Source organism: Bacterioplanoides sp., assembly GCF_965219715.1.
Taxonomy (GTDB): Bacteria; Pseudomonadota; Gammaproteobacteria; order Pseudomonadales; family Oceanobacteraceae; genus Bacterioplanoides.
In genome coordinates this window covers 2564729-2621978 of sequence record NZ_OZ244785.1, presented here as the reverse complement: position 1 = coordinate 2621978, position 57250 = coordinate 2564729, and the positions used below count along the sequence as shown (strand labels likewise).

The window sequence follows — 57250 nt, the reverse complement described above, 5'->3', positions numbered from 1 at the left end:
GTACTGGCTCGTTTACCTGAGGCACCGGCAGGAGTAAAAGGGATTTCATTGTTTGTTGTTCCTAAATTCTTGTTGGATCACAATGGCAACCCCTCTGTTCGTAATGATGTCAAGTGCGTTTCTCTTGAGCATAAACTGGGCATTCATGGCAGTCCCACCTGTGTGATGAGTTTTGGTGATAATGAAGGTGCGGTCGGTTATTTGGTGGGGGAAAAACATCAAGGATTAGCGTATATGTTTACCATGATGAATCATGCTCGTCAGGTAGTCGGTTTGCAGGGGTTAGCAATTTCAGAACGCTCATATCAACAAGCTACTGAATACGCCAAAGAACGCCTTCAGGGAACAAATAAAGACGGCAGTCGTTTTGCTATTATCAAATACCCGGATGTGCGTCGGATGTTGATGATTATGAAGTCTTCTATTGAAGCGATGAGAGGCTTGGCGATGATAGCATCTGCAGAGATTGATCGCTCTAATTATGCTAAAGAAACTGAAGAAACGAACAAGCACAGAGATAGAGTTGAGCTTCTCACACCGATAGTAAAAGGTTGGTTAACCGAAATGAGCCAGGAGCTGACTTATCTGGGAACACAAGTAAATGGTGGGATGGGGTTTATCGAAGAAACAGGTTCTGCACAACATTACCGTGATGCTCGAATTCTAACTATTTATGAAGGTACTACAGGGATACAGGCGCTGGACTTGGTTGGCCGAAAAACGCTACTTAATAACGGTGAGCATTTATCTCTATTAATGCGGGAAATAAGCCAGGTTGCCAACCGCATGGAAGATTTTTCATCTCTGATTAATCAAGGTAGAGCGCTAAAATCTGCTTTGTCTTCAGGCCAATATGCTTTGGAGATATTGTTAGCTTCAGCATCGGTTGATTCTACTAATTCAGGCAGTATTAGCGTCAACTTTATGATGATGTTTGGTTATATTTGTGGTGCGTGGGTTATGGGTCTTTCCGCGATTGAAGCGCAAAAAATGCTTGATAATAACGAAGGTGAAGAAGATTTTCTTAACGCTAAATTAATCACAGCCCAGTTTTATTCTGAACATTTATTACCGCGTGTTGCCAGTCATTTGACAACTATTCGAGCAGGAAGTGTTAGTATTATGGCGCTTGACGAGGAGATGTTTTGATTCTTATTGATGTTATACTTACGAACTGGATCATTTTATTTATATTTCTTGGTTCTGGGTAGGTATTTCTTCTTTCCTTGGTGTTGGTGAACTAAAATAGGTCAGAAAAGTCTGAATAATCCCCCAAGAGGCAGCGGTCAATACTCAATATTGTCATAAGACGACATGATCTTTGGCAAACACGGTATGAGATAACAGCAGTGCCATAATCAGGGTGATGGTTTTATTCACAGTAGATTCTCCATGGCTGCAATTAATTCGTTTCGGTTGTGTTCATCTTCACCAGCCGGATGAGGCGCAGTGAACTGGCCAATATCATTATCGAAATATTCACTGCTGTGAGTTTGGTATTCAGGCTTTAATGCCAGGTCAACCAGAATATCGGCACCAATATTCATATCTTTTCCGGCTACACCAAAACCTTCTTTGACCATCTTGCTGGCCAATAACGACGCTGGATTTACTGCGATAATCACAGGTGTTTGCTGTGAAGAGTCGGCCTGCCAGTGATCCGCCAAATAACGGCTCCACATGGTAATCGCCAGCTTACTTTGGGCATAGGCTGAGAACTGATCTTCAAGCGGAAACTTACCTGCCAGAGCATCAAGATCCACTGGCGCTTGTGCCGCTGACGATAAATTAACGACCCGGCTGTTGTTATTCAGCAAAGGCTTTAATTCTGTCGTGATCAGATACGGTGCCAGGGTATTCACCACAAAACGCACATCCAGGTTGTCTTTAGTGATTGGCTGGTTGGTTTTGTAAATACCGGCGTTATTAATCAATACATCCAGCTGGGAGTGCTCTGATTGTATTTGTTTGATCAGAGCACGAGTTTCACTGAAGTCGGATAAATCTGCCTGATAACAAATAACCGCCGCTGCACCGGCTGCGATTAATTGCTCTTTTGCAGCTTGCAGTTTTTCCGGGTTACGACCGTGAATCAGCAGAGTATGACCCAAAGCGGCGAATTTGTTCGCGGTTAATAAACCAATACCATCGGTTGCACCGGTAATTAAAATTTTCTTAGTCATAATTACTCTCCTGATCCTTAGCATTTAAAAGTGTGAGCGAAGTAGCTATTAGTGAGTCAGAACAACCTTGCCCATACCCGCTCCGCTCTCTGCATAATCATGTGCTTCAGCGACTTGCTCTAAGGTGAATTGTTTTTCAGTTAATACCGGTGTCAGATGTCCGGCTTCGGCAATTTCCGCAACTTGTTTCAGAATATCGCCGTGGGCCTGACGGCCAAGGTTATGAATCATCGGAATTAACATAAACACCACGTGTAACGATAAACCCTTAATATGCGCCAGAGTCAGATCCAGTTCAGCCATCGAAACCGTGGTGGCGATATGTGCGTTTAATGCCGCAGCGTCCATTGAGTTAAGCAGGTTTTCTGCACCGACTGTGTCATAGATCGCATCAAAACCTTTGCCATCCGTGTGTTGCGCCACGTAGTCGCTGACAGTCTCAGTTTTATAGTTAATGGCGGTTGCACCGAGTTGTTCGATTAAGGCTAATTGTTTGTCGCCACCACCGGTTGCGTAAACCTCAGCACCGAAATATTTCGCCAGTTGCACCGCAATATGACCCACACCACCTGAACCACCGTGAATCAGAACTTTTTGCCTCTCACTGATATTGGCACTTGCATTGCCACTAATACCGGCACGCTGCAGACCTTCAAAGGCAGTGATCGCAACCAGAGGTAAAGCCGCTGCTTGTTGCATGTCGAGGTTTTTCGGTTTGTGCGCCACTAGTTGCGCATCAGCCAGCATAAACTCCGCCAGGCTGCCTTGCAGATCGCCCAAACCGCCAGCACAGCCATATACCTCATCACCTACGTTAAATTGGCTGACGTCGTCGGCAACGGCTTCAACGGTACCCGCGAAGTCCATGCCCAATACCGCCGGTAATGCAGGAGCAAATGGCAGCGCTTCACCGGCTTCACGGATTTTGTAATCCACCGGATTAACACTGCTGGCTGCCACTCTCACCAGAATGTGGCCTGGCTTCAGCTCTGGCTCAGGGATATCGGCCTGCTCGAATACGTTGCTGGTGCCGAATTGGGTGATGGTCATGGCTTTCATACGAGATACCTGTGTCTGCAGTGTGATTAACTGAGATTCAGTATATTAATCGGTTCGTGATTGATAATATTCGCTAATATTGAATAACTATCTATAAAATATTGATAATTGATTTGTGAGAGGCCAGGCCGTTATGAATCTCGATCATCTGCGTTTGTTTGTGCGCATCGCGGCTACCCAAAACATCAGCCAGGCCGGGCAGGCGCTTGGGTTGTCGGCGGCAGTGGCCAGCAACCACATCAATAAGCTGGAAGAAAGCCTCGGTGTTCGTCTGGTGCATCGCACCACCCGCAAGGTATCGCTGACGGAAGAGGGCGTCGCTTTTTTGCCCCATGCTGAAGATGTGCTCGCCAGTGTTGAAGCGGCGGAAGCTTCCGTCGGTGCCGGAGAAAGCACTCCGTCCGGCACCTTACGTATTACTGCACCGGCTTCCTTCGGGCGTTTGCATCTGATGCCAGCGATGAAAGGCTTTATGCAGGCCTATCCGAAATTACATGTCGATTGCCGCTTTTCCGACAGCATTGTTGATATGGTCGAAGGTGGGTTTGATATTGCGATTCGTAATGCCGAATTAAAAAACTCCAGTTTAATTGCCCGCAAATTAGCGACGGACAAACGTATCGTCTGCGCGTCACCGGAATATATCGCGGAATTTGGTGAACCCCAGTCGCCGCTGGAACTGAGCCTGCATCAGTGCGTAACCTTAACCGGACTGGATCACTGGCAATTTAAAACCGCCAATGGCGATGTGTCGCTGAAAGTGAAAGGACGTTTTCGGGCTGATAACGGAGAAGCCGTGCGTGATGCCTGTATTCAGGGATTGGGAATCACCATTAATTCGACCTGGATTGCCCATCAGCAATTAAAGTCCGGTGAGCTGAAACAAATATTAAAAGATACGCCGTTAATTTCGGATACTGCGATCTGGGCGGTGTATCCCAGCACTCGCCAGCTGGCACCTAAGGTACGGGCTTTTATCGATTATTTTGTTGAGTTTTTTGGTGATGATCCTTATTGGGATAATCTATGAACAAAATTGATTTTTAAATATCTACCTCAATTAATACCGCGTCGAGCAGTTGCTGCTGCATGCGCTCGCTGGAAAGTGGCAGGGTACTTCCTAATAGCCCCGGAGCGATGTTGGTATCTGCAAGCGAAGCCTGAATCAGATTCTCCACACTGGCCGATTCGCTTTCCTCCTTCTCGGTACTGATCAGAGTGTCGAAATTAAAATCTTCAACCGTCTCACGCTGAGATTGCTGTTTTTCGACCATGGCGCTGAGCAGCTCACCTTGTTCGCTTTCGGTATATATAATATTGCTCGACTTGATATCGAAACTGGTACGGCGGAAATTGATGCCATCTTCGTTAGGCAATTCGGTATAGCTGCCACTCAATTCAAAACTTTGTTTTTGTTGAATTGATACCTTGCCGTTGTCCTGCTGTTTTTGTGTCTGCAGCGACAGGCTCAGATCAAAGCCACGTTCCTGTAAGGAAATAACGTCGGTGGGGAGTTGATCTTTGCGGCTGGAAAAACGGAATTCAAAGTCTGGTAATGGAACAAACAAGCGATTCTGGTTCAGCTCTTCATTGTTTAATGCATTACCTTGTTGCAGATTTGGTTGTTGGTTTCGTTGTTGAGTCTGCTGCTGTCGCGCTTGTTGCGCCAGATTTAATTCCGCCTGGCTGAATTCGAAACCAGCCGCCAACACATCCTTCATCATGCTTTGCTGCATATCATCGGCTTTGGCTTTTTTAGCGCTCTGATCGAGTAAATCCAGATAATGTTCGATCGCCTGTTGTTTGCCTTGCTGTTGATAACTGAGCGGATTGGTTTTATCCAGCGTCAGTTCGGCATCATTGCCGTCAAAGCTGAAGCGGATTTCACGCACTTCGTCGCTGTTATTGTATTCCAGCTTTAAGTCTGCCTGGCCGCCACCGTTACCGGTTACCGACAGCTTGCTGATACTGTCGAACTCCGACAGGTTGAGATCTTTTAATGAGGGTTTTCCCTGATTTAAATAACCGGAAGCAAATGCCTCCAGTTTTTCGGAAAATTGCTGCAGCTGTTTTTGTTCTTCCTCGGTGAGTTCACCTTCGATATTAAAACTGACTTCGGTGCGGTTAAAACTGGCGAATTGACCAGGGGTAGTGAGGGTCATCTCATCCGATTCAAACAGCACGGTATCGGGGTTTTTACCAACGCCGGAAAAGCTCTGCAGCTGAAAGGAGATTTTGGCACCGGAACGGGTGGTGAGGCTGAGATCAAAATTCTGCGTACGGCGCTCTTCTGATATCGAAAACTCACTGAAATCGACCGGCTGATTGGCGCGGGTTTTGTCGGTGTAATACTGATAACGACGCATCTCCTGATCGTAGGACTTCTCGCCACTGTTCAGCAGTTCGCCAAATCGTTTACCGGCGCTGTTAAAACGATTCTTCTCTCTCAGGCTGAAGCTGAAGTCATCCAGCTGTTGCTGGAAACCTGCGCTGGTGCGGGTCTGGTGTTCGCTGTTACTGATGGAAGAAGCACGGACAGCAACTGGCGGTTCGAATACGACTCTCGGAGGAGGATTGTTTGCCTGGCCCAGCTGCACGCTAATACCTTCTGACCGGACGCCTTCTGCCGGGGCAAGCGGCTGGCTGACAGGGCTCAGTTTGATATTGCTGGATTGCAGCTGCGTCAGGGCATCCGTGCTCTGACGCGAAAGTACATTAGCTGCCGGAAGAAAAGGAGGCACTTTCATTGTGATCATCCATTGAAGCCGTATCTCCCGGTTATCGGCTGGCTTCAGGATATCTTTATAGTTTTGTTAGTAATGCTCATTTCGTAATTTATGGCGCCAGCTTCCCCGGGGTGATCCGGGCGATGGTTTTAAACTCACGGGTCATATGAGCCTGATCACTGAAGCCCAGCTCTGCAGCAACATCGACTAATGGCATCTGCTTATTTTCCTGAATAAAATTGATGGCTTTGCGAATACGGATAATGCGTTGATAGTTCTTTGCCGTCATACCCAGACGGGTTTTAAACAAACGCTCAATCTGACGCTGACTCAGTCCGATTTTGTCGCTTAATTCGGCGAGTGCTTCGGCGTCATCAATAATGGCTAATACCTGCTGAATAGAATCCGGAGTTTCGTTCTCAGTTATCAGAGTGTGCTCAGCCCACTGGTACAGCTGTTTTAGCCGTTGCCGGTTTTGAATCATCGCCGAATCGTTTTGGCTGGCATTGTCGGAAACAGAATCAGATCCAGAACCAGGGTCGAAATTAACTTCCTGCTGCAAACAATCGAATAACTCATACAGCTGGTATGGGTCATCATCGTTGCGTGATAGCAGGGTTAACTCTTCATAATGGCGGCCAAGAATTTTATAACCCATGGCCGGATGAAAACGGAAACCGGCCAGAATCGAACCGGGTTTCATCACCAGACGGTCGGCCTGTTTATTAATAGGCAGCATGATCACACCCTGTGGTAACGGCTCGCCATCCACCAGAACATCACCCGCCAGAATAAAAGCGATACCACTGCCAGCATCGGCGAATAATGTTTTTTCCACCGCTTCGCTGGCACAGGCAGAGGCTGACCAGATTCCCTGAACGACATTGGCCAGCTGTCCCGCAGGGTGGGACAGCTGTAAATCAAAGGCAGAATTCACGGATTGTTGTTTCCATGTTTGGTTATTTCCACGTAGTGCGGTTTTCGGGAGTGCTACTTCTGGGAGTGCCAGGTTAAGTCTCGTCGTTGTTATAACGTACTGACTTATTGTTTGTAACAGCCTGCCCCAGTCCTTGTAAGAGTCTATTGGTAACAACCTATTTATCAAACGCTATTTATAAGAGCCGATGGCTGGTTTAAAAGTTTTAGCCACTCGGTTCCAGCTGTTAATTGCGTTAATCGCCAACGTTAAATCAACCATTGCCTGGTCACCCAGTACTGCGCTGACTTCGTTATAGCGCTGATCATCAACCGCCTGACCTGATGTCAGATGTTCGGCCCAGGCCAGAGCAACCCGCTCGGTTTCCGTGTACATCGGCATGTCCCGCCAGGCGCTTAAGCCAATAATACGCTCTGCACTTTCTCCTTGTTCTTGTGCCTGAGTGGCATGCATATCGATGCAGAAAGCGCATTGGTTGATCTGCGATACCCGCAATTTAACCAACTCCCAGGTACTGACAGGAACGGTTTGTGAAACACCGAATTGTTGGCGCAGGTAGTTCTCCTGTTCCAGCAACAGTTCCATCGCTTTAGCGCTCAGGGCGAAGTAGTTAGCTCGTGTTGTCATACTGTATATCCTTGTTTGTCTTTGTTTCTTTTCTCTTAATGAGACGTTGGGTACACAGTACGTGAGGTTAAAAACCGGGTATTGAATATTTTCGACCTACCCGGTTTTTATTTCTTCAGGTTTTACCGCAGAACTTTGATATTAATCGATGGTGATAATAATTTTTCCTACGGCCCGGGCACTTTCACTGCGTTTAATGGCATTGTTGGCCTGGGCTAATGGATATACGGAATCCAGCGTTACCTGAATTTTTCCCGCATCAATCAGTGCGCGAATGGCGGTTAAGTCGTCGGCGTTAGGTTGCACCCACATGCGGCTGAAATGAACGCCGGAGTTATCGATGGTTGGCTGATCGGTTTCATCCAACGTCGATACAACAAAACCGCCTTTTTTCGTCATCGCCAGAGCACGCTCTACAGCATGGCCACCCGTGGTGGTGATAAATACCACATCCGGTTCAGAAACCACGTCATCAAATTGCTGTTGCTGATAATTAATAACCTGGTCGGCACCTAAACGTTTTACGTAATCCATATTCCGTTCAGAGGTGGTGGCGATCACCCTGGCGCCCATGGCTTTAGCGATCTGAATGGCAAATCCACCAACACCACCCGAGCCTCCGAGAATAAGTACCGTTTGACCAGGTTTCAGCTGGGCATCATTTTTTAATCCCTGGTAGGCCGTTGTTGCGGCCAGGGGGACGGCGGCACTTTCATTCACCGATAGTGTTTTTGGCTTTGCGACAACCAGATTGGCATCGACCGCCAGGTATTGCGCCTGTGTGCCTTGTTGGTCAATTGGTGCAAATACAAACACCGGATCACCGTTATTAAATTGTTGTACCTGGCTGCCACAACGGACGATCTCTCCGGCAGCGTCCCAGCCTAATACCAGTGGCAGCTGGTGGGCTCCTGAATCTGCCATCATGCCGTTACGTACGTGAAAATCCACCGGGTTTACCCCGGCCGCCGCTACTTTAATCAGTACCTGATCCGGTTTGATTTGAGGTATAGCTAAGTGGCCAATGGTCAGCTCGGTGTCGCTGCCGTAGCTGTTAATAAATGCGGCCTTCATTTCAGTGTTATCAGTCATTGTGGTTGTCATGAGTTTCCATCCTTAAAGTAGGTCTTGGCTAAGTGATGGAGCTAGTGTCGATGATACTGATAGATACATCTAATTGATGTTTGATATAAAAAGCATTGATAAATATGATGTATTAAAAATACTGATACCGCTTTCTGATATGTCGAGAACCGACCTCAACCTGATTGTTATCTTTGATGCCATCATGAAAGAACAATCCATCACCGCTGCTGCTGAGCAACTGGCGATGACCCAGCCTTCCGTTTCCAATGCTTTGTCGCGTATGCGTCATCAGTGGCGTGATCCGCTTTTTGTAAAAGACGGCAGGGGAGTAAAACCAACACCCTACGCTGAGCAATTATGGCAACAGATTAATAATCCGATTGCCGAGATTCAGCAGGCGATGGCGCCAGTGGAATTTGTACCACAACAGGCGCGCCGTCAGTTTCGTATTGCCTTGACTGATGGCATGTCGGGCATCTTATGGTTACCGCTGCGACAATATATTGAGCGGCACGCGCCCGGTATTGATATTTATGCTGTGCCTTATAAGGCTGACGGGGAGGAGTTGCTATTAACTGCTAACGTTGATTTGGTGATGGATTATTATCCGGGGCGTAATAAACAGATTCACAGCGAACTGGTTTTTGATAACCACTTTGCTTGTATTATGCGGCCGGATCATGAACTGGCGAGCCAGAATCTGACGTTAAATCGTTTTATTCAGCAGGACCATTTATTGGTGTCTTTATCCGGCGATCCCCAGGGCATGATGGACAGTCTGTTAGCGAAGCAAAATAAACAACGCCGTATTGCGATGACGGTTAACAGTTTTTCCGGAGCACTGGAAATTCTACGGGAGAGTAACCTGATAGCGGTGATGCCGTATTCAATTGCCTGTAAATCTATTGAACGCGGTGAATTGGTCGCGAAAGCATTACCTTTACCTATGGCTCCGGCACCGATTTCTATTGCCTGGCATACTCGTCATCAGCGAGATCCGGGACTGGCCTGGTTACGGGATGTGTTGCGTGAGCTGTTGAGCAATTTGGATAAAGGTTATCGGCAAGGGTTGGAGCGTTTATAGCCGTATTTATTTTTATCGACATTAAACGCCCTCCCACTTTGAGTGAGAGGGCGATTCGATTATTCGGCTAAACAGTCTGTTAAGCGAGCTTCATCCAGCATTTTGTAACGATCGTATTCTTTCAGGAAAGGGATATGTGGTAAGTCATTCACCAGAATACCAACACCTTGCTGGTGGAACTGATTGGCTTCCACATCGTACGACAGCGGGTTACCTAACTTAATAGCCACTGCCTGTAACTTCATTAAATCCTGGCCCAGGCGATAGGTTTTACCTGCGCTTTCACAGCGGTAATACAGGCTGTGTAAGGCACCAAAACCTAATGATTCCACTAAGTGTTTGGTCATTGGCAGATAGACATTGTGGTAACGCTCAAACTCATCGATATCCAGCAGTGCGGTATTAACCGCTTCTGTCATAGCAAAGGCATCACTGCTGTCAGTGGCATTTAGTTCCGACAGAATCTGTTGTGCCTGAGTTTGTAATTCATCTGAAAATACATCCGCCGCAGCCATCGGGTAATCAAAACCCAGGTTATCTTCCATCGGTACAAAATCGTTAGCGATGATCATAACGCCTTTCTTTACGTGTGGAATTGCACGGGCGTCGAAGGTCGCAGCTACCGGTAATAACAGCGTTTCGGTGGTGATCAGCTTGCGGAATAAAGCATCGGTAGCGCCGTCGGTTTGTTCAGCGTATTGGTGTTTGCGTTCTCTATACAGCTCGATGGCATCTTTTAAGTGTTTTTCGAAGCCATCAACACAGCCGGTGAGTAATAAAGTGGCGCATAATAGTAATGATTTGCAGTGTTTTAACATCGTACTCGTAAGTCCCTGATACGTGTCTGTGACAGACGTTATTTTAATGAGGTGGTGAGAGCGGGGAGTATAAGGGAATTATGGTGTGGAAGCAGTGTTATAAAGCGGACAAATCAGGGCTAATTAAAATAGCTTATTTGATAATTGTTATATGGTTTTTCAGTCGTTTATTTATCTGGGTACGTATTTTATAAAAAATTAAGAAATATTATTTATCGTGTTGTAATTAACAATGCCGATTAATCTGAACCACATTCCTGCAGCTTCAAATTAACCGGCGTGATCAACACGGTTGTATCAGTGCTATCCGGATTTACGGAGCCTTACGTGGCAGTTCATCCGACTGATACATGGATATCTGATGGTTGTCCGGGTCGGCAATTTCAGCAGACCATCCGCCCGGTGCATGGCTAACCGGAGTAACAATGGTGACGCCCTTTTCCGCCAGCGCGCTTACCGTATCATCAATGCCACCTTCTGGAAGGTCAAAAACGATGATAGGGGAGTTGCCAGGCCGCGATTCCTGCTGGAAAAACAGCAGCTCAATGTCATTCCCGGTTTTTGCTAAGAGCCAGTCGTTGCCGCTGCCGTCATCTTCCATTCTCTGCACATCCAGTCCAAGCGCATCACGGTAGAACGCCTCAGTCTTATCCACATCGTTGACGTAGTAGCAAATGGCGCCGATTTTACTGTTATTAAACATTCCTTAGTTCCTCTTTGTTGGTTGTTACTCCCTTACGTTGCCGCGAGAGGTCGTTTTGTGAGCTTACAACAAAAAGATGTCCATCTGGATCGTGGCTGGCCAGTATTGCATTGCTGGAACGGGCCATTTGGAGCAATGCTTGCCTTATTTGTCCGAAGGCCAGCTCGCCTTTTAAGTTCGAAAGCCCGGTAACGTGTTTGCCATCGAACTGGCGCCAGCGGCGCTTAATCTGGGCAATACGTTGTCGTAAGGCTGTGTCTGATATGCGTAATAGCCAGGCAATCTCTGCCTTGGTATGCCCGGCTAACGCCAGCAGGGCAGCGCTACGAAGGCTGGGGGGCAGAGTCTGAATAAACTCAGAGGCTGGTTCTTCCCGGTCGGCTTGTGGCTGCTCTGTCGATTCTTCGGGGGGAGTGAGGGTGGAAGACGCTTCGCGCTTTTGTCGCCTTACGGCTGACCGTGCATCGAATGCTGCGCGCTTTCTTAAGGCACCGAAAAGCCAGCGGCGATTGTCAGTGCAGGACAGATCGGTGCGACCGGCCTCAACCGCTGCCAGTAATATGGCCTGCAGCAGGTCTTCTGCTTCATCAATATGGCGGGCGACTTTGCGGGCGTAGAGGAGCAGTTTGGTGTATGACGGGTTGTGATTCTGTCTCATAGTGGCTTCGTGCACCTGTGATTTGGTGATGAGCGATTGGCTGGTTATGAATTTTTATGAACAAAGTACATATAGCCATAGATACCACCAATAATTGAAAAAATCATGTAGTACAACCAAGCCCTGGCTATCATATATTCGAAATTTACAGGGTAATTTGTAGCGGCTACAAAAAATGCCAAGACGGACATCGCACCTAAGCTGGCACCAAGTAGAGATAAGCTAATGGCTGATAGCTCTTTGCCATAGAATCTAAATATCGGATAGCAAACCACTGATATAAAGATCCCCACTATGAGCAGGCCTACCAGCCATACTTGAGGTGTCTCTGAAGACCAAAATAAACCAAATTTGGTCCATGCATAAATCAACCATATAAGAACACCAAGTGTTCCATTGATTAATGTTGCAATGCTTAGATGCTTCAAGTTATTCGTAGGCGTCACCTGGATTTACTTGCTAGGCGAGGGTTTCGCTTTGACCCTGAAGCTTAGACAAGACAGAGCCGTCCTTTTTCCGGTGAGCATGGAATCTCGTACCGCACTCTGAACAATTAGGCATAGCTGAGGCTCCATATGGCTTACCAATTTTTATAGGAGTATTTTCTCGGCAATCTGGACATTCAATGTAGATAAGCTCTAAGTCTTCTGGTGCAGTTTTAGGAATAACTTTATTTTTATTATTTGTGCTTTTTGACGAAGAGTTTTGAGAAGGTGCGATTGCTTTAACTTGGGACTGTAAGTCTGCAATCGCATCAATTAACTCGTTTTCAACTTCTTTCTCATTGGTTCCGTTACCACCGGCTAATTGACTAGCAAGATCCTCTACTTTTTGTGCAGTTTCCAGCAGCTCTTGAGATTCTACGCGCTGGTTTAATACAACATGAATTTCATTAACTGAGGCATACATGATTCGCGCAGCTTGACTTATCATTTCAAGTGCTACCGACTCTGACAATGTTCCAGTTCGTGCATCGTGAACTGCTTTACTTATTTGTCCAGAAACTGTCACTAACTGTCGTGCGATAGCTGAAAGTTGTGGGCTTAGCATTTCAGCTGCTGTATCTTTTGAAGTAAGGCTAACAGTCGCATATGACAGCAAGGCTCCTCCGAACGCAGATAGCGCATTTCCAATTACAAGAGTCAAGCTCTCACCTTGGTTTGCACTACTAAGGTACACACCGGCGAAAATCATAAGGATCGATGAGAGGATTTCTATTGGCTTTTCATTTGCTATTCTGCGAAGTTTCAATTTATTTCCTTATTATGATGTTGATGTGAGGTAAGATGCGCCTAACGCCGCATTTAGCGGCTTGTCCGCTGCAATGCTTTGTTATAAGTTACCTTATTATATCTTGATTGCTGAGCTTTGGAGCCAACCGCTTAAATATAGAGTTTTCAGTGTACGGCAAATACTCTGTATGCCTAGAATAAATAAATCCATTTTTCAATGCTTTATCCGATAAATAGTTCATAATTTGGCTTTCAACCATTATACCAAAACACTTATTTTTCGACCCCGCACTAAACCGATCTAACCTAGCTTTCACATAATTGTTTGAGACACCTCTATGGATTGCTGTCGCTGCGGATTGTGAGTCAGGATAAAGCATATTTGTTTTAGGTAGTAAATCAGTGATGTTCACCGCCACCAACCCATGAACTTTGCTTGATTTTTCTGAGCTAATTCTTTTCAAAACTTGTTTGTTAGCTTTTTTTACATTCTTCTCTATCTGGGCTTCAGACTTAACTCGCTTGCACTCAACAAAAAGCATTCCATCATCAACCAAATCAACTACAACATCACAAATTCCATTGAGAGTTACGGAGTAACCTGCTTGAATAAACCTACTAGCAATAGATAACTCGAAGAGAAAGTCTCTCGCTTGGTCGTTGTCAGTATTCCCTCTGAACTCTTGCCCTGAAGTTATTTTTTTAACCTGATCAAGAAACTCCGATACTTCAATATTGCTTAGACAGTTTTTAATTCTAATTATTTCATTTACTTCAATATATGCATTATCAAAGGACCTCTTAAAGCCAAGAAGGTCATCTTCAACTATTTTTCCTTCTGCTAGGTCAATAAACTTTTGAAAAAATCTCTTATAAATACCATATCTGTTTTTGGAATATTCAAATCCTAACCCACTAAACCAATTACAGACTTCGTCGTACATCAAAATAAGATTATCAAAATCGTGCTCATAGTATGTAGTGGTCATAGTTCCCTCTGAGACTTATAACAGCTTATTCGTGTGCGTGCCTGATATCTTGGCGAGAGTAATTTAAGCTTTCGGTAGTAACTAACTGATTTCATTCTGAAACCTTCCTTAGCAAGATCATTCCCTTCCAGAAAAGTGTGTATGCACACTTTTCGGCTACAACTTGTTGATTCTATTGGTGTTTAAATTATCACCAACAGATAGGGCGGGCAAGTGCCAAAGCGGATTATGAACGCGTATTCAATTGCTGTGGCTAGGTCATAAGACACAAAAAAGCCGCTGAAAACCGGAATTTCACTTCAGGTTATCAGCGGCTTTTTAACTTCAGGTTGAGTGTTATTAAGCCTGCTTAGCCGCTGCTCGCTCAGCTCTCAGCTTCTCAACCAAACCATTTGCCTGTTTACAGGCCAAACCATACACAGACAGCTGCGGGTTAGCACCAATACTGGTTGGGAAGGCGGAGCCATCAAACACCCACAGGTTATCCAGGTAGTGGTATTTACCTTCGGAGTTGACCACACAGGTTTCCAGGTCTTCACCCATACACAAACCACCCATCACGTGGGCAGAGCCTGCGGTAAAGGCGTTAAGGCGGAATTCCAGTTTCGGAATACCTTCTTTGGCTTCTTCCCAGCTGGTGAACCACGGAGAATCCAGGTGAGAAGCACGAACTGCTTTTGCACCGGCAGCAAACTCAATTTCAGCCATTTTCAGGAAGGCGCGTTGGAAGCCGTCCCATAAATAATCGTTCACTTCGTAATTAACCACTGGCGAACCGTCGGAAGCCAGTTCAATTTCACCACCCTGGCTTTCTTCGTTAAAGCCATCACGCAGCAGCGCAATCATGGAGTGGGTATTCGGCAGGTCCTGCATATCCTCGAAGTGACGTGCACCGTGGCCCAGCATTAACACAGAAGCCAGGCCCGGCTGCAGTGGTGGTACTTCTAATTTATAGCCTACCGGGCCATCAACGGTTTCCCACTGATATTCGTCGGAATAAATTGACTGTGGTGCGCCATAATACGGATCAATGGTTTTATCGAACTTCGCGAAGTTAAACGCTACCGGATGCAGGAAGGTACGTTTGCCCACACGGTTTTTCGGATCCGGTGCGTCTGAACGCATTAATAGTGCCGGGCCGTTAATACCGCCACAGGCCATAATTACGTGTGGCGCGCGAGCAACTAATTTAGAACCAGTCGGGTTTTTATCGTTACCCAGTGCAGTAATTTCCACACCAGCAACTTTTTTACCATCGAACAATAATTTTTCAGCGCGGGCGGAATACACCAGTTCTGATTTATTTTTTAATGCACCGGGAATGGTGGTGACCAGCATGGACTGTTTAGCATTAGTTGGACAACCGGTACCGCAATAACCCAGGTTCCAGCAGCCTGCGACGTTACGTGGAATCACTTTCCAGTCGACGCCCAGCTTGGTGGCGCCTTCGCTTAATACGGCGTTATTCGGGTTTGGCGGAACCTGCCAGTCGGCCACGTTTAAACGTTTTTCCATTCGCTCAAACCAGGGTGCCATTTCTTCCGGGCTGAAACCTTCCGTGCCGAATTGTTCGCCCCAGTAGGTCAGGGTTTCATCAGGAGTACGGAAAGAGGAAGTCCAGTTAATTACCGTGGTGCCACCCACGCAGCGGCCCTGCAGAATCGACATGGCGCCGTCTTTACTCATACGACCAGCGCTTTCCTGATACAGGTCGCGGTAGGCTTCACGCTCGTCCATTTTAAAATCGTTGGTGGAGCGCAGCGGGCCTTCTTCCAGCATTAAAACTTTAAAGCCAGCTTCAGCCAGGATTTCTGCACTGGTGCCACCACCGGCACCGGTACCAATAATAATAACGTCGGCTTCTAACAGGCTGCCGTCTTTTAAGTCGGCAGCGTCGTGTACTTTCCAGCCGTCGGCAATCCCTTCCAGCATAGGATCACTAATGCCTGCGACCATTGGAATTGGAGGTGTTCTTTCAGTCATCTTGCTTATCTCTGTAATTCTTTTATGAACAGCTTCTTCGCAGCGTTAGCTCACGCAACTGGCATTGGAATTTTCTTAGGCGGCCCCGGATAACCAGACATCGGGAATGACTCCGGCTGCGAGTACCAGCACATGCAAACGATTTTGCATAACGAGGCATAACCCATGTTTTTAATGCCCATCATGCTGTTTTTCCAGGCATCGAGGAAAGATTCAATATCTTCCGCAGACGCGTCTTGCCAGCCACCGACCGGAGCACCAACCACTAAACGCAGCGGAGCAGAACTCATAATGGTAAACAGCTGTGCCAGCTGAGCTTTGGAATATTCGCCCAGGGTATTAATCAAAGCATCGACGGCTTTCACCAGGCGTACATTGGCTTCTTCCTGGCTGAGCGAAGCCGGAAAACTTTTATTTAAAATTACCGGAGCAATGGCCTGAATAAATTCGGCATCGTCTTTGGTGAGAAAGGTTAATCCCAGGTCGTTATCCGGTTGGCGTGAACAACCCGTCATCAGTGCCACACTGGAGCCGGCCGATAATGCGGCGGCGCTGAGTTTCATAAAACCACGGCGTGAAACGTTTGGTGTCATTATTATTGCCTTTACAAGCAGTTTTTATCTGAACGCAGCAGACACTGTCTGCTGCATAAAAAATTAACGAACAAATATTTTATAAATCATTTTTTGTATGGCGGTGCCATACGGTGGGTAAATAAATTTCCCACTGTTGTACTTGCCTTTTTTATGTACCGCTTTGGCTTTCGACAACGCGATAAAACCTTCTTTGCCATGATAATGGCCCATTCCGGAAGGGCCCACACCACCAAATGGCATATCGTCCTGGGCGATATGCATCAGTGTATCGTTGATGGATACACCGCCAGCGTGGGTATGGCTGAGGATTTTTTCCTGAATGGTTTGGTCGTAACTGAACAGGTACAGCGCTAACGGACGATCGCGATCATTAATATAATCAATCGCTTCATCCAGCGACTTGTAGGTCACGATTGGCAGAATCGGGCCGAACAGTTCTTCCTGCAGCACCTTCATATTGTCGGTACCATTTTCGACGATGTGCAGCGGCATCTTGCGGGTATCGGAAAACGTTTCGTTTTTCGGATTGACCACGGTAATTCTGGCGCCTTTTTCTTCGGCATCTTTTACCCAGGCCTGTAACCGTTCGTGCTGGCGTTCATTCACAATGGCGGTGTAATCGTCATTGTCACGCACGCTTGGGTACATCTGGGCAAATTTGGCCTGGTAAGTATCGATAAATTCCTGTTGTTTACCTTCCGGCAGCAGGATGTAGTCCGGCGCAATACAGGTCTGGCCGGCATTGAGCGACTTACCAAAAGCAATGCGTTCAACCGCATCCTGCATATTCATGTCTGGGGCAATAATGGTGGGAGATTTACCACCCAGCTCCAGCGTTACCGGCGTCAGATTTTTCGCTGCCGCGGCCATCACGATTTTGCCAACGGCGGTGGAGCCGGTAAAAATCAGATGATCCCAGGCCTGTTCGGAAAAAGCCGATGAAACCTCTACTTCACCTTCAATCAGTGCTACCTGAGTTTCGTCGAACACCTCAGCCAGCATGGCTTTTAGCGCGACGTTGATTTTTGGGGTGAATTCCGACATTTTGATCATGGCGCGGTTGCCCGCTGCCAACGCTGTCATTAACGGAATCAATGCCAGCTGAATCGGGTAATTCCACGGCACCATAATGCCGATCACGCCCAGTGGCTGGTAAATCAGTTGGTTAGACGACGGTGCGTGTAACATGCCAACGTGGCGTTTTTCCGGCTTCATCCAGTTGCGGATGCGCGCCTTAGCGTATTTGATGCTCTCGATAGTGGTTAAGATCTCCGCAACTTTGGTTTCGTCGCGGGAACGACAGCTGAAATCGGCATTTACGGCTTCTGCCAGGTTGTCCTGATGTTTCAACAGGGCCATACGCAACTGATCCAGCTGCTCAATGCGGCGTTCGGCACTGGGCATTGGATCCTTACGAAAAGCCTGCTTTTGCTGGCGGAATAAGGTGTGTAAACGTTCCAGTTCGGCGTGTGCCTCGTGGATATCAGTAACTGTAGCAACCATATCGAGCTCCCTGGCTAGCGCATTTTTTATTGTCTTTGGTCTAACATTGAGCATTGCAGTTTGCATTATTAGAGTTATTACTCTAAAACGTCAACAGGCAAACGTGCTTCTGGCCGTATAAGAAGGTAAATTGGCCGAATCAAACGCCCTGGTAGCGGCAAATGACCGGTAGACAGCTCTGTCTGGCCGGAAGCCACATCAAAGCGTGATATAGTCGCCCGCCGTCTTTAACCCGGTTACCGCTGCAGTGGTAAAGGGCTGCGACAGACGGTGAAGATCCTGATCAATGAGAGTGTGAATGAGTACAAAACAGCGAATTCTGGATACCGCCCTGAGCATGTTTAACGAGCAGGGCGAACGTTCGGTTACCACCAATCATATCGCTGCGCGGCTGGAAATCTCGCCGGGGAATCTCTACTACCACTTTAAAAATAAGCAGGCGATTATCTTCGAGTTGTTTCTGGCCTATGAACAACGGGTGTCTGAGAATCTGCAGGTACCTGAAGATCGTCAGCTGACCACCACCGATAAGCTGAACTACCTGAAAGATGTGTTTACCGGGCTGTGGGAATACCGTTTTATCCACCGTGATATGGAGCATTTGCTGAGCTCGGATGAAGCGTTGCGTGCGCGTTATCGTGATTTCTTTAAAGTGTGCCAGCAGCAGGTGCGTAAGATTTATCGCGGTCTGGGTGCGGCCGGTATGATTACCGTCAGCGAAGATGATGTTGATGCACTGGCGCTTAACACCTGGATTCTGGTGACTTCCTGGTTTTCTTTCCTGCGTTGCAATTTATTAACAGAAAGTCAGGACGAGATTTCGCAGCAGATGTTATGGGGCGGAATTTATCAGGTGTTCACGCTGGAGCGGCCTTACCTGACCGACGAATACCGTGAGCAAATTGAAGAGTTACAGCAGCAGCTTTCGCCAAAACCAGATTGGCTTTCTTAACAGCTAACTACATTGTCATAACTTTGTTAAAAGTAAGCTCGATATGCTCATTTATGAGTTATAAACTCCGCGATCTCGCTTACTTTTGCCGCGTTCTGACTGCTTCGTTAACGCTGTTACCTTATTGCCAATCAGCTGGCATTTGCACTGATGGCAAAATAAAACAACGCCCAACCAATCAGCAATACCATCACAATCCAGTTAATCAAGGTGCCGTAATAACGCCCTGGATGCGTTTTTCCCTGGGATTTAGTGAAGCCATAAGCGTGAAAAACGCGGCTGAATAAATAGCTCAAACCACACAGGTGCAGAAACCAGGCTGATGCGCCGTTTAGTTCGGCAACCAATAACAGCAGTAATGTGGGAACGGCGGTTTCCACTGCGTTCGCCTGAGCCCGCATGGCAACGGTAATGGCTTTTTCGCCACCATCGACCAAAGCAATTTTTAATTTCAGACGTTGCTGTACCACTTTATAAGCCAGTATCAACAATAGCAGTGCAGTCAGAGCAATATAAAAACCACTGATTGGAATCATATGTATTTCCTCAGAATGTTGAAAAACACCCGTGACAGTGAGTCGCTGACAAGGGGGAAACACAGGCTACTGGGAAACACAGTCGTTGGGTATGGCGGATTCAGCCAGAGGAAGGATTTGCCCGGAACAATCAATTAACCGGGACGTTACCAGGCACGACATATCGGATGGCTGTGCCTGGTGGCTCGTTAGATAAAACGAGCTGGATAAAACGGCGTCGGTGACCTTGTTTTATCAGCCGAAGCGCTGCTGCAGATAAGCGATGATATCGCCGGATTCATACATCCAGACATCGTCTTTACCGGCTTCAGAAATACGCAGGCAAGGCACTTTGATCTGGCCGCCTTGTTGTTCCAGCTCGGCACGTGCCTGAGCGTTGTTCATGGCATCACGTTTTTCGATGTTCAGGCCCAGCTTGTGGATAGCACGGCGGGTTTTGATGCAAAACGGGCAGGCAGTGAACTGGTACAGCGCCATATTACGCGTCTCTGCATCGACCTTCTCCTGTTGCTCAGCAGAGCGCTGCTGGCCTTTGCCACGGGTCACGACATCCACTGCTGCAATGCTATAGCCCAGAACATTGCGGATTACTTTTAACAACATAACAAGTTTACCGGCTGGTTATAAATCGGGCGGCATTGTACATGAGATTGGTGGTTTTCTCAGACTGTTAATGCCTTGGTCGTGTGACTTTGTGTTCAAAAATGCATATCACTGTTATCAATAAAGCCACTGCTATTCGATAGATTTGTTGTTATAGATAAGGTTCCCCGGTTTATTAAGGGCTGTTATGCCTGTTTCAGATTCGTTTATTGGTGTTGATGGTAAAAATCTGCGGTTGTGGCGCTGGCCTCATAAGCCTGGTCGTCCGACGTTGCACTGGGCACATGCCACAGGCTTCCATGCACGTTTATATCAGCCGTTGCTGGATGCCCTGAGCCAGCATGTGAATGTGATTGCCTGGGATGCCCGGGGTCATGGTGAAAGTCGCGATGTGGGCGATATCAGCCGCTTTAACAGCTGGAATATTTATTATCGCGATCTGGCGGCATTAATCGAACAGCAACCGGAGCCGGTGTGGCTGGCAGGCCATTCTTTTGGTGCCATGACCTCCATGGCGGCGGCGACGTTATTACGCGATAAAGTTGCCGGTGTGTTGCTGGTTGAACCTGTGATTGTTGATCGTAAAACTTCGCTGCTGGTTGCTACCGGAAAATTATTCGGCCAGACCCATCGGTTACCAATTGCCGCAGGTGCTGCGCGGCGACGCGAGCGGTTTGATACTCGTCAGCAGGCGCTGGATGTTTACCGCCGTAAAAGCAGCTTTAAAGGTTGGCAACCGGGCTGGTTGGATCATTACGTTGAACACGGTTTTGTTGACGAAGAGCAGGGAGTGACACTGGCGTGTCGCCCTGCCTGGGAGGCACGCAGCTTTAGTGTGATGGAACATCGGCCGATGAAATATGCGCGGATTTTTCCACAGGATAAACCGCTGCATATTCTGGTGGGCGAAAAAGATTCAACCTTCTGGCCAAAGGCACGGCTGCAATTGCAGCAGCATATCGGCCATGCCCAGGTTGATGCCTTTAATGGTACCAGTCACTTTTTACCGATGGAAAAACCCCAGCAGCTGCTGAACTGGATTGTTAACAAATTGCCGCTTCAGGACTGAGCCAGCTGTTGGCTCTGCCCTGAATAAGTCGCCGGTTCAGGGTTGCTGACCGGCCATTAACGCATCGGTAATTAATGCATTACCAATTTCTGTGCTGAACTCCTGCCACACCGGCTTCATGGCATTAATCCACTGCTGGCGTTGTTGCTCATTTAACGTTGCAACCTGAGTCACACCACTGCTGATAACCGCCTGGCGATTGTCAGAGTTCTGCTGTGCAGCAATCTGATTGCCGTACACAATTGCTTCTTCAATACATTGTTTTAAAACGCTGCGAATATCGTCCGGTAAACTGGCCCAGAATGTTGGAGAGCTGATCACCATATAATCGAGCACGCCGTGGTTGGTTTCTGTAATGTGTTTTTGCGCGCGGAAAAAATGGGACGAATAAATATTCGACCAGGTATTTTCCTGGCCATCAATTTTCCCCGATGATAGCAATGCGTACACCTGGGAAAATGGCTTTACTTCCGGAATGGCACCCACGGCCATAAACTGTTCTTTGAGTACCGGAGAATTCATCACCCGGTAGGTTTTTCCCTGCAGGTCCCGGGGCGTCGCAATTTTCTGATTGCCAGACATCTGCTTCATACCGTTGTGCAAATAACCCAGTCCGGTGATATTAAAGTCTTCCATGCTGCGCAGCAGTTGCTGTCCGGCCGGACTTTGTTGAAAGCGTTCTACCGCTGCCATATCGGGAAACAAAAACGGCAGATCAAACACCTGTAATTGAGCGGTGTACTTTCTAAGCTTTGATAGTGCCGGTGCCGCCAGCTCAAGCTTACCGCTGGCAATTGCCTCACCCACATTGCTGTCGAGATACATCAGCGAACGCGGATAAATTTTCACCTTAACCTTGCCGGGTAAACGTTGCTCTGCCAGCTCTTTAAATTTTAGCGCCATCAGGCCTTTGGGGGTTTTGCTGGCTACGGCATGGGAAAAACGAATGGTAATAGCCTGGTCGGCTGCCATCAGTTGGGAACTACTGAACAGAGTTAATAATAAAACAGCAGCCAGTTTTACGTGGCTAAAGCGAGCTGATTTAAATAAAGCGGGCTTCACGAGATTCTCCTTGGTTTTTAGAATTCTGCCGATATCTGTGTATCGATCAGATTCTGCTCAGCAACGCTTATGCCAGTACTGTTCATACTTTGGTCAGGCGTTGGTTTGATAAATGCTGGAGAAAATGGTGGCTGAAGTACCCGGCTTAAGTGCCTGGCGGAAATGGCATGGGAATAATTCCACTCATTATGGTTTTTTAATGAGTGGTATTATTCCCGTTTTGGCGCTGTCGTTTGAGGGCGTTTTCTCAGAAGCTGTTAGTGAAATGCGGCGGAATATAAGACCGAATCGTTACCGCGCGGCTGTACCACAAAGCGATACCAAACCTGTTTGCCGTTAAACACCGGGTTGTACCAATAGGCGCGATAGTCTGCGCTGCCATTGCCTTCATCCAGCATTTGTATCGATAAATCATAGCCGCTGTCATCCACTTGCAGGCCGTTTTGTTGTAATGGTTGCCAGTGGATTTTATCGGTACTGGTCTCAATGCTCAGCAATGGCTTATGCAATTGAATATGATCAGCGGGAACATCCTGCCAATCAAAGCTCCAGAAAGCCTCCTGATTGATTTCCGGCAGCTGGTAGGTCGGCTGAGTCAGAGTTTTCCGGATCGGGGTTGCAGCCAGCGTATGGGAATCAACAAACTGTTTAACCGGCAGATTAAATTGCCACTGCTGCGGTAGTTCCATCACCCGGTTTTTTTCTAATAAATCGGCAGATAATAATCCCAGGTGCTGGGTGACATAAGGTTGTGAATAACGCCCATAAATGGTGTGGCCGCCTTCGTAATACTGCACCTCATATTCTTCCGGAGTGGTGATATAACCGGTATAACCATTCGCCAGGCTGGTGACCATGACGTCGGGAACCGCTTCACCTTTTTCGGTATAACTTTGTTCTATCGCTGCCTGAATCCGGAAGCCGGTTTCTGCGGTCAATTCAAACGGCAGTGGGGCAATGGCCAGATCTCCAATCTGAATTAACTGGAATAAAATATCGCGCGGAAAGCTGTCTTTGGGTTCGAACAGCGGTTGTAGCCAGGCTCCACCCACCAACAGACGATTGCCATGACAACCCTCGGTATTAAACCAGCGGCTGCTGCCTTGTTTAAAACCGGGAATCCAGGCCAGTACCGGTGACTCGTGCTCATAAGGTCCGGCGGTGAGTGTGGTTCCGGCAGCGGCTTCATCACAGATGGCGGTGCCATTAATTTCCGGATTGTCACGGATATCCACATGGCGGGCTGCAACACGGATATCGGCTTTATCGCTGAGTTTGTTTTCCAGTTGGCGGAACAGTTGCCAACCTTCTTTTGCCAGAGCAGAGCCGACGTTTTTCGACCAGATATAACCGGATTGTTTTAACGGCATTGCCGGTGCCATATCTCCGTGGGTGCCTTCAAAACCACCCACGACAAGGTTATGGCTGTGTGGGTATTCGCGTTCAATCCTGTGTTTTAAATCGCCCTGAAAGTACGACCATAAATCGCCGTTAAACATCGGGTCCCAGCGCGGGATGGAAGTACCATGAATGGAGAAGCTCATAAACGCTCCCATTGGCTGATAACTGCCATCAGCGGTTAAGCCATCCAGGCGAACCATATACATATAAGGATTAATTTCGTGAAAAACCGCAGCGTTGGTTTGTTCAACATCCTGATGATTATGGTTATTGCTGAAAGGTTCGATTGAGCGATTACGGGTTAGCCCCCATACCGCTTTTTTACCGCTGGCCACTTTGGCCGGTACCCGGCTGGTATAGGCATCGATCAGCGCATCGGCCAGTTGTTGTGCAAGAAATTCAGCAAACTGCGGGTCGTAACCGTTTTTGTGTGAAGCGTGTTTATTATAAAACTCGGAACCCAGAAACTGACCCGGGCTTGAATGGGTATGGGTTGCGGTAATCGTTATATTACCTGCGTGTAAGCCGGTCGTTTCATTCACCAGTTCGGCGACCCGCGCTAATAAAATACGTGAGCCCGCCATCAGGTCGGTCTGGATCATGGCATAAGACTGGCCGTTGTTGCCTTGCATATAATACGCGCGGGCATATAAACGTGTGCGGAAACCTTCCCCCGTGGTTGACCACAATGCGTAGCCTGCTCGCGGGATGCCGGGTGGCGGTGTGATATCGCGAATACCAACTCCGGCAATAAATTGTTCGCCGCTGGCTTTTATCTGGTCGTTGGGTTGTTCAAAGGTAAATTGTTGCTTCTGACTGCAGGCGCTGAGCAGCAGTAACAAGGCAAGGGAAACTATTCTGGTGAGCATCGGATTATCCTTATGTTTATGCCGCATAGTGTGCACCACACAAGGATATCCGGGCAGTGTGAATTGCCGACGTTTGGTCGGCCGGGAAAAAGAGTGAAGTGTCTTTATCTGACCGTCATTTTATTCCGGCCTGATATCTGTAATTGCTGTGAGCTATAAGTCAGAGGGTAATAACCCTGACCGCCAGTGCGATAAAAAAAACGCCGGTAATTTTGTTAATCAGCTGTGAATGATTCGCCAGTGTTTGCAACAACCCCATGCGACTGAGAACCAAAGCCACCAATACGTACCAGCAGCCGTCGATAATGGTTACCGTCGAAATCATTAACAGCTGGTCGGCGATGCTGTCGTCGGCTGAGATGAATTGTGAAAACAATGCCAGGAAGAAGATCGCCAGTTTAGGATTCAGTAACGAAATCATCAGACCATCGCGTGCCGCCTGCAGATATTCACTGCGGCCATTGGTCAGTGGCTGCACTTCGCTCTTTCCGGCACGTAACGCCTGAACGCCCATCCAGGCTAAATAAGCCGCACCGGCATAAGTCAGGATGCTGAACAGCAGTGGCGATTCGCTCACTAACACACCCAAGCCAAAGATGGTTAACACTGCCCACAGGCCAACCCCCATGGCGTGGCTGATACCGGCCACCATGCCGTGTTTGGCATCGTTATTCATGCTTTGTTTCAATACCACAGCGAGGCTGGGGCCGGGTGATAAAGCGCCCAGTACACATATCGCGACCAGGGAAAGCCAGCTGGTTAAAGTCATCGTGTTTACCCGTTAATCTTTGTTCTGTTCGATAGCAATGACGGTATTTTAGAAGTTGCCTCGAAACAGCGGAAACAAAAGCTTGCGATACCCGCTATGAGTTTTTTGCATGGCAGCTCAGATGGCGCTGTTAATCGCATATAATGGCCATCGTTTGCCCGTTAACGGGTTCTGATAAAGAGCGATATGAGCCGTTTTAATCAACGTGAGTTTTACCGCAGTGGCCCGGATCATCGCCAGATTCTCGGTGGTGTGATTCCGGATTTTCTCACCATTCGCCAGCTGTTTGGCTTTCGTGGTGTGGATGTTGGCCGTTGGGTCTCCGACAAAGAACAGGAAAAAGCCGCCGGTCTATTCTTTGATGCCTTGTGTGATTTAACTCAGATTCTGATCGGACCACAGGGGCGCTCGTATCTAACCTCAAAGCTGCTGAAAATCCGCCGTGAACTGATCTCGTTACGCGGCACTCTGGGTTTACAATATGGCACCGGCGGTCGCCCGGGAGTTTCTGCGCATTATTCGCCACTGCAACGCAATTTTGCGCTGGCAAAAAACGCCGGGCCGGGCAGTATCGCTCATGAATGGTTTCATGCGTTTGATCATTATATTGCGGGCAAAATGTTTGAGCCGGATATGCTGAAACCGGATACGGATTTTGCTTCAAGATTGTGGGTGGACGACCACGAAATGATTGATCATCCGCTGAATCAGTTATTAGCTGATTGTTACCAGGCGATTCTGATCAGTGCCGATGGCGAAGCGCCGTCAGAATTATTTAAAGCATCGGTTGCCGCCGATAAACAACAGAACAGTTTTTATTACAGCCAGCCGGAAGAGATTTGTGCCCGGGCTTTTGAAGCCTTTGTTCAGGACTCATCGGTTAAAAATCACTTTCTGGTTAAAGGCAGTAAGGAATCGCCGGAAGCCAAAGCCGGTTTGTATCCTCAGGGAGATCAGCGTTTACGGATTAATCGTTGTTTCCAGCAGTATTTCTCTACCTTGGGCCGGGCATTACTATAAATCGTATTTTTCGACTGTTTATTTGGGAGAATAATTCGATAGCTTCATTTCTTCGGCAATACACTCACGTAACCAGGCATGTGCCGGGTCCTTATCGTGTAATTCGTGCCAGCACAGGTGGTAATGATTTTCCGGTGCACGAATATCCAAAGGCCGATAATCCAGCGCTAAATGCTGCATCGCTGTATCGGCGATGTGCTCCGGTAAAATCATCAGGCTATGATTGCTGGCCACCACTTCAAACGCTGCAGAAAAATATGGCACTTCGAACAAAATCCGGCGATTTAATCCGTGTTTTTCCAGTGATTTGTCGATAAAGGAATCTTTGTCGCCGCCGCTGTTCAGGCGTACAAACGGGTAGTCAGCGGCATCTGCCAGTACAACCTCACTGTGTTCAGCTAAGGGATGATTTTTACTCATCAGGCAGACGGGTTTGTCGGCCCCAAGATAAATGCTGCATAAGCCTTCCGGTAAAACTGATAACGTGGTAGATACCAGATCCATGGGTAGATGACCCAATTGAGTGATTTGTTCGGGTTTCCAGACCTCGTAAATCAGATCAATACCCGGCGCCTGGCGCTGCAGGCGATTAATGACTGCGGGAAAAATATACTGAGCAACGTAATCGGTGCAGGCAAAGCTGAAGCGGCGCTGGCAGGTTTCCGGTTTAAATTCCTCCTGCTTCAGGTTATCCACATCCGCCAGGATGGCATCCACTTTGGGTAGCAGCTGTTTGGCGCGGGCACTGAGCAGGTAGTCGTTTTGTTCACGTACCAGCAATGGGTCTCCAAAGTAGTCGCGCAGCTGGCTCAGCTGGCGACTCATGGCAGACTGGGTCAGGTGCAGCCGATTTGCTGCCTGGGTAACGTTACGTTCCTCCAGCAGCACCACAAGGGCGCGCAGCAGGTTAAGGTTGAGACGTTCCACGATACCCTCTCTGCAACTTTTTCTCGTGCAAGCCAGTCTGGTTGCTTAACGGTTTGCCAATGCCTGAATCAGTGCCTGGTTCTCGTCTGCTTTACCCACGGTAAAACGCAGGCAGTTACTCAGTAGTGGGTGGCCGCCATCCAGGCATTTGATCAGAATTTTCTGTTGTTTCAGCGTAGCAAAGATCTCTTTGGCCTGTTGCCCTTGTGGACAACGCGCCAGGATAAAGTTGGCTTCAGAGGTGTAGGTTTCAAAACCCAATTTGTTCAGCTCTTCATTCAGCCAGCTGCGTTGAGCTTTTAGTTGCTCACACTGATCAACCAATACGTCATAGTGTTTCAGCGCAAACGCAGCAGATGCCTGAGTCAGAACATTAATGTTGTATGGCATGCGGATTTTATTAATTTCGTTCAGCCATTCAGGACGACCAAACAACATACCCAGACGCAGACCAGCGAGACCGACTTTGGAAAGTGTGCGCATCACCAGTACTTTGTCATATTGATCCAACCAGTTCAGATGATTGCGGCTGGAGAACGGCAGATAAGCTTCGTCGAGAACGACTAGACCGTTACTCGCTTTAACGATGGCGTGTAAATCGTCTTCCGCCCATAAATTACCGGTTGGGTTGTTTGGCTGGGCGAGGAAAATTAATTCAGGCTGTTGCTCGTTAATGGCCGCCAGCATAGCATCCATATCGAGGGAAAAATCGGCATTGAGTGGCACGCCAACATAATCGATACCAATAAAGGTAGCGATCATTTTATACATCACAAAACCAGGCTCGGGTGCGAGAATTTTTGCGCCGGGTTTGGCAACGGCCATGGCTAATAACTGAATAATTTCATCAGAACCATTACCCAACAAAATATCGTATTGCTCTGGAACCTGCATCACCTTGCGCAAGCCGTCGCAGACTTCCGGAGCGGTTGGATGTGGATAACGGTTGAGGGCGCATTCGGCGAGAATGCCTTGCCACTCGTTGACCATTTCTTCTGGCCAGGTGAATGGGTTTTCCATCGCATCCAGTTTAATCATGCCGCTGGCATCGCCTACCGGGTACGCCTGTAATGCGCGAATTTCCGGGCGGATTAATTGTTCTACCTGATCTGTGATGGAGGCCATAATTTTCTCGAAGGTTTTCTAATCGCTTAATCCCTCCGGAATTAATGCGCTCAACACGCCGTGAATATGTCCCTATAGGCTCTGCTATGGCATCCATGCCATAGAAGGTTGATCTGCATTAACACCGGAGCGCTTACGCTTTTACGTCGTAAAAAATAAAAGGGCAGGATCTTTTTTATAGCAGCGACAGGATGTCGCGGTAGCCCGGCAGGCACAGGGATGTGCCTTCGGGGCGGCGGCTAAAAAGATGCCGCCTTTTTATTTTCAGTGTTTAAATTTAATTGTTGCTTAATCCGGACTATTTTTTAATACGGTATTCAGCAGAACGTGCGTGCGCTTCCAGGTGCTCACCACGAGCCAGAACCGAAGCTACTTTACCCAGTTCAGAAGCACCGTCCGGCGAACACATAATTAACGACGAACGTTTCTGGAAGTCGTATACACCCAGTGGCGAAGAGAAACGCGCAGTACCGGAAGTTGGTAATACGTGGTTCGGTCCGGCGCAATAGTCACCTAACGCTTCCGATGTGTGGCGACCCATAAAGATAGCGCCAGCGTGGCGAATCTGTGGCAATAACGCCTGTGGATCTTCCACCGATAATTCTAAGTGCTCAGGGGCGATACGGTTGGTTACTTCCAACGCTTCATCCATATCCGCTACTTTAATTAACGCAGCACGGCCAGCGAGAGAAGCTCGAATAATGTCGGAGCGTTGCATATCCGGCAGCAATTTATCGATGCTGGCTTTTACCTGATCGAGGAAATCTGCATCCGGAGAAACCAGAATCGCCTGGGCGTCTTCATCGTGTTCCGCCTGGGAGAATAAATCCATCGCAATCCAGTCAGGATCGGTTTTGCCATCACACACCACCAGAATTTCCGATGGGCCAGCAATCATATCGATACCAACCGCACCAAATACCTGGCGCTTAGCGGTCGCAACAAAGATATTACCCGGGCCAACAATTTTATCGACCTTAGGTACGGTTTGCGTGCCATACGCCAGAGCGGCAACAGCTTGTGCGCCACCAACGGTAAATACCCGGGTCACACCGGCAACGGCTGCTGCCGCCAATACCAGCTGATTCACTTCGCCACCCGGAGTTGGCACCACCATAATAATTTCCTGCACACCAGCAACATGAGCTGGCAGCGCATTCATTAATACTGACGATGGGTATGCCGCTTTACCGCCCGGTACATAAATACCAACACGATCCATCGGCGTTACTTTCTGGCCCAGTACGGTGCCGTCAGCTTCGGTGTATTGCCAAGAATCCTGTTTTTGCTTTTCGTGATAAGCCGTCACACGTTCTGCAGCTTTTAATAAAGCGGCACGCTGATCATCCGGCAGTGTATCCAGAGCATGCTGCAGCTGTTCCTGATTCAGTTCCAGCTCAGACATGCTGGTGGCATGCAGGTGATCAAAACGGTTGGAATATTCCACCACGGCAGCGTCGCCACGCGTTTTCACGTCGGCAAGAATATCGGTAACAATTTGCTGAACCTGGTGATCGGAAACCGCTTCCCAGGCTAATAAGGCATCCATTTGCTCGGCAAAATCAGCCTGATCCGAGCTTAAACGACGAATATCAATGGCCATAAGGTGTACCTGAATAAATGTTGCCCCTGAACAATTCAGAGGCAGAAAAGGGGATTAACCGGCGTTACGCTGACGTTCTACGGCTGCTGCCATCTGATCAATAATGGGTTGGATCTGAGCGTGTTTAACCTTCATTGCCGCACGACCAGCTACCAGGCGTGAGCTGATTGGTGCAATCAGATCGCGCGCTTCCAGGCCGTTGGCTTTTAAGGTATTACCGGTATCAACAATATCAACGATCATATCGGCCAGATTCATAATCGGCGCCAGTTCCATACCACCGTATAACTTGATGATATCCACCTGGCGGCCTTGCTCAGCAAAGTAACGCTTAGCAACGTTGACGAACTTGGTCGCTACTTTTAAACGGCCTGCTGGCATTTCAGCGTCTTTGATGGCCGCGGTCATTAAACGACAGGTGGCGATGTTTAAATCCAGCGGCTCACACAGATTATCGCTGCCGTATTCCATTAATACGTCTTTACCAGCAATACCTAAGTCAGCGGCACCGTATTCAACGTAAGTAGGTACGTCTACGGCACGCTGTACGATCAGCTTAATATGATCATGGTTGGTATCGAAGATCAGCTTACGACTCTTTTTAATGTCCTCCACCGGATGAATACCTGCCTCTGCCAGCAGAGGTAAGGTGTCATCTAAGATACGGCCTTTGGAGAGGGCAATGGTTAATGGTTGAGTCATCAGTTCTTCTCTAATTAACAGATTTAGCGACTTCCACCTGAGACACGACGAATGTTCGCGCCCAGTTGCTGGAATTTTTCTTCAATACATTCGTAACCACGGTCGATGTGGTAAATACGGTTTACGTCGGTTGCGCCGTCGGCAACCAGAGCGGCAATCACCAGCGAGGCAGATGCACGCAAGTCGGTTGCCATTACCGGTGCAGAAGTTAAACCTTCTTTACCAGTAACAATGGCGGTATTGCCTTCAACGTGAATATCAGCACCCATACGCATCAGTTCGTTAACGTGCATAAAGCGGTTTTCGAAGATGGTTTCTATAACGGTGCCTGTGCCTTCGGCAATGGCATTCAGTACCACAAACTGTGCCTGCATATCGGTTGGGAACGCCGGGTGTGGTGCCGTTTTAACGTTCACTGCTTTAGGGCGGCGGCCTTCCATATCCAGTTCGATCCAGTCATCACCGGTAGTGATTTTGGCGCCGGCTTCTTCAAGCTTGTGCAGTACCGCTTCCATTAGTAATGGGTCGGTGTCCTTACACTTAACGCGACCGCCGGTTACAGCGGCAGCAACCAGATAAGTACCGGTTTCGATACGGTCAGGCAGTACATCGAAGTAACAACCTTGCAGGCTTTCAACGCCTTCAATCACCAGGGTATCGGTGCCAATACCTTCAATTTTGGCGCCCATGGCTACCAGGCAGTTCGCCAGGTCGACCACTTCCGGCTCACGTGCAGCATTCTCGATGGTGGTTTTGCCATCAGCCAGCACAGCGGCCATTAATACGTTTTCGGTGCCGGTTACAGTAACCATATCGAAGAAGATATGAGCGCCCTTTAAACGGCCACCCGGTGCTTTGGCCTTGATGTAGCCATCCACCACTTCAACTTCGGCGCCCATGGCTTCCATACCGCGGATGTGTAAATCCACCGGACGGGAGCCAATGGCACAACCACCTGGCAGCGATACTTCGGCTTCACCGTGTTTCGCCAGCAACGGGCCCAATACCAGGATGGATGCGCGCATGGTGCGCACCAGATCATACGGTGCAACACAGCTGTTCATATCGCCGCAGTCGGTTTCAACCGACATATCTTCATTGATGGCAACCTGAACGCCCATGCAGCCTAACAGCTCAAGCATGGTGGTGATGTCGTGCAGGTGTGGCAGATTGCCAACGTGCATAACGCCATCAGCCAGCAGAGTGGCGGCAATAATTGGCAGAGCGGAGTTTTTTGCGCCGGAAATGCGTACTTCACCGTCGAGGCGATTACCGCCGACTATTCGCAGGCTATCCATAAATCAAGCTCCTGCTTTTTCGGCAGGGGTCAGAGCGCGAATGGTTACCGCGTGAATACGGCCATCGGCGATATATGGATTCAGAATTTTGTAGACAAACTGCTGGCGCTTAACTGCGTTGAGGCCATCAAAGACATCAGCCACGGCTTCTACTTCGTATTTGTAGCCGTCACCGTCAACAAACCAGTTCACTTCAGGAGCTTCAGATTGCAGAACTTGCAGAATTTCCGCCGGGGTCATAAGCGCTTCACTACTCAGCTTGAGAAAACGCCCAATCATAGCGGATTTGTAAGATAAACCGAAGGGAAAAGCGCCACCGGAGCGGCGCGATTGCTATTTGGCGCGGCTGGATCGGTCGAGAAGAGGTTCAATCACAGGTTGAAGGTCACTGATATCGATAATCGGCAACATATGTTGCGGCAGATTTTTGATTTTCAGTGTGGTGTTTTGCTCGTTGGCGGCACGCAGCCATTCAAGAATCAGTGCGACTCCAACGCTGGATACACGGCCAACACCAGACATATCCACAGTCCACTCTGAACCGGCTTTCGATAGCAGATGTTTGCCCGGTTCAATCACCTCTATAACGGTGCTGTTCAGCAGATCGCCGCTGAGGCAGGCGCAGGACGAGCTGGTCATACGTAATTCGGCGTTCACCATATTATTCACCTGTTTGCTGCTTTTTACGCAGCTTGCGGCCTTGTTGCTTTAATGCATCAATCCAGTTGTCGATGGCCAGACCGATATTGCCGTCTGCCTGGGACACCATCTGGGAGAATTGTTCGTTGAACAGCTTGCCTACGTTGATGCCGTTAACAATCACGTTCTGAGCCATCCAGCGGCGGTCGCGATGGTGCAGATACATGCTTTGGGTAATCGGGAAAACCTTACCGCTTGGGGTAACGACCTCAAGATCCACCAAGGTGTTTCGCAGGGTATTCTTTACCCCGGTTTTAGGAGGCAGAACACGCACGTCATAGTCTTCGAATTCGATCAGACCGGTGGCGTAAGAGCTCAACAGGCTGCGCTTAAAAGCACGGGCAAAACGTTTGCGCTGATCCAGGCTGGCTTTGCGGTAGTGTTTGCCCATGATGCGACGGGTCAGACGTTTAAAGTCGACCATTGGCCCCAGTACGTCTTCCAGTTCCCAGAAGAACTTGGCTTTATCGCTCTCATAGTAGTTACGATTATTGTTGATGGTGTCCAGCAGTTCTTCGGTTGTGCGTTTCACAACTTCATGAGCCTGCTCAGCCAGCTCTTCTCCTGCGGCCAGGCTTAGCTGGCTGAACAACAACGTCATTAACAGTAACAGTGCGCGCATGTTTCTCTCCTAGTCCTTTGTCGCGGCGGCAATCAGCCTTCTTCTGCTTTATTAAACAGGAAGCGACCAATTAATTCCTCTAATACCAAAGCCGATTGGGTGTCTTCGACCCAGTCGCCGTCTTCCAGGTATTCTTCTTCGGCGCCAACCGTCAGGCCGATGTATTTCTCACCTAGCAGGCCAGCGGTCAGGATGGCTGCGGACGTATCCAGCGTCAGGGTGCTCATTGAGGTATCAATTTCCATTTCCACCACGGCGGAGTACCACTCAGGATCGAGATACACTTTGGTTACCCGACCAATGGTTACACCAGACATGGAAACCTTGGCTCGCTCGGTTAACCCAGCGAGGTTTTCAAAGCGGGCTTTCAGGGTATAGGTGTCGCCATTGCCCTGAGTTGACAGGCCGCTGACCCGTAAAGCCATTAACACCAGAGCAATAATGCCCAGAACCATAAAAGTGCCAACGGTCAGTTCTACAAAACGCATGCGCATAATTAAATGCCTCCCAGCATGACGGCAGTCAATACAAAATCCAGTCCCAGTACCGCCAGTGACGAGATCACCACGGTTTGAGTTGTTGCTTTACCAATACCTTCGGATGTTGGTATTGAGTCGTAACCCTGATAAACCGCAATCCAGGTGACTACTAAGCCAAACACTACTGACTTGATAACACCTTTGATTACGTCTTCATAAAAATCGACAGAGGCCTGCATGTTGCCCCAATACGCGCCTTCATCAATGCCGAGCATATCGACGGCGACAAACGCGCCACCCCAGATACCAACGGTGCTGAACAGCAACGCCAGAATCGGCATGGAGATCAGACCCGCCCACAGACGCGGAGTAATCACTCGCTTCAGTGGATCAACGCCCATCATCTCCATGGCGGATAATTGTTCGGTGGCTTTCATCAGGCCAATTTCCGCCGTCAGCGCAGAACCTGCCCGACCGGCAAATAACAGGGCCGTCATTACCGGGCCAAGTTCACGCAGTAGTGTCAGCGACACCATGGTGCCGAGTGCTGCTTCAGAACCGAAGTCCGACAAAATGGTATAGCCCTGCAGGCCCAGTACCATGCCAACAAAGAAGCCAGCGACAAGAATAATAGAAAGCGATCGCACACCAACGGAGTGAATCTGAGTAACCAGATCTGAGAATCCGGCGCTCCCCGGGCCACCCCAGGTAACAGAATTTGCCATCAGGATCGTGGCGCGACCCAGTGACTGAATCGATTCAACACCATAGCGGCCCATCGCCAGATAACGCTCAAATAAATTCATTATTTAACGCCTCCGGACAGCAGCTCGCTGCGATAATCCGCAGCCGGGTAATGGAATGGCACCGGACCATCCGGATCACCTTTGAGGAATTGTTTTACTTCGTCATTGCCTTCATTCAGCAATTCTTCCGGAGTACCAAAGCCAATGACCTTGCCACCCGACAGTACGCATAAATAGTCGGCGATGTTGCAGGACTCCTCGATATCGTGAGAAACCAGCAGGCTGGTCAGACCCAGTGCCTGGTTCAGGCCGCGGATCAGTTTCACAATCATGCCCATTGAGATCGGGTCGAGACCGGTAAAAGGTTCGTCATACATGATGACTTCCGGGTCCATGGCAATCGAACGTGCCAGTGCCACTCGCCGTGCCATCCCTCCGGAAAGTTCTGCCGGGTTAAGGTCGTGGGCGCCACGTAAACCAACCGCCTCCAGCTTCATGAGCACCAGGTCACGAATCATGGTTTCGGGAATGTCGGTGTGCACTCTTAATGGAAAGGCGACGTTATCGAAAACATTCAGATCGGTGAACAGCGCTCCGGTCTGGAACAACATGCTCATATTTTTCCGACGAAAATCGAACAAGTCTTTGCGGGATAATTCCGGAATGCTGTGGCCATCAACAACAATGCTGCCGCTGTCGGGCATCAGTTGTCCGCCAATCAGTCGCAGCAGTGTGGTTTTACCCGTACCGCTGGGTCCCATGATGGCCGTTACTTTTCCGCGTGGAAAATCAACATCCATATTGTCGTAAATCAGCCGGTTGCCACGGCTGAAGCTCATTCCACGTATGGAAACGTAGGGCTGCTCTGAGGACATGAATACGTCCTTATCTCTCAGTACTGTGATTGAGCTAGCATAGCCGAATGTTATTACAGAACCAATGCTGTAACTCTGTGTAAACAGAACATATTAGTACCAGCCCACAAAACGCATTGTTGCAATTGCTAAGTGGCAGTGCTCGGGTACAATGGCGCGTTTATTTTTTGTCTCTGTCATATCTGGAAAGTGAGCAATATGTTAATGGCGTACGCGACCATCATCGTTGGTCTGGTGATACTGGTCTGGAGTGCTGATAGTTTTGTAATTGGTGCTGCGGCTACGGCGCGAAAATTAGGTATGTCGCCATTACTGGTTGGCTTGACCATTGTGTCCATCGGCACGTCGGCACCTGAGATGTTTGTGTCTACCATGGCTTCGCTGGATGGTGCTGGAAACCTGGCCATTGGTAATGCGTTGGGTTCCAACATCACTAATATCGCCCTGGTGTTAGGTGTTACCGCCCTGGTCAGCCCAATCCCGCTGCAGAAAAAGTTACTGAAAAAAGAGCTGCCTTTACTGGTGCTGATTTCCATTATTGGTGGCCTGGTATTGGCGGATCTGGAATTAAACTGGATCGACGCCAGTATCTTAATTGCGGCGCTGGTTTTTGCGCTGTATCTGATGTTTCAGGATTCTCAGGAATCCGGTGAAGCCATTGTTGATGATGAAGAAGCGGAAGCGATTGAGAATACCGATCTGAAATCCGCTTTGTTCTGGCTGGTGGCTGGCCTGGTTGCCTTGATGTTGAGCTCAAAAATGCTGGTGTGGGGGGCAACGGAAGTGGCTCGTGCATTCGGAGTCAGCGACCTGGTGATCGGTTTAACAATTGTGGCGATTGGTACCAGCCTGCCTGAGCTGGCTGCTTCTGTTGCCAGTGCTTTAAAAGGCCATCACGACATTGCCATTGGTAACGTGATTGGCTCCAATATGTTTAATTTATTAGCGGTGATGCCAATTCCGGGATTGGTTGCGGTTACCGCGGTTGAGCCGATGGCGCTGTACCGGGATTACAGCGTGATGATGGCATTGACCTTTGCGCTATTGATTCTGTTTTTAATCAGTTATCGTAAAGGCACTCTGGGCCGTGCCTCCGGCGCTTTATTAAGTGCCAGTTACGCCGGATATTTAGTTACTTTGTTTTATATGAGCGCCCAATGAGCAGCAACAATACAGATACTCCGAAAACAGAATTTGATTTTATTAAGTCTGGCCAGCGCACAATCGAGCTGGAGCAACAGGCCATCATCAATCTGAAGCCACGCATTGATGAAGCGTTTGTGAAAGCGTGTCAGATGATTCTGAATTGCAAAGGCCGTGTTGTGGTTACCGGCATGGGCAAGTCGGGTCATATCGGTAATAAAATTGCGGCGACATTGGCCAGTACCGGTACGCCTGCATTTTTTGTTCATCCGGGTGAAGCCAGCCACGGTGACATGGGCATGATTCAGTCGGAAGATGTGGTGATCGCCTTATCTAACTCCGGCGAAAGTGGCGAGGTAACCAGCTTACTGCCACTGTTCAAACGCCTTGATTGTGGTCTGATCAGTATGACCGGTAAGCCGGCTTCCAGCCTGGCGAAAGCTGCAGATGCTCATCTGAACACTGGTGTGGAGCAGGAAGCCTGTCCGTTGGATCTGGCGCCGACGTCTTCAACCACAACGGCTCTGGTGATGGGGGATGCATTGGCCATCGCCTTGTTAGAAGCCCGTGGTTTTACCGCCGAAGATTTTGCCTTCTCTCATCCGGGCGGCAGCCTGGGTCGTCGTTTGTTGCTGAAAGTCGAAAACATTATGCATGCCGGTAAGCAGATTCCGGTTGTTACCCCGGACACTCCGATGTCGGAGGCGTTGCTGGTGGTAACGTCAAAAGGGTTGGGCATGACGACGGTGCAGCAGGGTGGCAACCTGTTAGGGATTTTCACCGATGGTGACTTACGTCGTGCGATTGATCATGGCGTTGATATTCACAGTGCAAAAATTGCTGATGTGATGACCGCTGGTTGTAAAACTACCGAGCCGGGAATTCTTGCGGCAGAAGCGTTAAAAGTAATGGAAGACAACAAAATTAACGCGCTGGTGGTCATGAACGGCGACGAGGAGGTTGCCGGTGTGATTAACATGCACGATTTATTGCGTGCCGGAGTGATCTGATGCGTAAACGTTATCTGCTGCTGGTAATGACCCTGCTTTTTGGCGTTGCTCTGCTGGCGGTGGATAACTATACCCAGGAATCTACAGCGACCTTGTCTGAACGTCAGACTTCGGAACCGGATTATTACGGTCAGGTATTATTTAACCGCCGCTATGATGACCAGGGACGTATGGAGCAAAGCTTTTCGGCGGAACGCTCAACCCACTATCCGATTTCGGACAATACCGTATTTCAGGGGCCGGTAATTCATGTTCAGGATGAGGATGGCATGGTCTGGCAAGTCGTCGCGGAAGAAGGCTCAATGAACGATCAGGATGATTTATTAAGTCTGCGTCGTGATGTTGAAGTCCGCCCGCTGGATTCTGATAACAGCAATGGCGTAGTCATTCAGACTCAGTCTTTAGACTACTTTACCAAACGCCAGCTGGCGCAAACGGAACAACCGGTTATTATCACGGACCCACATACCCGGGTTGATGCTGTGGGTATGGTGATGGATATGAAGAAACAACGAATGGAATTAAAGGCTAAGGTTGAAACCCAATATGTACCGCAATAATTTCCGTACTTTTGTGGTGGCTGTGCTGGCTTTTGTCGCAGCTGCTGTTCAGGCGTTACCGGAAGATGCTCAACAGGAAATGACCATTCTGTCAGACAGTGCTGAACTTGATCGCAAAGCCGGCATTGTTATTTACAAAGGCAACGTGGTCCTGACTCAGGGCACATTAAAAATCGAATCCGACCGTCTGATGATTATCCGCAATGGTAATGTGCTGGAAAAAGCCGTTGCTGAAGGCAACCCGGCCCGTTATCAGCAACAAATCAATGTTGATCAGGGACTGACCCGTGCCCAGGGCAATCGTATTGATTATTTTGCTGCCCGCAAAGAAGTGCAGATTACCGGTGACGGTCGTATGCAACAGGAAGGCAATGAGTTCAGCGGCGAAAAAATCACCTACGACATCGCCAACGAAAAAGTACTGGCGAAATCGACACAAACCGATGTTGGTGCTGAAGCTGAACCGCAGCAGCGTATCAAAGTGGTTATTCAACCGGAAAAAGAACAGCCATGATTAAGACCCTCAAAGCCGAACATCTGGCAAAAAGCTACAACGGCCGGGAAGTGGTAAAAGATGTTTCCATGTCGGTTCAGAGCGGCCAGATCGTAGGGCTACTCGGGCCTAACGGTGCTGGTAAAACCACCTGTTTTTATATGATCGTTAATCTGGTTCAGGCCGATAAAGGCCGGATTAAAATTGACGATGAAGATATCAGCCATTTACCGATGCACGGTCGTGCTCAGAAAGGCATTGGCTATCTGCCACAGGAAGCGTCGATTTTCCGCAAGCTGACCGTGGCGGATAACATCATGGCCATTCTTGAGACCCGCAAAGATCTGAATCGTGAAGAGCGTCAGCAACGTCTCGAAGGTTTGCTGGATGAGTTTCATATCCAACATATTCGTTCCAGTCTGGGTATGGCCCTGTCTGGTGGTGAACGCCGTCGGGTAGAAATTGCCCGGGCATTGGCGGCTGAACCTTCATTTATTCTGCTGGATGAGCCGTTTGCCGGTGTCGACCCGATTTCGGTATCCGACATTATGGATATTATTCGTCAGCTGAAAGATCGCGGTATTGGTGTATTAATTACCGACCACAGTGTGCGCGAAACGCTGGCGATCTGTGAAAAGGCTTATATTGTGGGCGGCGGCCACATTATTGCTGAAGGTGGTGCGGATGACGTACTCGCCAATGAACAAGTGCGGAAAATCTACCTGGGTGATGATTTCAGCCTGTAATCCACCGTTTTCTGCTTTTCTACCGTTTCTGTTCTTCCTTTCTCTTTTCTTTATTTGCTTCAGCCCCCGATAAACCGGGGGTCAAGCAATATTTATGACATATCAGTAACAACAGGGATTCCAAGTGCCGCTGCTTTGCCTATAATGCAATAGATCGGTTGGCCCGGATTTTTGTTAGCGGGTCGCAAACATCAGGTGAATAGCGACATCTATGAAAGCATCTCTCCAGTTAAAGATGGGTCAGCAGCTGACCATGACACCCCAGTTGCAGCAGGCCATTCGTCTGTTACAACTGTCCACACTGGATCTGCAACAAGAAATTCAAGAAGCACTTGATTCGAATCCAATGCTCGAAAGCGAAGAGCATGGTCCGGACGATATCCCTGCGGAAAACTCCAGCGACAATAATTCGGAAGCGGCCAGTAATGACTCGGCAGAGCTGAATGAATACAGTGCAAACGCCAGCGACAGCAATAGCAATGACGTAGCTGAAACGATGGATGAAGTCAGTACTCCGGACAATCAGGAAGTCACTGATCACCTGTCGAACGAACAGCTGCCTGAAGATTTACCGATGGACAGCAACTGGGATGACACCTATCAACCCAGTGCCGGCGTTTCTTCCAGTGCCGGTCCGGCGGATGATGATTTTGATTATGACTCCCGCCACGCAACCACCGACGATCTGCAAGACCACTTACTGTGGCAATTAAACCTGACACCCATGACCGACACAGACCGCGAAATCGCTCTGATGTTTATTGATGGTGTTGATAGCGACGGCTACCTGCATACCAGCGTCGAAGACATTCTCGAGAGTATGGATCCGGAGCTGGAAGTCGAAGAGGACGAGGTTAAAGTTGTACTGCGTCGTCTGCAGCAATTTGATCCGGCCGGTGTTTTCTGTCGCGATCTGCGTGAGTGTTTATTGCTGCAATTAGCCCAGCTGCCAACCGACACCCCGTGGCTGAAAGAAGCGCAACTGGTGATCGGTGATTACATCGATATGCTGGGCAGCAAAGATTATCCAACCCTGATGCGCAAAACCAAGCTGAAAGAAGACAGCCTGAAAGCGGTTCTGCGTCTTGTTAAAGAATTAAATCCGAAGCCGGGAGCTGGCATTTCACCAGACCAGGCGGAATACGTTGTTCCGGATGTGATTGTACGCAATATCCGTGATGAATGGCGGGTTGAGCTGAACCCGGATATCGCGCCGAAACTGCGCGTTAATGAAAGTTATGCTTCTTTGGTAAAACGCTCAGACAACAGCGCTGATAATACCTTTATCAAAGATCACCTTCAGGAAGCCCGCTGGTTTATCAAGAGCCTGCAAAGCCGTAATGATACTTTGCTGAAAGTCGCCACCAAGATTGTTGAATATCAGATCGAATTCTTCGAAGAAGGCGAAGAGAAAATGAAGCCGCTGGTATTACACGATATTGCTGAAGCGGTTGGCATGCATGAATCGACCATCTCCCGGGTTACCACTCAAAAGTATATGCACACACCGCGTGGTATTTTTGAGCTGAAATATTTCTTCTCCAGTCACGTCAGCACCGATAGTGGTGGTGAGTGCTCCTCGACTGCAATCCGCGCCATGATTAAGAAGCTGATTGCCGAAGAGAACCAGCGTAAGCCTCTGAGTGACAATAAAATTGCAGCGATGTTAGGCGAGAAGGGGATTAAAGTTGCGCGTCGTACCGTGGCTAAATACCGCGAAGCGATGCAGATCCCACCTTCCAACGAACGTAAACAGCTGATTTAATTGCAGCTGAAAAACACCTCAGACAATGAAGAAGGAGTCTGAACTATGCAGATTAATGTGAGCGGCCATCACGTTGAGATTACGGAAGCAATGCAAGCCCACGTGGAAGAAAAAATGGGCAAGATCACCCGTCATTTTGACCATGTAACCAAAGCTCAGGTGACGTTAACCGTCGAAAAAGACGAGCGCCATCACGCCGAAGCAACCATCCACGTCAGTGGTGCTGATATGAATGCCAGCGCTGACAGCGATGATATGTATGCCGCTATCGACGCTATGATCGATAAGCTGGATCGTCAGGTACTTAAGCACAAAGAAAAACTGGTAGCCCGTAATCACGGTCACTGAGTTTCAGCAGTAAGGTCTTATCATGAGCTCTGGTATTGGCGATATCCTAAGCGTTGAATGTGCGGAAATTGATGTATCGGTTTCCAGTAAGAAAAAATTACTGGAATATCTGGGGCAACAAATTTCCAGACAATTGCCCGCCAGCACGGCGGACGATATTTTTGAGCGGTTACTCAATCGTGAACGCTTAGGAAGCACTGGCATTGGTGAAGGAATTGCGATTCCGCACTGCCGCTTACCGGCGTGTGATAAGGCCTTCGGTGTATTATTACGGCTGGAGCAAGCCATCGACTACGATGCGATTGACCGTCAGCCGGTTGATCTGGTGTTTGCATTGTTAGTGCCGGAAGAGGCAACGGACGAGCACTTGCAAGTGCTGTCGATGCTGGCGCGCAACTTCAGTGAAGCAGAATTCCGCCAGGCGTTACGAAATGCGCCAGACAGTAAACAACTTTATCAACGAGCTTTAAAAGCTATCTGAGCATAATTCATACTCAGGCAATAAATAGCTGCTATACCTGAACTATTCGTCGTAATCGGGTCTGAGTACTCAGGCTCAACATAAGGGAACTTTCATGCGTTTAGTTGTGATTAGTGGACGTTCTGGCTCTGGAAAGTCCAGTGCTTTGCACGTACTTGAGGATCTTGGCTTTTATTGTATCGATAACCTGCCGATTGGATTGCTCGACGACCTGGTGATGGAGACCCATCATGAAGAGCGTCTGGCTAAAGTTGCCGTGAGTGTTGATGCCCGGAATCTGGCTCATACCTTTGAGCAGATACAGGAAGTCCTGCACAGTCTCCCGAAAGAAGAATATCAGTTAGACGTGGTGTATCTGGATGCGGCTGACGACGTGTTATTGCAGCGTTTCAGTGCGACCCGTCGTAAACATCCTCTGACCAGCGACTCCGTTTCTCTCGCTGAAGCCATTGAAAAAGAAAAAGCATTACTCGACCCGATTGTGAATATCGCCGACCTGACGCTGGATACCACCAGTATGTCAGTACACGAGCTGCGTTCTCTGATTAAAAAGCGTGTTGCCGACAAAACTGACGATGACATCGCGATTCTGTTCGAATCCTTTGGTTTTAAGTACGGCATTCCGAAGGATGCTGATTATGTATTTGATGTACGTAATCTGCCGAACCCTTATTGGGACCCTCAATTGCGTCAGTACACCGGCCAGGATCAGGAAATTCAGGACTTCCTCAGCTCCAAAGAAGAAGTTCAGAAAATGAAAACGGATATTGCCAATTTTGTGGGCAACTGGCTGCCAGCATTTATTGATGCCAATCGCAGTTATATGACCATTGCTATTGGTTGTACCGGTGGGCAGCATCGCTCGGTATTTGTTGCTGAACGGCTTACAGAGCAGTTCCGCCAGTTGTTTGCTAATGTTCAGGTACGTCACAGAGAATTAGGGTTTATCGAATAACCCTGCAATGAAGGAAAAGAGAGTTCGGGAATGATCTGCCGCGAAATTACTATCATCAACAAGCTGGGGTTACATGCCCGTGCTGCTGCTAAGCTGGTTTCTACGGCTTCTGCCTTTTCCAGCCAGATTAAAGTGGGCTACAAAGACCGTATGGTTGATGGCAAAAGTATCATGGCGGTGATGATGTTAGCGGCCAGCAAAGGCACCGATATCGAGCTGCATGCCGATGGCAGTGATTCTGAAGCAGCCATTGATGCCTTGGTTGATCTGATTAATCGCCGTTTTGACGAAGACGAATAATTCCCCCTAAATCAAATCACTACAAAGATTTTTGCGAGTAGTTTCATGGTCTCGCAGAGACATTCAGGCTAGAATTCAAAGTATCCCTCCGCAATCACCCTTCCGGTTTATCACGGGCAGGTTGATTGTATCCATTCACCCGCTCAGAGTTTGATCATGGCGCAGCAGACGGAAAAGGCAAAAGCTAAGTTACACAGCCTCACCGCCGCACTGGAAAGTGGTGCGCTGGCGAAAGTTCGTCGCATGCTCAATTCAATGGCGCCGGTGGATATCGCTCACCTGATTGAAGCTTCCCCTCCAAAGGCGCGGAAGATTCTCTGGGAGCTGGTTGATAAAGACTCTGAGGGTGAAGTTCTTCAACACTTGAGCGACGAGCTGCAAAGCCACTTCTTAAGTGACATGAGTGCCGAGGAAGTTGCTGACGTAACCGCTGACCTCGACACCGATGATGTTGCTGACATTCTGCAGCAATTACCCGAGCGGGTTACGCAGCAGGTTCTGCGTTCGATGGACCAGCAGGATCGTTCGCGCATTGAAACGATTCTGGAATACCCGGAGGACAGTGCCGGTGGTCTGATGAACACCGACACCGTCACGATTCGTCCGGATATCACTCTGGAAGCGACGCTGCGTTATTTACGTCGGCATAAAACGCTGCCGGATATGACCGATAACCTGCTGGTGGTTAACCGTCAGAATGAATTTATTGGTGTTCTGCCAATCAATAAGCTTTTGGTCAGCGACCCGAACCAAACCGTTCGGGAAGTCATGAATACCGACAGCAAAATTATTCACGCTGACCAGCATGAAACGGAAGTGGCGAAAGTCTTCGAACGTCACGATCTGGTATCGGCTCCGGTCGTGGATGCCGAGGGTATTTTGCTCGGCCGTATCACCATTGACGATGTGGTCGACGTTATCCGCGAAACCGCTGATCATTCATTGATGAGCATGGCAGGTCTGGATGAAGAAGAAGATACCTTTGCCCCCGCCATGAAAACCAGTCGCCGTCGTGCAGTCTGGCTTGGTATTAATTTAATCACCGCCTTTATTGCCTCGGCTGTGATTGGTTTGTTCGATAAAACCATTGAGCAGGTCGTGGCGCTCGCGGTATTAATGCCCATCGTTGCCAGTATGGGTGGTATCGCCGGTAGCCAGGTATTAACACTGGTGATCCGTGGTCAGGCGCTCGGTCATTTAAGTGGTGCAAACTTCCGCTGGTTATTTAATCGGGAATTGGTGGTCGCCGGAATTAATGGCGTGCTCTGGGCCATCGTGATTGCCCTGATTACTCTGGTCTGGTTTGAAGATCCGATCATCGCCAGCATTATTGGCGCAGCTATTATTATTAATTTATTTGTTGCTGCGATTAGCGGCGCAGCATTACCCCTGATTCTTAAAGCTCAGGGAATTGATCCGGCGTTGGCCGGTTCGGTAATTCTGACAACCGTCACTGACGTAGTTGGCTTCCTTTCTTTCCTTGGTCTGGCGACTATTTTTTATCTGTAACGCCAGCCTACTGTTATCCGGATATCATCATGGCTAGAAAAAAAGATTCGTTCGACGAAGAAGAAATCGAATACGAAATCGTCAGTAAAACTGAAATGAAACGTGAGATGGATCGTCTGCAGGAATTGGGCAAACGTCTGACGGAATTAAATGCCAACCAATGGCAAACGCTGACGATCAAGGAAGTGTTGCTGGATGCACTGGTTGAAAGTAAGCGTCTGAAGCATAACGAAGCTAAGCGTCGTCATCTGCAATATATCGGTAAGCTGATGCGCGATGAAGATGTGGAGCTGGTGCAGCATCAGGTTGATCTGTTGGATCCTTCCAGTGAAGCTTTCGGACGCCGTGTCGGCCAGATGGAAAGGTGGCGCGAACGTTTGGTGAAAGACGCCAAGGCGATGAATGCTTTTATCGATGAATATCCGCATGTGGATCGTCAGCATTTGCGCAATCTGGTGCGTAATGCCAGTAAGGAAATGAGCTCCGAGCCACCGAAGCCGGGTGCAGGCTATAAGAAGTTGTTTCAGTTTATTAAGGAAACGATGCTTTAAACTCCTGAGCTTTAGCTATGGCAGGAATATTTTTCTTCCGCCGGATCAGTGGGCCATCCCTGGCCCTTGATCCTACCGCAACATCCTGTTGCTGCTCTCGAAAAACACTCTCTGCTCATAGCCACTAAAAAGTAGTTACAGCCCACCCAGAGTCAGTTTGGCCGGATCCAGCAGGCGCTCTAACTCTTCGCGCGACAGATCGGTATTCTCCAGCGCTACATCAATCACAGGGCGACCTTCTTTATAGGCCTGCTTGGCAATTTCAGCCGCTTTTAAATAACCAATGATTGGGTTCAGAGCCGTAACCAGAATCGGGTTGCGCGACAGAGCCTGCTTCAGGCTGTCTTCGTTCACTTTAAAGCTGCTGATGGCTTTGTCTGCCAGCAGGCGAGACACGTTAGCAATCAGCTCGATGCTTTCCAACAGGTTGCGGGCAACCAGTGGCAGCATCACGTTCAGCTCAAAGTTACCCGACTGACCAGCAACGGTGATGGTGGTGTCGTTACCCATAACCTGAGCCGCAACCATGGCAGTGGCTTCCGGGATAACCGGGTTTACTTTCCCCGGCATGATGGAAGAACCCGGCTGCAGTGCTTCCAGCTCAATTTCGCTCAGACCAGCCAGTGGGCCTGAGTTCATCCAGCGCAGGTCGTTGGCGATTTTCATCAGCGAAACCGCTGTCATTTTCAGCTGACCCGATACAGATACTGCGATGTCCTGGGTGCCGATGTGGGTGAACAGGTTAGCGGCTTTAGTGAATTTCACGCCGGTCAGCTCGGTCAGTTCCTGGTTAAACTTCTCAGCGAAATCTTCGTGCGCGTTAATACCTGTGCCAACCGCAGTACCGCCTTGCGCCAGGCTTTGAAGCATTGGCAGGGTGTTTTTGATGGCTTCAATGTTCTGATCAATCTGAGTCGCCCAGCTCAGTAAGCTCTGTTCCATACGCACAGGCATCGCATCCATCAGATGGGTGCGGCCGGTTTTGATCTGATCTTTCAGCGTTGCCGCTTTGGCTTTGATGGCGTCGGCCAGGTAAGTCAGTGCAGGAATCAGCTTCTCATTAATTTCCAGAGCTGCACTGATGTGAATGCTGGATGGAATAATATCGTTACTGCTCTGGCCATAGTTTACGTGGTCATTTGGAGAAACTGGCTCGGCAGCCGTGCGGGTTGCCAGCGTAGCCAGTACCTCGTTAGCGTTCATGTTCGAGCTGGTACCGGAGCCGGTCTGGAACACGTCGACCGGGAAGTGTTTCATGTAACCGTCTTCGCCCAATACTTCATCAACCGCTTTGCAAATAGCCGCACCGGTATCGGCGCTCAGCAGTTCCAGCTTGGTGTTTGCTTGTGCCGCTGCTTTTTTTGCCAACAATAAAGCACGGATAAACGGCTGAGGCATACTCTGGCCGCTGACCGGGAAGTTGTTGATCGCGCGCTGAGTCTGAGCGGCATATAGAGCATTTTCAGCCACTTCCAGTTCGCCCATGCTGTCGCGTTCAATACGTGTGGTCATAAGAATTCCTTAATCGATTCTGGTTAATAAATTGAAATTAATGGGACTGTGAAAAATTGGGTGTGAAGTAATGAGAAAGGGTGCTGACTTCCTGTAATAACTGGCGCAGTTCCAGAGCCTGCCGATCACTTTGCACCAAACGTTGCAGGCAGCTGAGTGGTCTAATCAGGTTATCAAGGCACAATGCCCGCCAGTGAGCCGGGTTGAGTTCGTCCGTAAATGTATCGAGTAACAGTTCAACTGAGGATTTATAGCGCAGCCATTGCTGCTCGCTATCACAGTGAATACATTCGCTTTCTTCGAGGTTAAACCACGTCATTAACAGGCAGGGGTTATCAGGTTCCTGAGCATGGCGGATCTTGTTGCGCAGTTGCCTGGCAAAAGGAGTAATGTCGTCGTCTGCTGTGCTTTTTTCAGGTTCCATCGGGCACACCTTTAGATAGATCTAAATGATAATTGATCGTATTTATATGGCGTGGCGCTGTAATAGTCAAGTAAGGCGAAAGTCTGGAGCAGAATAACGAGCGATGTGAATACTGAATTTCTGTGGGAGTAAGTTTGGAGAATTGTTCGGAAAAGTGCAGCTTAGAGGGAGACTGTGAAAGAGTGTTGTAAAGAGGCTTATTAAGAAGGGCGGTAGTGTTTCCCGGAAACAATACAGCCACCCATAGGTGGCTGTATTGTCTTGCTGTGAAGAACTTGCTCAGAATTAGAGTAAAATCTTCAGTTCTTCGATTACCGGCGGGTTTTTCTCCGCTAACGCTTCCAGCACAGGTTTGTGCAATCGACGTTTATGTTCAGCAAAGATAGGGCGGCTTTTGCTAAAGGTTTTAGCAAACTCCAGTGCACCTTGTTGCAGCGCTTCAACCGAGTCGAAAGTTTTGTCGATGAAAGTGGCATCTGCCATTTCATCGGCACTCATCTTACGGCCAGTCAGAATCATATCGTTAAACTTATGCTTTGGCACAGCCTTCAGAATGACGTCGATTAAACCCGGCACAAATGGGATATTCATATCCACTTCCGGGAAACACACGTAACCACGATCCGAACGCATAAAACGGAAATCACAGGCGGCTGCGATCACAATACCGTTGCCAAAGGTGTGGCCGTTAATCGCGGCGATAATTGGCATCGGGTATTGCATCATCAGGGTGTAGATTTCATCCATGGTGGATAAAAACGCTTTAACGTCGTCGCGCTTACCGCCCTGAACACTGGTCATCAGCCACATTACATCAATGCCCTGGCTCCAGTTCTTTTCATCACTGGAAGTCAGAATTAATGCCTTGTTGGATTTTTCCGCTTCTACGTCTTTCAGCAGCGCCAACAGTTCCTGAGCGAACTCCAGGTTGTTGGCGTTTTTGCCATTATCCATCGAGATAATGGCAACTTTTCCTTCGTTTTTAAGGCTCAGTAATGACATCGGCAATTACTCGTCTTCTAAACCAGCCAGCGGTGGCACTGTACCGCGAACATAAGCTTCTGGTTCCTGTACAAATAAATCCGGCATTAAATCGGTTTTATCGCTTTCCGGGTTGGCGCGGAATTGGTCAAAGTCCGTTACGCCTTCACTGCGCAGAAACTCTTCATCAATCAGCAGCTGACCAGTGACTTCACGATCGGCTTTTTGCAGCAGAGCATAAGCGGCATCGGCCATAATTTTTGGACCACGGGCGCGGTCGAAAGATTGTTTACCACCAAACGAGGTAGCATCCGTGTGAATGACAGTACGTGGCCAAAGAGCGTTCACCGCGATACCGTAACGCTTAAATTCGTCCGACATACCCAGAGTCAGCATCGACATACCGTATTTGGTTAAGGTGTATGGCGAGTGATTACGCAGCCAGCGGCGATCCAGATCCAGTGGCGGACACAGGCTTAAAATATGACCTTGTTCGGATTTTTTCAGATGTGGCAATGCTTTCTGGCTTAGCAGGAACACTGCACGGAAGTTCACCTGCATCATCAGGTCGAGTTTTTTCAGAGGCGTCATTTCAACACCGGCTAACGCAATAGCACCAGCGTTGTTAATGATCACATCGATACCACCAAAACGCTCAACGGTTTTGGCAATCAGGTTATCCACATCTTCTTCGGAACGAACATCAACTTTAACCGCTAATGCCTGGCCGCCGGCTTCTTCTACTTCTTTGGCAACGCTGTGGATGGTGCCTTTTAGTTTTGGATGTGGCTCGTCAGACTTGGCCGCAATCACAATGTTGGCGCCATCACGGGCGCAGGTCAGCGCAATTTCACGACCGATACCACGGCTGGCGCCGGTAATAATAATGGTTTTGTTGTTTAAGTTAGCCATTGTGTTTACCTGTTCTTTCAAGTCGCGCAAAGCAACTTATCGAGTAATTATTAAGGGTGAGGGATGTATTGCTTTTGAAAGCAGCAACAGGATGTTGCGGTAGCATAGCAGGCACAGGGATGTGCCTTCTATGCGGCGGCAAAAAGTAATACGTTCGTTACCCGTTTTATTCTGATTCTTCTAACTGAATTAATAACTGACGACCTTTAACCTGATCACCTTCATTAACCAGTACTTCTTTAACTGTGCCGCTAACGCCTGCTTTTAACGGGTGCTCCATCTTCATCGCTTCCAGCACGGCCAGGGTTTGCCCTTGTTCAACCTGCTGACCGTCTTCGACCAGTACTGCGATCATGGCGCCGTCCATCGAAGCACGAACCTGATCGGAACCACCGGCCTGAGCGCTGGCAGAAATCAGAGTAACGTCACGCAGGAATAAGTTACCGCGGGTGGTATCGATCCAGCATTCATTTTCGGCAGACTGAACGAAGCTGATGGTTTTCTGTATGCCATCTAACTCATAACGCAGCTGGTGGCTGTCACGGGAAATCGTGCGTAGCGAGAAGCTTTCTTCAGTTGAGACCAGTTTTACATTAATTAAACCGCGATCAGCTCGATCCTGCTGAATTTCAACTTCTATCACATCGTCGTTATGAGCAATCTTACCGAAACGAATGCCCAGCGCATTGTTATGGAAACCGTCTGGTGCATTCAGAATTAACGCGGCCAGTGCAATATCTTCTGGCTGTGCCTTTAACGGCTGCATGCAATCCGAAGCTTCCATATGTTCGGCAATAAATGCCGTGGTTGCTTCGCCAGCAATAAACTCAGGATGTTTTAAACAGTCCGCCAGGAAAGCACGGTTATCCTGAATGCCCAATAAGCTGGAATCTTCTACCAGACGTACCAGGCGGCGGCGGGATTGTTCGCGGTTATCACCAAAGCTGATTAATTTCGCCAGCATGGGATCGTAGTGTGGCGTTACCGTTTGGCCTTGTTTGATTCCGCTGTCGATACGTAAACCGTCTTCAGCGTCTGCTGGATTCCACAGCAATAGCTCACCGGTTTGCGGTACAAAGTTATTAGCAGGATCTTCGGCGTATAAACGCACTTCCATAGCATGGCCGTTTAACTGGATATCGTCCTGGGTTAAACCCAGTGGTTCTCCAGCGGCAACCTGTAATTGCAGCGCTACCAAATCCAGACCGGTAATTAATTCAGTTACCGGGTGCTCTACTTGTAAACGAGTATTCATTTCCAGGAAGTAGAAATTCTTTTCACTGTCGACCAGAAACTCTACGGTACCCGCGCCGCGGTAATTACAGCTTTTCGCTGCGGCAACGGCGGCTTCACCCATGGTTTTACGCAGGTCTTCATCAACAAATGGGGACGGTGCTTCTTCAACCACTTTCTGGTGACGACGTTGTACCGAGCAATCACGCTCACCCAGATAAATAGTATTGCCGAAGGTATCGGCAAACACCTGAATTTCGATATGACGCGGTTGCATCACGGCTTTTTCGATAATTAATTCACCGCTGCCAAAAGCATTTTGTGCTTCCGAGCGGGCAGAGCGAATATGTTCGTCCAGCGTGTCAGCATCCGTCACCAGACGCATACCACGGCCACCGCCACCGGCGCTGGCTTTTAACATCACAGGCATGCCAATTTCTAACGCTGCTTTTTTCAGTACGTCATCAGATTGATCTGCACCTTCGTAGCCAGGGATACAAGGCACACCAGCTTCAATCATGGCTATTTTAGACTGGCGTTTGCTTCCCATTAATTCGATAGCGGAAGCGGTTGGGCCAATAAATACAATACCGGCTTTTTCTGCAGCCTGAGAAAACTCAGAATTTTCTGATAAAAAACCGTAACCCGGGTGAATAGCATCTGCGCCGGTTTTAGCTGCTGCGGCTAAAATTTTATCAGCACATAAATAACTTTCACCAACCGCTGCCGGACCAATACAAACGGCTTCATCAGCAGCCTGTACATGAGGCGCTTCCCGGTCTGCTTCGGAGAATACCGCAACGGTACGGTAACCTTGTGCTTTAGCGGTGCGGATAACACGCGCGGAAATTTCACCACGGTTTGCAACTAGTACTTTATTAAACATCTTCAGAAGCCCAATTCGGTTTACGTTTTTCCATAAAGGCTTTGGCGCCTTCACGCCCTTCGCTGACCACGGCTGCGGCAAAATCATCGGCAGCCTGATCTAATAATTCTGTGACAGTTTTACCATTTTCTGTATCGACGCTGTTATTTACAGCGTGCAGCAACGCCTTGGTATTGGCCGTTGCTTGCGGCGCACATTTCAGTGCCGACTTGATACCTTGCTGAATCAGTTCTTGTTGTTGCTCAGCAGAGTCGGCCAGCTGGTGGATTAAACCTAAGTTTAACGCTTCGGCTGCACCAATTTTCTGGCCCAGCAGGGCTAAACGACGTGCTTGTGTCATACCAATACGTTTCACCACAAACGGAGCAATTTGTGCTGGAATAATTCCGAGAGACGTTTCTGGTAAAGCAAAACGAGCGCTGCTATCTGCTACGGCATAATCGCTGACACACGCCAGACCAAAACCACCGCCCATTACTGCGCCTTTTAATGAACAGATCACGACAGCTGGTAACTGGTCAGCTGTTTCGATCATGTGACCAAATGCGCGGTTAAAATCGCGCAGTTTTTGTGAGTCACCACCGGCGTTTTGCATATCTTTAATATCGCCACCGGCGCAGAAGTGATCGCCAGCACCTTCAATTAATAACACCCGGTGGCCGCTGTTTTTTACAGCTTCCATCACGGCAACTAATTCCGTGACCATTTCCAGGCTCATAGCATTTGCCAGCTTTGGACGATTCAGGCGTACCGTCAGCAGTGGTTGCTGATCGATAATTTCCAGCGTATTAAAGTTTTGTGTTAGCTCGGTCATGACTTTACCAATTCTAAGGTTTCCACCTGCGGTGAGAGTTATTACGCCAACACGCCGTTAATACATCCCTGTAGGCTCGTTGCCACCATCCATGGCGCCAGCGGTTGTCTTAAATAACTCTCCCAGCAGGTTGAGTAATCGATAACAGTGATTCGATTTAACTGAAGCCAGGCTTTGATGCCAAGGATGGCATCAGAGAGCTACAGGGAAGTACTTGTGCGTCCTGGTAAAGTTGAATCGAATCACTGTTATTGTTTATGGGTTACTTCGCACGAGTAGGCAAAATACCCATATATTTGCAAATAATGCCCAGCATAATTTCATCGGCACCACCGCCAATGGAACCCAGACGATTATCACGGTAGAAACGTGCAACCACGTTGTCCCACATAAAGCCCATACCACCCCAGTACTGCATACAGGCATCGGTAACTTCACGAGATAAACGACCAGATTTTAATTTCGCCATAGAAGCCAGGCGCGTCATATCTTCCTTATTCAAATAACCTTCGCAGGCTTGATAAACCATGCAACGTAACGATTCAATTTCAGTTTGCAATTCAGCTAAACGGAAATGAACTACCTGATTATTAAGAACTGGCTGGCCAAACGTGTGACGCTCGCGGGTGTATTCGATGGTGCTGTCGACACACACTTCCATCGCTTTCAGCGACATAGCGGCAACGTACATACGCTCTTCCTGGAATTGCATCATCTGCATCATAAAACCAGCGCCTTCGGAACCAATCAGGTTCTTCTGCGGTACACGTACATTGTCGAAGAAGATTTGCGCGGTATCAGAGGAACGCATGCCCAGCTTGTCCAGTTTCTCTGAGAAGCTAACGCCTTCCAGATCCAGAGGTACAACAATCAGAGATTTGTTTTTGTGGGCTTTGTCGTCAGAGGTGTTGGCTAACAGGCAAACAAAATCGGCCTGAGTGGAGTTGGTGATCCACATCTTTGTGCCGTTAATGATGTAGTCATCGCCGTCTTTTACTGCGGTGGTCTTAATGGCCGCAACGTCAGAACCTGCGCCCGGTTCACTTACACCAATACAGGCGACCATATCACCGGCAACTGCGGGTGCCAGGAAGGTTTCTTTTACATAGTCAGAACCAAAACGTGCCAGCGCCGGAGTTGCCATACAGGTTTGAACGCCAATCGCCATGGGTACGCCGCCACATAAAATGCCACCGAACTCTTCGGCTGCAGCCATTTCATAGGAGAAATCTAAGCCCATACCGCCAGCAGATTCCGGCTTACTGATACCCAGCAGGCCCAGGTCGCCCATCTTTTTGAACAGTTCTTTGGCCGGGAAAATACCTTCTTTTTCCCACTGCTCAACGTATGGATTAATTTCGTTTTCCACAAAATTGCGGACGGTACGTTTCAGCTCTTTATGTTCTTGTGTCAGGATCATGGTTTGCTCCGTTTTAGCTGGGTACTGCTATTTAAAATTTTTAAATTAAATTCGTTGTTTAAGTCTTAGAAACGCGCCACACCAAAGCTATTGGTCTGGATGCTGTTGTTCAAAGCGCGCTGCTTCTCTTTGTCACAAATATCTAACAGATGAATCATCAGTCGACGGGTATCACGTGGATCAATTAAACCGTCGTCCCACAGGCGTGCGGTCCCAAACAGGGAGGTCGAACCAGCATCCAGTTTTGCAGCGGTCATTTGCTCTAGCTGATCCAGTTGCTCCTGATTCGGTTCCATCCCCATTTTTAATTGCTTTTCTTCGGTCACAATACGCAGAACTTTACCGGCTTGCGCACCACCCATAACCGCAGTTTTGCTGTTCGGCCAGGCGAAAATAAAGCGAGGATCTAAGCCACGGCCACACATTGCGTAGTTACCGGCACCGTAAGAACCACCAACAACGATAGAAATTTTTGGCACAGTCGCATTGGCTACTGCCTGCAACATTTTTGAACCGTGTTTAATAATGCCGTTACGCTCGGATTCGGTACCCACCATAAAGCCGGTGGTGTTATGCAGGAATAACAGAGCGATATTGCTCTGGTTACACAGCTGAATAAATTGTGCAGCTTTGTTTGCACCTTTTGCAGTGATTGGGCCATTGTTACCAATAATGCCGCAGGCTTTACCACCAATATGGGTGAAACCACACACAGTCTGGTTATCGAACTCTGGTTTAAAGTCCTGGAATTTGGAGCCGTCAGCGATGCGGGCAACAATTTCACGTACGTCGTAAGGCGTTTTAGAATCCGCTGGTACCACACCAATTAATTCTTCTGGTGAGTACAGTGGCTTTTCAAATTGTGCCTCGTTTTGAACAGGTAGTTGTTCGTTCCATGGAATGGATTGCATCACTTCGCGAGCAATACGAATACCATCGGCATCGTCTTCCGCCAGATAATCTGCAGTACCAGCGTCCAGTGCGTGTAATTCTGCACCGCCTAACTCTTCGTCGGTGGCAATTTCACCGGTGGCTGCTTTAAGCAGGGGAGGACCAGCCAAAAACATCTTTGCTTTACCACGAACGGCAATGACGTAATCGGATAAACCCGGCTGGTAAGCACCACCGGCAGTAGCATTACCGTGAACAACGGTTACTTGTGGAATGCCCGCTGCACTTAAACGTGCCTGGTTAGCAAATGCCTGAGCACCCGGAACAAATACGTCAGTTGCGTAGTTCAGGTTAGCGCCGCCACTTTCTGCCAGGGTTACCAGTGGTAATTTGTTAGCACGGGCGATTTCCTGAATACGTAATGTCTTATCCAGGCCAGCAGGAGAAATAGTGCCGCCTTTAATGGCGCTGTTATTTACCTGAATCACACAACGAATTCCGGCGATATGACCCAGGCCTGCGATAATACCGCCGCCTGCTGCGCTGCCGTCTTTATCGTCGTGCATACGGAAGCCAGCCAGTGAGCACAGCTCGATAAATTCAGAGCCCGGATCTAATAACAAATTCAGGCGTTCGCGGGGTAATAACTTGCCGCGCTTATGAAATTTTTCCTGCGCCTGCTGAGCTTTTTCCAGCACTTTTTGTTCGATGCTACGAAACTCTTCCAGCGCCGCCAGCATGGCATCGCGGTTGGCCTGAAATTCAGAGCTGTTGCTATCAATATCTGAAGATAAATGAGTCATAAAAAGTTCACTTATTTATTAATTCGTTGTAAGCCGAGGTCGCTTTTGCGGCGATTTCTGCAGTCACTTTAACCGGCATATCCAGCAGTTGTTGGGCTGCGGCTTTACCTTGTGGATCAATACGTAGGCTGGCGATACCACCGCCACCTAACGCATTTTCCAGCAGCAGGTTGTAGGCATTTAAACCCGGCAGTTCGAACAGATTAGTGGCACTGCTCTGGTCATCTAATAAATGGCTTAAATATTCAGAAACAGCCTCCGAGCGTAATGCCTGCTGAATATAAGGTATGTATTCAGCTTCACGTGCCATTACACCAATATTGCAGTGATTACCTTTATCGCCACTGCGGGCAACCGCCAGATTAATCAGCGGTACTTCATCGGTTAGCGCAGCAATTTCGGCGTTATTTTCCGGATTAATTCGGGTCGTGGCTGCTTCCAGTTGGCTGTTGGTGTTGATGACAACATCCTGGCTCTGCTCAGACTTTATCAGCTTGATGCTGACAGGCACCTGATCTTTTGGCCACAGGAATGAGAATAAACGAATGCTTGGGCTTGGTTTCGGACGGCCACCAACCAAACCGGTAATGCCCGGCGCCATAGCCGTTGCTGCCTGAGCGATTTCACGGGCGAAAACCCCCAAAGCACGTTTATCGTCATGTTGTACCGAAATTTTTACGATGACCTCTCGACTGCTTGCACCAGCGGACTGGGCACCATAAGTGCTCTCGCTGCCAAGAATTTCGATGTTTTTATCTTTAAAGCCGTCGAATTTCTGCATATTCAGCAGGAAGCTAACGCGTTGAATAATTGCATCGGCAACAGACTGGCCTTTTTGCGCTGCTTCACGACCACCAATCATAAAAGTGGCGGTACAGCGGAAGCCGTCCATATAAGTGGCTGACACTTTATATTGATCGCTTGGAGCACGGCCTTTGGCGTTGCTGACTTTCACCTGGTTGTCGCCAACCTGTTCCAGATTAACCTGGCTGAAATCACAGCTAACGTCGGGCAATAAATAGTTTGCCGGATCGCCAATTTCGTACAACAGCTGTTCGCCAACGGTGTGAGTGGAAACCAGACCGCCGGTGTTATCCGGTTTGGAAACAATAAAACTGCCGTCCTCGGAGCATTCAACAATTGGGAAGCCCATATTGGCATAACCTGCAGAAACCAATTGCCAGTCGGTGAAGTTACCGCCGGTACATTGGGCGCCACATTCAATGATGTGACCTGCCAGAGAGCCTTGAGCCAGTTTGTCGTAGTCGGTGGCCTGCCAGCTGAACTCATGCATCAGTGGGCCAAGTACTACGGCAGAGTCGACACAACGACCGGTAATTACAATATCAGCCCCAGCGGCCAGCGCCTGGGCGACAGAAGGAGCTCCTAAATAAGCATTAACGCTCAGACATTTACCCGGCAGTTCGACACCGGAGAACATCTCGGTGACACCGGCTTCAGCGAACTGAGCCTGATTCATGGTCAGGTTATCGCCTTCAACCGCTGCGACGGTCAGGTCTAAACCTGCTTCATCGATCACAGCCTGCAGCGCCTGTGCACAACCAGATACGTTGATACCGCCAGCATTACTGGCAACCTTAATGCCTTGCTCGGCAATGGTTGGCAGCAATGGCTTCAGCACCTGGACAAAATCCGGGGCAAAACCCGCTTCCGGGTTCTTCAGGCGGGCACCGGCCATGATCGACATGGTGACCTCAGCCAGATAATCAAACACCAGATAATCCAGTTTGCCCTGATTCACCAGCTGGTGAGCGGCGGCGCCGGTATCACCCCAGAAGGCCGATGCACAGCCGATTCGAATGCTTTTGCTCATACCTGTTTCCCATCCCATTGGTTGACGATCGGGATTCTTCTTAATAACTGGTGAAACAGACTACCAAGCAAGCGCTTGGTTTGTAAATCCCTAATTCATGGTTACAATGAAACTAAACCGCCAATTGGTCGTGTTAAC

The 57250-nt window shown here is 48.6% G+C and carries 58 protein-coding genes (1 of these 58 only partly in view); 18 read left to right on the top strand and 40 right to left on the bottom strand.

Going from position 1 to position 57250, the window contains the following annotated elements:
* Positions 1–1149, top strand: partial view of an acyl-CoA dehydrogenase gene (locus tag ACOQOZ_RS12400; RefSeq protein ID WP_420588483.1) — the 3' portion only. Its footprint begins 630 nt before the window's first position; 1149 of the gene's 1779 nt are visible here — the last part of the coding sequence; its start codon lies off the left edge, out of view; it ends in the stop codon at positions 1147–1149.
* A gap of 227 nt (positions 1150–1376) precedes the next feature.
* On the opposite strand, the gene ACOQOZ_RS12395 is transcribed toward ACOQOZ_RS12400, so the two are convergent.
* Positions 1377–2183, bottom strand: coding sequence for an SDR family NAD(P)-dependent oxidoreductase (locus ACOQOZ_RS12395; RefSeq protein ID WP_420588482.1), 807 nt, complete (start codon positions 2181–2183; stop codon positions 1377–1379).
* Positions 2184–2231: 48 nt separating this feature from the next.
* Positions 2232–3242 (bottom strand): zinc-dependent alcohol dehydrogenase family protein, encoded by a 1011-nt coding sequence (locus ACOQOZ_RS12390; RefSeq protein ID WP_420588481.1) that lies wholly within the window; start codon positions 3240–3242, stop codon positions 2232–2234.
* A gap of 133 nt (positions 3243–3375) precedes the next feature.
* Here ACOQOZ_RS12390 and ACOQOZ_RS12385 point away from each other — a divergent pair, with 133 nt between their 5' ends.
* The gene (locus ACOQOZ_RS12385) at positions 3376–4272 is read left to right on the top strand and encodes a LysR family transcriptional regulator (protein WP_420588480.1); all 897 of its coding nucleotides are present in this window, start codon (positions 3376–3378) and stop codon (positions 4270–4272) included.
* 13 nt (positions 4273–4285) lie between these two features.
* Here the strand turns inward: ACOQOZ_RS12385 and ACOQOZ_RS12380 are convergent, their stop codons facing one another.
* From ACOQOZ_RS12380 to ACOQOZ_RS12365, 4 genes are all read right to left on the bottom strand, one after another.
* Positions 4286–5989 (bottom strand): hypothetical protein, encoded by a 1704-nt coding sequence (locus ACOQOZ_RS12380; RefSeq protein WP_420588479.1) that lies wholly within the window; start codon positions 5987–5989, stop codon positions 4286–4288.
* An 88-nt stretch (positions 5990–6077) separates the two neighbouring features.
* Positions 6078–6905 carry a helix-turn-helix domain-containing protein gene (locus tag ACOQOZ_RS12375; RefSeq protein WP_420588478.1) on the bottom strand — a complete coding sequence of 276 codons (828 nt, stop codon included), beginning with the start codon at positions 6903–6905 and terminating at the stop codon, positions 6078–6080.
* A gap of 171 nt (positions 6906–7076) precedes the next feature.
* Entirely contained in the window at positions 7077–7532 is a 456-nt protein-coding gene (locus tag ACOQOZ_RS12370; protein ID WP_420588477.1) for a carboxymuconolactone decarboxylase family protein, read from the bottom strand.
* A 141-nt stretch (positions 7533–7673) separates the two neighbouring features.
* A complete protein-coding gene (locus tag ACOQOZ_RS12365) occupies positions 7674–8636 on the bottom strand; it encodes an NADP-dependent oxidoreductase (protein WP_420588476.1) in 963 nt (320 codons plus the stop codon).
* A gap of 139 nt (positions 8637–8775) precedes the next feature.
* On the opposite strand from ACOQOZ_RS12365, the gene ACOQOZ_RS12360 reads away from it, so the two are divergent.
* Positions 8776–9702, top strand: a complete 927-nt coding sequence (locus ACOQOZ_RS12360; RefSeq protein WP_420588475.1) for a LysR family transcriptional regulator — start codon at positions 8776–8778, stop codon at positions 9700–9702.
* A 59-nt stretch (positions 9703–9761) separates the two neighbouring features.
* Here the strand turns inward: ACOQOZ_RS12360 and ACOQOZ_RS12355 are convergent, their stop codons facing one another.
* The 9 genes from ACOQOZ_RS12355 to ACOQOZ_RS12315 form a co-directional block, all read right to left on the bottom strand.
* Complete coding sequence (locus tag ACOQOZ_RS12355) at positions 9762–10520, bottom strand: hypothetical protein (RefSeq protein WP_420588474.1); 759 nt, start codon at positions 10518–10520, stop codon at positions 9762–9764.
* 313 nt (positions 10521–10833) lie between these two features.
* Positions 10834–11223 carry a VOC family protein gene (locus ACOQOZ_RS12350; RefSeq protein ID WP_420588473.1) on the bottom strand — a complete coding sequence of 130 codons (390 nt, stop codon included), beginning with the start codon at positions 11221–11223 and terminating at the stop codon, positions 10834–10836.
* Complete coding sequence (locus tag ACOQOZ_RS12345) at positions 11216–11881, bottom strand: RNA polymerase sigma factor (RefSeq protein ID WP_420588472.1); 666 nt, start codon at positions 11879–11881, stop codon at positions 11216–11218. Before ACOQOZ_RS12345 ends, ACOQOZ_RS12350 begins: the two co-directional genes overlap by 8 nt.
* A 44-nt stretch (positions 11882–11925) precedes the next feature.
* On the bottom strand, positions 11926–12327 hold the full coding sequence (locus tag ACOQOZ_RS12340; protein WP_420588471.1) for a hypothetical protein: 402 nt from the start codon (positions 12325–12327) through the stop codon (positions 11926–11928).
* Between the two features lie 13 nt (positions 12328–12340).
* Complete coding sequence (locus tag ACOQOZ_RS12335) at positions 12341–13132, bottom strand: hypothetical protein (RefSeq protein WP_420588470.1); 792 nt, start codon at positions 13130–13132, stop codon at positions 12341–12343.
* 88 nt (positions 13133–13220) lie between these two features.
* Positions 13221–14102 carry a hypothetical protein gene (locus ACOQOZ_RS12330; RefSeq protein ID WP_420588469.1) on the bottom strand — a complete coding sequence of 294 codons (882 nt, stop codon included), beginning with the start codon at positions 14100–14102 and terminating at the stop codon, positions 13221–13223.
* 339 nt (positions 14103–14441) lie between these two features.
* Positions 14442–16085: a GMC family oxidoreductase N-terminal domain-containing protein gene (locus ACOQOZ_RS12325; RefSeq protein WP_420588468.1), complete on the bottom strand. Its 1644-nt coding sequence runs from the start codon at positions 16083–16085 to the stop codon at positions 14442–14444.
* Between the two features lie 50 nt (positions 16086–16135).
* On the bottom strand, positions 16136–16678 hold the full coding sequence (locus tag ACOQOZ_RS12320) for a hypothetical protein (protein WP_420588467.1): 543 nt from the start codon (positions 16676–16678) through the stop codon (positions 16136–16138).
* A gap of 63 nt (positions 16679–16741) precedes the next feature.
* Complete coding sequence (locus ACOQOZ_RS12315) at positions 16742–18184, bottom strand: coniferyl aldehyde dehydrogenase (protein ID WP_420588466.1); 1443 nt, start codon at positions 18182–18184, stop codon at positions 16742–16744.
* 298 nt (positions 18185–18482) lie between these two features.
* Between ACOQOZ_RS12315 and ACOQOZ_RS12310 the strand changes: the two genes are divergently transcribed.
* On the top strand, positions 18483–19136 hold the full coding sequence (locus tag ACOQOZ_RS12310) for a TetR/AcrR family transcriptional regulator (protein WP_420588465.1): 654 nt from the start codon (positions 18483–18485) through the stop codon (positions 19134–19136).
* A gap of 131 nt (positions 19137–19267) precedes the next feature.
* Here ACOQOZ_RS12310 and ACOQOZ_RS12305 read toward each other — a convergent pair whose 3' ends face one another.
* Together ACOQOZ_RS12305 and ACOQOZ_RS12300 are read right to left on the bottom strand one after the other, a co-directional pair.
* Entirely contained in the window at positions 19268–19672 is a 405-nt protein-coding gene (locus tag ACOQOZ_RS12305) for an MAPEG family protein (RefSeq protein WP_420588464.1), read from the bottom strand.
* Between the two features lie 234 nt (positions 19673–19906).
* Positions 19907–20275: a glutaredoxin family protein gene (locus tag ACOQOZ_RS12300; RefSeq protein ID WP_420588463.1), complete on the bottom strand. Its 369-nt coding sequence runs from the start codon at positions 20273–20275 to the stop codon at positions 19907–19909.
* A gap of 187 nt (positions 20276–20462) precedes the next feature.
* Between ACOQOZ_RS12300 and ACOQOZ_RS12295 the strand changes: the two genes are divergently transcribed.
* Positions 20463–21344, top strand: a complete 882-nt coding sequence (locus ACOQOZ_RS12295) for an alpha/beta hydrolase (RefSeq protein ID WP_420588462.1) — start codon at positions 20463–20465, stop codon at positions 21342–21344.
* 36 nt (positions 21345–21380) lie between these two features.
* On the opposite strand, the gene ACOQOZ_RS12290 is transcribed toward ACOQOZ_RS12295, so the two are convergent.
* The 3 genes from ACOQOZ_RS12290 to ACOQOZ_RS12280 form a co-directional block, all read right to left on the bottom strand.
* Positions 21381–22406: a DctP family TRAP transporter solute-binding subunit gene (locus tag ACOQOZ_RS12290; RefSeq protein WP_420588461.1), complete on the bottom strand. Its 1026-nt coding sequence runs from the start codon at positions 22404–22406 to the stop codon at positions 21381–21383.
* 257 nt (positions 22407–22663) lie between these two features.
* Positions 22664–24676, bottom strand: coding sequence for a neutral/alkaline non-lysosomal ceramidase N-terminal domain-containing protein (locus ACOQOZ_RS12285; RefSeq protein WP_420588460.1), 2013 nt, complete (start codon positions 24674–24676; stop codon positions 22664–22666).
* Between the two features lie 160 nt (positions 24677–24836).
* A complete protein-coding gene (locus tag ACOQOZ_RS12280) occupies positions 24837–25445 on the bottom strand; it encodes a LysE family translocator (RefSeq protein WP_420588459.1) in 609 nt (202 codons plus the stop codon).
* A gap of 186 nt (positions 25446–25631) precedes the next feature.
* Between ACOQOZ_RS12280 and ACOQOZ_RS12275 the strand changes: the two genes are divergently transcribed.
* The gene (locus tag ACOQOZ_RS12275; RefSeq protein WP_420588458.1) at positions 25632–26465 is read left to right on the top strand and encodes a CLCA_X family protein; all 834 of its coding nucleotides are present in this window, start codon (positions 25632–25634) and stop codon (positions 26463–26465) included.
* A gap of 18 nt (positions 26466–26483) precedes the next feature.
* On the opposite strand, the gene ACOQOZ_RS12270 is transcribed toward ACOQOZ_RS12275, so the two are convergent.
* From ACOQOZ_RS12270 to ACOQOZ_RS12220, 11 genes are all read right to left on the bottom strand, one after another.
* On the bottom strand, positions 26484–27392 hold the full coding sequence (locus ACOQOZ_RS12270; protein ID WP_420588457.1) for a LysR family transcriptional regulator: 909 nt from the start codon (positions 27390–27392) through the stop codon (positions 26484–26486).
* Between the two features lie 45 nt (positions 27393–27437).
* Positions 27438–28517 (bottom strand): histidinol-phosphate transaminase, encoded by a 1080-nt coding sequence (gene hisC / locus ACOQOZ_RS12265; RefSeq protein ID WP_420588456.1) that lies wholly within the window; start codon positions 28515–28517, stop codon positions 27438–27440.
* A 298-nt stretch (positions 28518–28815) separates the two neighbouring features.
* Positions 28816–30120 (bottom strand): histidinol dehydrogenase, encoded by a 1305-nt coding sequence (hisD, locus tag ACOQOZ_RS12260; protein ID WP_420588455.1) that lies wholly within the window; start codon positions 30118–30120, stop codon positions 28816–28818.
* Between the two features lie 54 nt (positions 30121–30174).
* Positions 30175–30822 carry an ATP phosphoribosyltransferase gene (hisG, locus tag ACOQOZ_RS12255; RefSeq protein ID WP_420588454.1) on the bottom strand — a complete coding sequence of 216 codons (648 nt, stop codon included), beginning with the start codon at positions 30820–30822 and terminating at the stop codon, positions 30175–30177.
* Positions 30823–30845: 23 nt separating this feature from the next.
* Positions 30846–32120 (bottom strand): UDP-N-acetylglucosamine 1-carboxyvinyltransferase, encoded by a 1275-nt coding sequence (murA, locus tag ACOQOZ_RS12250; protein ID WP_420588453.1) that lies wholly within the window; start codon positions 32118–32120, stop codon positions 30846–30848.
* Positions 32121–32123: 3 nt separating this feature from the next.
* Positions 32124–32360, bottom strand: a complete 237-nt coding sequence (locus tag ACOQOZ_RS12245) for a BolA family protein (RefSeq protein WP_420588452.1) — start codon at positions 32358–32360, stop codon at positions 32124–32126.
* Positions 32361–32453: 93 nt separating this feature from the next.
* Positions 32454–32780 (bottom strand): STAS domain-containing protein, encoded by a 327-nt coding sequence (locus ACOQOZ_RS12240; protein ID WP_420588451.1) that lies wholly within the window; start codon positions 32778–32780, stop codon positions 32454–32456.
* Between the two features lies 1 nt (position 32781).
* The gene (locus tag ACOQOZ_RS12235; RefSeq protein ID WP_420588450.1) at positions 32782–33441 is read right to left on the bottom strand and encodes an MlaC/ttg2D family ABC transporter substrate-binding protein; all 660 of its coding nucleotides are present in this window, start codon (positions 33439–33441) and stop codon (positions 32782–32784) included.
* Between the two features lie 32 nt (positions 33442–33473).
* The gene (gene mlaD / locus ACOQOZ_RS12230) at positions 33474–33935 is read right to left on the bottom strand and encodes an outer membrane lipid asymmetry maintenance protein MlaD (protein WP_420588449.1); all 462 of its coding nucleotides are present in this window, start codon (positions 33933–33935) and stop codon (positions 33474–33476) included.
* A gap of 2 nt (positions 33936–33937) precedes the next feature.
* Entirely contained in the window at positions 33938–34726 is a 789-nt protein-coding gene (gene mlaE, locus ACOQOZ_RS12225) for a lipid asymmetry maintenance ABC transporter permease subunit MlaE (protein ID WP_420588448.1), read from the bottom strand.
* Complete coding sequence (locus ACOQOZ_RS12220) at positions 34726–35541, bottom strand: ATP-binding cassette domain-containing protein (protein ID WP_420588447.1); 816 nt, start codon at positions 35539–35541, stop codon at positions 34726–34728. The genes mlaE and ACOQOZ_RS12220 overlap by 1 nt, the downstream gene beginning before the upstream one ends.
* A 198-nt stretch (positions 35542–35739) precedes the next feature.
* On the opposite strand from ACOQOZ_RS12220, the gene ACOQOZ_RS12215 reads away from it, so the two are divergent.
* From ACOQOZ_RS12215 to yjgA, 12 genes are all read left to right on the top strand, one after another.
* Entirely contained in the window at positions 35740–36702 is a 963-nt protein-coding gene (locus tag ACOQOZ_RS12215) for a calcium/sodium antiporter (protein ID WP_420588446.1), read from the top strand.
* Positions 36699–37694 carry a KpsF/GutQ family sugar-phosphate isomerase gene (locus ACOQOZ_RS12210; RefSeq protein WP_420588445.1) on the top strand — a complete coding sequence of 332 codons (996 nt, stop codon included), beginning with the start codon at positions 36699–36701 and terminating at the stop codon, positions 37692–37694. Before ACOQOZ_RS12215 ends, ACOQOZ_RS12210 begins: the two co-directional genes overlap by 4 nt.
* Positions 37694–38254 (top strand): LPS export ABC transporter periplasmic protein LptC, encoded by a 561-nt coding sequence (gene lptC, locus ACOQOZ_RS12205; protein ID WP_420588444.1) that lies wholly within the window; start codon positions 37694–37696, stop codon positions 38252–38254. The genes ACOQOZ_RS12210 and lptC overlap by 1 nt, the downstream gene beginning before the upstream one ends.
* The gene (lptA, locus tag ACOQOZ_RS12200) at positions 38241–38768 is read left to right on the top strand and encodes a lipopolysaccharide transport periplasmic protein LptA (RefSeq protein ID WP_420588443.1); all 528 of its coding nucleotides are present in this window, start codon (positions 38241–38243) and stop codon (positions 38766–38768) included. The genes lptC and lptA overlap by 14 nt, the downstream gene beginning before the upstream one ends.
* Positions 38765–39493, top strand: coding sequence for an LPS export ABC transporter ATP-binding protein (lptB, locus tag ACOQOZ_RS12195; RefSeq protein ID WP_420588442.1), 729 nt, complete (start codon positions 38765–38767; stop codon positions 39491–39493). Before lptA ends, lptB begins: the two co-directional genes overlap by 4 nt.
* 211 nt (positions 39494–39704) lie before the next feature.
* Positions 39705–41258 (top strand): RNA polymerase factor sigma-54, encoded by a 1554-nt coding sequence (locus ACOQOZ_RS12190; protein ID WP_420588441.1) that lies wholly within the window; start codon positions 39705–39707, stop codon positions 41256–41258.
* A 45-nt stretch (positions 41259–41303) separates the two neighbouring features.
* On the top strand, positions 41304–41606 hold the full coding sequence (hpf, locus tag ACOQOZ_RS12185; RefSeq protein ID WP_420588440.1) for a ribosome hibernation-promoting factor, HPF/YfiA family: 303 nt from the start codon (positions 41304–41306) through the stop codon (positions 41604–41606).
* Between the two features lie 22 nt (positions 41607–41628).
* On the top strand, positions 41629–42087 hold the full coding sequence (gene ptsN, locus ACOQOZ_RS12180; protein ID WP_420588439.1) for a PTS IIA-like nitrogen regulatory protein PtsN: 459 nt from the start codon (positions 41629–41631) through the stop codon (positions 42085–42087).
* Between the two features lie 94 nt (positions 42088–42181).
* Positions 42182–43042, top strand: a complete 861-nt coding sequence (gene rapZ / locus ACOQOZ_RS12175; protein WP_420588438.1) for an RNase adapter RapZ — start codon at positions 42182–42184, stop codon at positions 43040–43042.
* 30 nt (positions 43043–43072) lie between these two features.
* The gene (locus ACOQOZ_RS12170) at positions 43073–43342 is read left to right on the top strand and encodes an HPr family phosphocarrier protein (protein ID WP_420588437.1); all 270 of its coding nucleotides are present in this window, start codon (positions 43073–43075) and stop codon (positions 43340–43342) included.
* Between the two features lie 156 nt (positions 43343–43498).
* Positions 43499–44851 (top strand): magnesium transporter, encoded by a 1353-nt coding sequence (gene mgtE, locus ACOQOZ_RS12165; RefSeq protein WP_420588436.1) that lies wholly within the window; start codon positions 43499–43501, stop codon positions 44849–44851.
* Positions 44852–44880: 29 nt separating this feature from the next.
* Positions 44881–45402 (top strand): ribosome biogenesis factor YjgA, encoded by a 522-nt coding sequence (gene yjgA / locus ACOQOZ_RS12160; protein ID WP_420588435.1) that lies wholly within the window; start codon positions 44881–44883, stop codon positions 45400–45402.
* Positions 45403–45537: 135 nt separating this feature from the next.
* Here yjgA and ACOQOZ_RS12155 read toward each other — a convergent pair whose 3' ends face one another.
* From ACOQOZ_RS12155 to ACOQOZ_RS12115, 9 genes are all read right to left on the bottom strand, one after another.
* Entirely contained in the window at positions 45538–46914 is a 1377-nt protein-coding gene (locus ACOQOZ_RS12155; protein WP_420588434.1) for a class II fumarate hydratase, read from the bottom strand.
* 37 nt (positions 46915–46951) lie between these two features.
* Complete coding sequence (locus tag ACOQOZ_RS12150) at positions 46952–47338, bottom strand: hypothetical protein (RefSeq protein WP_420588433.1); 387 nt, start codon at positions 47336–47338, stop codon at positions 46952–46954.
* A gap of 285 nt (positions 47339–47623) precedes the next feature.
* Positions 47624–48340 carry an enoyl-CoA hydratase/isomerase family protein gene (locus ACOQOZ_RS12145; protein WP_420588432.1) on the bottom strand — a complete coding sequence of 239 codons (717 nt, stop codon included), beginning with the start codon at positions 48338–48340 and terminating at the stop codon, positions 47624–47626.
* 6 nt (positions 48341–48346) lie between these two features.
* Positions 48347–49231: an SDR family oxidoreductase gene (locus ACOQOZ_RS12140; protein ID WP_420588431.1), complete on the bottom strand. Its 885-nt coding sequence runs from the start codon at positions 49229–49231 to the stop codon at positions 48347–48349.
* A gap of 166 nt (positions 49232–49397) precedes the next feature.
* The gene (locus tag ACOQOZ_RS12135) at positions 49398–51350 is read right to left on the bottom strand and encodes an acetyl/propionyl/methylcrotonyl-CoA carboxylase subunit alpha (RefSeq protein WP_420588430.1); all 1953 of its coding nucleotides are present in this window, start codon (positions 51348–51350) and stop codon (positions 49398–49400) included.
* Positions 51343–52164, bottom strand: coding sequence for an enoyl-CoA hydratase/isomerase family protein (locus ACOQOZ_RS12130; protein ID WP_420588429.1), 822 nt, complete (start codon positions 52162–52164; stop codon positions 51343–51345). The genes ACOQOZ_RS12135 and ACOQOZ_RS12130 overlap by 8 nt, the downstream gene beginning before the upstream one ends.
* A 262-nt stretch (positions 52165–52426) precedes the next feature.
* Positions 52427–53584, bottom strand: a complete 1158-nt coding sequence (locus ACOQOZ_RS12125; RefSeq protein WP_420588428.1) for an acyl-CoA dehydrogenase family protein — start codon at positions 53582–53584, stop codon at positions 52427–52429.
* Positions 53585–53649: 65 nt separating this feature from the next.
* Positions 53650–55278, bottom strand: coding sequence for an acyl-CoA carboxylase subunit beta (locus tag ACOQOZ_RS12120; protein ID WP_420588427.1), 1629 nt, complete (start codon positions 55276–55278; stop codon positions 53650–53652).
* A gap of 7 nt (positions 55279–55285) precedes the next feature.
* On the bottom strand, positions 55286–57112 hold the full coding sequence (locus tag ACOQOZ_RS12115; protein WP_420588426.1) for an acyclic terpene utilization AtuA family protein: 1827 nt from the start codon (positions 57110–57112) through the stop codon (positions 55286–55288).
* Positions 57113–57250: the final 138 nt, after the last annotated feature.

Coding starts and splice junctions, on each gene's coding strand:
- ACOQOZ_RS12345 (WP_420588472.1), bottom strand. CDS start 11,881: ATGAGACAGAATCACAACCCGTCATACACCAAACTGCTCCTCTACGCC.
- hisG (WP_420588454.1), bottom strand. CDS start 30,822: ATGACTCAACCATTAACCATTGCCCTCTCCAAAGGCCGTATCTTAGAT.
- ACOQOZ_RS12330 (WP_420588469.1), bottom strand. CDS start 14,102: ATGACCACTACATACTATGAGCACGATTTTGATAATCTTATTTTGATG.
- ACOQOZ_RS12305 (WP_420588464.1), bottom strand. CDS start 19,672: ATGATTCCAATCAGTGGTTTTTATATTGCTCTGACTGCACTGCTATTG.
- ACOQOZ_RS12120 (WP_420588427.1), bottom strand. CDS start 55,278: ATGACTCATTTATCTTCAGATATTGATAGCAACAGCTCTGAATTTCAG.
- ACOQOZ_RS12170 (WP_420588437.1), top strand. CDS start 43,073: ATGATCTGCCGCGAAATTACTATCATCAACAAGCTGGGGTTACATGCC.
- mlaE (WP_420588448.1), bottom strand. CDS start 34,726: ATGAATTTATTTGAGCGTTATCTGGCGATGGGCCGCTATGGTGTTGAA.
- ACOQOZ_RS12385 (WP_420588480.1), top strand. CDS start 3,376: ATGAATCTCGATCATCTGCGTTTGTTTGTGCGCATCGCGGCTACCCAA.
- ACOQOZ_RS12140 (WP_420588431.1), bottom strand. CDS start 49,231: ATGGCTAACTTAAACAACAAAACCATTATTATTACCGGCGCCAGCCGT.
- ACOQOZ_RS12275 (WP_420588458.1), top strand. CDS start 25,632: ATGAGCCGTTTTAATCAACGTGAGTTTTACCGCAGTGGCCCGGATCAT.
- ACOQOZ_RS12235 (WP_420588450.1), bottom strand. CDS start 33,441: ATGCGCGCACTGTTACTGTTAATGACGTTGTTGTTCAGCCAGCTAAGC.
- lptB (WP_420588442.1), top strand. CDS start 38,765: ATGATTAAGACCCTCAAAGCCGAACATCTGGCAAAAAGCTACAACGGC.
- ACOQOZ_RS12370 (WP_420588477.1), bottom strand. CDS start 7,532: ATGACAACACGAGCTAACTACTTCGCCCTGAGCGCTAAAGCGATGGAA.
- murA (WP_420588453.1), bottom strand. CDS start 32,120: ATGGATAGCCTGCGAATAGTCGGCGGTAATCGCCTCGACGGTGAAGTA.
- ACOQOZ_RS12390 (WP_420588481.1), bottom strand. CDS start 3,242: ATGAAAGCCATGACCATCACCCAATTCGGCACCAGCAACGTATTCGAG.
- ACOQOZ_RS12325 (WP_420588468.1), bottom strand. CDS start 16,085: ATGACTGAAAGAACACCTCCAATTCCAATGGTCGCAGGCATTAGTGAT.
- ACOQOZ_RS12215 (WP_420588446.1), top strand. CDS start 35,740: ATGTTAATGGCGTACGCGACCATCATCGTTGGTCTGGTGATACTGGTC.
- lptA (WP_420588443.1), top strand. CDS start 38,241: ATGTACCGCAATAATTTCCGTACTTTTGTGGTGGCTGTGCTGGCTTTT.
- ACOQOZ_RS12355 (WP_420588474.1), bottom strand. CDS start 10,520: ATGTTAAAACACTGCAAATCATTACTATTATGCGCCACTTTATTACTC.
- hpf (WP_420588440.1), top strand. CDS start 41,304: ATGCAGATTAATGTGAGCGGCCATCACGTTGAGATTACGGAAGCAATG.
- mlaD (WP_420588449.1), bottom strand. CDS start 33,935: ATGCGCATGCGTTTTGTAGAACTGACCGTTGGCACTTTTATGGTTCTG.
- ACOQOZ_RS12155 (WP_420588434.1), bottom strand. CDS start 46,914: ATGACCACACGTATTGAACGCGACAGCATGGGCGAACTGGAAGTGGCT.
- yjgA (WP_420588435.1), top strand. CDS start 44,881: ATGGCTAGAAAAAAAGATTCGTTCGACGAAGAAGAAATCGAATACGAA.
- ACOQOZ_RS12365 (WP_420588476.1), bottom strand. CDS start 8,636: ATGACAACCACAATGACTGATAACACTGAAATGAAGGCCGCATTTATT.
- ACOQOZ_RS12360 (WP_420588475.1), top strand. CDS start 8,776: ATGTCGAGAACCGACCTCAACCTGATTGTTATCTTTGATGCCATCATG.
- ACOQOZ_RS12280 (WP_420588459.1), bottom strand. CDS start 25,445: ATGACTTTAACCAGCTGGCTTTCCCTGGTCGCGATATGTGTACTGGGC.
- ACOQOZ_RS12295 (WP_420588462.1), top strand. CDS start 20,463: ATGCCTGTTTCAGATTCGTTTATTGGTGTTGATGGTAAAAATCTGCGG.
- ACOQOZ_RS12220 (WP_420588447.1), bottom strand. CDS start 35,541: ATGTCCTCAGAGCAGCCCTACGTTTCCATACGTGGAATGAGCTTCAGC.
- ACOQOZ_RS12210 (WP_420588445.1), top strand. CDS start 36,699: ATGAGCAGCAACAATACAGATACTCCGAAAACAGAATTTGATTTTATT.
- ptsN (WP_420588439.1), top strand. CDS start 41,629: ATGAGCTCTGGTATTGGCGATATCCTAAGCGTTGAATGTGCGGAAATT.
- ACOQOZ_RS12240 (WP_420588451.1), bottom strand. CDS start 32,780: ATGGTGAACGCCGAATTACGTATGACCAGCTCGTCCTGCGCCTGCCTC.
- mgtE (WP_420588436.1), top strand. CDS start 43,499: ATGGCGCAGCAGACGGAAAAGGCAAAAGCTAAGTTACACAGCCTCACC.
- ACOQOZ_RS12395 (WP_420588482.1), bottom strand. CDS start 2,183: ATGACTAAGAAAATTTTAATTACCGGTGCAACCGATGGTATTGGTTTA.
- ACOQOZ_RS12320 (WP_420588467.1), bottom strand. CDS start 16,678: ATGACACCAAACGTTTCACGCCGTGGTTTTATGAAACTCAGCGCCGCC.
- ACOQOZ_RS12380 (WP_420588479.1), bottom strand. CDS start 5,989: ATGAAAGTGCCTCCTTTTCTTCCGGCAGCTAATGTACTTTCGCGTCAG.
- hisD (WP_420588455.1), bottom strand. CDS start 30,120: ATGGCCATTGATATTCGTCGTTTAAGCTCGGATCAGGCTGATTTTGCC.
- ACOQOZ_RS12125 (WP_420588428.1), bottom strand. CDS start 53,584: ATGATCCTGACACAAGAACATAAAGAGCTGAAACGTACCGTCCGCAAT.
- ACOQOZ_RS12115 (WP_420588426.1), bottom strand. CDS start 57,112: ATGAGCAAAAGCATTCGAATCGGCTGTGCATCGGCCTTCTGGGGTGAT.
- rapZ (WP_420588438.1), top strand. CDS start 42,182: ATGCGTTTAGTTGTGATTAGTGGACGTTCTGGCTCTGGAAAGTCCAGT.
- ACOQOZ_RS12130 (WP_420588429.1), bottom strand. CDS start 52,164: ATGACCGAGCTAACACAAAACTTTAATACGCTGGAAATTATCGATCAG.
- hisC (WP_420588456.1), bottom strand. CDS start 28,517: ATGGCCTCCATCACAGATCAGGTAGAACAATTAATCCGCCCGGAAATT.
- ACOQOZ_RS12350 (WP_420588473.1), bottom strand. CDS start 11,223: ATGTTTAATAACAGTAAAATCGGCGCCATTTGCTACTACGTCAACGAT.
- ACOQOZ_RS12315 (WP_420588466.1), bottom strand. CDS start 18,184: ATGGTTGCTACAGTTACTGATATCCACGAGGCACACGCCGAACTGGAA.
- ACOQOZ_RS12310 (WP_420588465.1), top strand. CDS start 18,483: ATGAGTACAAAACAGCGAATTCTGGATACCGCCCTGAGCATGTTTAAC.
- ACOQOZ_RS12145 (WP_420588432.1), bottom strand. CDS start 48,340: ATGTCATTACTGAGCCTTAAAAACGAAGGAAAAGTTGCCATTATCTCG.
- ACOQOZ_RS12245 (WP_420588452.1), bottom strand. CDS start 32,360: ATGACCCCGGCGGAAATTCTGCAAGTTCTGCAATCTGAAGCTCCTGAA.
- ACOQOZ_RS12150 (WP_420588433.1), bottom strand. CDS start 47,338: ATGGAACCTGAAAAAAGCACAGCAGACGACGACATTACTCCTTTTGCC.
- ACOQOZ_RS12300 (WP_420588463.1), bottom strand. CDS start 20,275: ATGTTGTTAAAAGTAATCCGCAATGTTCTGGGCTATAGCATTGCAGCA.
- ACOQOZ_RS12285 (WP_420588460.1), bottom strand. CDS start 24,676: ATGCTCACCAGAATAGTTTCCCTTGCCTTGTTACTGCTGCTCAGCGCC.
- ACOQOZ_RS12135 (WP_420588430.1), bottom strand. CDS start 51,350: ATGTTTAATAAAGTACTAGTTGCAAACCGTGGTGAAATTTCCGCGCGT.
- lptC (WP_420588444.1), top strand. CDS start 37,694: ATGCGTAAACGTTATCTGCTGCTGGTAATGACCCTGCTTTTTGGCGTT.
- ACOQOZ_RS12190 (WP_420588441.1), top strand. CDS start 39,705: ATGAAAGCATCTCTCCAGTTAAAGATGGGTCAGCAGCTGACCATGACA.